General features: G+C 67.4%; 51 protein-coding genes (1 of these 51 cut by a window edge). 21 read left to right on the forward strand and 30 right to left on the reverse strand.

Annotated features, from left to right (window positions below):
- Positions 1 to 127: 127 nt before the first annotated feature.
- The 5 genes from accB (at position 128) to PYV55_RS07395 (ending at position 5,181) form a co-directional block, all read left to right on the forward strand.
- Positions 128 to 580 (forward strand): acetyl-CoA carboxylase biotin carboxyl carrier protein, encoded by a 453-nt coding sequence (gene accB, locus PYV55_RS07375; RefSeq protein WP_275850040.1) that lies wholly within the window; start codon positions 128 to 130, stop codon positions 578 to 580.
- A gap of 8 nt (positions 581 to 588) precedes the next feature.
- The gene (gene accC / locus PYV55_RS07380) at positions 589 to 1,938 is read left to right on the forward strand and encodes an acetyl-CoA carboxylase biotin carboxylase subunit (RefSeq protein ID WP_275850041.1); all 1,350 of its coding nucleotides are present in this window, start codon (positions 589 to 591) and stop codon (positions 1,936 to 1,938) included.
- Positions 1,939 to 2,003: 65 nt separating this feature from the next.
- Entirely contained in the window at positions 2,004 to 2,936 is a 933-nt protein-coding gene (prmA, locus tag PYV55_RS07385; RefSeq protein ID WP_275850042.1) for a 50S ribosomal protein L11 methyltransferase, read from the forward strand.
- A 61-nt stretch (positions 2,937 to 2,997) separates the two neighbouring features.
- Positions 2,998 to 4,254 (forward strand): DUF3426 domain-containing protein, encoded by a 1,257-nt coding sequence (locus PYV55_RS07390; protein WP_275850043.1) that lies wholly within the window; start codon positions 2,998 to 3,000, stop codon positions 4,252 to 4,254.
- A gap of 30 nt (positions 4,255 to 4,284) precedes the next feature.
- Complete coding sequence (locus PYV55_RS07395; RefSeq protein ID WP_275850044.1) at positions 4,285 to 5,181, forward strand: carbohydrate kinase family protein; 897 nt, start codon at positions 4,285 to 4,287, stop codon at positions 5,179 to 5,181.
- A gap of 16 nt (positions 5,182 to 5,197) precedes the next feature.
- Here the strand turns inward: PYV55_RS07395 and PYV55_RS07400 are convergent, their stop codons facing one another.
- The 8 genes from PYV55_RS07400 to PYV55_RS07435 form a co-directional block, all read right to left on the reverse strand.
- The gene (locus PYV55_RS07400; protein WP_275850045.1) at positions 5,198 to 5,572 is read right to left on the reverse strand and encodes a histone; all 375 of its coding nucleotides are present in this window, start codon (positions 5,570 to 5,572) and stop codon (positions 5,198 to 5,200) included.
- 188 nt (positions 5,573 to 5,760) lie between these two features.
- On the reverse strand, positions 5,761 to 6,954 hold the full coding sequence (locus tag PYV55_RS07405) for a ribonucleotide-diphosphate reductase subunit beta (RefSeq protein ID WP_275850046.1): 1,194 nt from the start codon (positions 6,952 to 6,954) through the stop codon (positions 5,761 to 5,763).
- A gap of 116 nt (positions 6,955 to 7,070) precedes the next feature.
- Positions 7,071 to 10,007 carry a ribonucleoside-diphosphate reductase subunit alpha gene (locus PYV55_RS07410; RefSeq protein WP_275850047.1) on the reverse strand — a complete coding sequence of 979 codons (2,937 nt, stop codon included), beginning with the start codon at positions 10,005 to 10,007 and terminating at the stop codon, positions 7,071 to 7,073.
- A gap of 213 nt (positions 10,008 to 10,220) precedes the next feature.
- Positions 10,221 to 10,826 carry a 1,6-anhydro-N-acetylmuramyl-L-alanine amidase AmpD gene (ampD, locus tag PYV55_RS07415; protein ID WP_275850048.1) on the reverse strand — a complete coding sequence of 202 codons (606 nt, stop codon included), beginning with the start codon at positions 10,824 to 10,826 and terminating at the stop codon, positions 10,221 to 10,223.
- Positions 10,813 to 12,333, reverse strand: coding sequence for a sigma-54-dependent transcriptional regulator (locus tag PYV55_RS07420; protein WP_275850049.1), 1,521 nt, complete (start codon positions 12,331 to 12,333; stop codon positions 10,813 to 10,815). The genes ampD and PYV55_RS07420 overlap by 14 nt, the downstream gene beginning before the upstream one ends.
- Before the next feature lie 10 nt (positions 12,334 to 12,343).
- Entirely contained in the window at positions 12,344 to 14,071 is a 1,728-nt protein-coding gene (locus tag PYV55_RS07425) for a sensor histidine kinase (RefSeq protein WP_275850050.1), read from the reverse strand.
- Between the two features lie 2 nt (positions 14,072 to 14,073).
- Positions 14,074 to 14,307 carry a PP0621 family protein gene (locus tag PYV55_RS07430; protein ID WP_275850051.1) on the reverse strand — a complete coding sequence of 78 codons (234 nt, stop codon included), beginning with the start codon at positions 14,305 to 14,307 and terminating at the stop codon, positions 14,074 to 14,076.
- Positions 14,304 to 15,101: a cytochrome C assembly family protein gene (locus PYV55_RS07435; protein WP_275850052.1), complete on the reverse strand. Its 798-nt coding sequence runs from the start codon at positions 15,099 to 15,101 to the stop codon at positions 14,304 to 14,306. Before PYV55_RS07435 ends, PYV55_RS07430 begins: the two co-directional genes overlap by 4 nt.
- Before the next feature lie 138 nt (positions 15,102 to 15,239).
- Between PYV55_RS07435 and ffh the strand changes: the two genes are divergently transcribed.
- Positions 15,240 to 16,616, forward strand: a complete 1,377-nt coding sequence (gene ffh, locus PYV55_RS07440) for a signal recognition particle protein (protein WP_275850053.1) — start codon at positions 15,240 to 15,242, stop codon at positions 16,614 to 16,616.
- A gap of 82 nt (positions 16,617 to 16,698) precedes the next feature.
- On the opposite strand, the gene PYV55_RS07445 is transcribed toward ffh, so the two are convergent.
- Positions 16,699 to 17,319, reverse strand: a complete 621-nt coding sequence (locus tag PYV55_RS07445; protein ID WP_275850054.1) for a LysE family translocator — start codon at positions 17,317 to 17,319, stop codon at positions 16,699 to 16,701.
- A gap of 186 nt (positions 17,320 to 17,505) precedes the next feature.
- Between PYV55_RS07445 and PYV55_RS07450 the strand changes: the two genes are divergently transcribed.
- The 5 genes from PYV55_RS07450 to PYV55_RS07470 all read left to right on the forward strand — a co-directional run bounded on the left by PYV55_RS07450 (position 17,506) and on the right by PYV55_RS07470 (position 21,694).
- The gene (locus PYV55_RS07450; RefSeq protein WP_275850055.1) at positions 17,506 to 18,444 is read left to right on the forward strand and encodes a branched-chain amino acid transaminase; all 939 of its coding nucleotides are present in this window, start codon (positions 17,506 to 17,508) and stop codon (positions 18,442 to 18,444) included.
- Positions 18,445 to 18,446: 2 nt separating this feature from the next.
- Positions 18,447 to 18,653, forward strand: coding sequence for a zinc-finger domain-containing protein (locus tag PYV55_RS07455; RefSeq protein ID WP_275850056.1), 207 nt, complete (start codon positions 18,447 to 18,449; stop codon positions 18,651 to 18,653).
- A complete protein-coding gene (locus PYV55_RS07460) occupies positions 18,650 to 18,859 on the forward strand; it encodes a hypothetical protein (RefSeq protein ID WP_275850057.1) in 210 nt (69 codons plus the stop codon). Before PYV55_RS07455 ends, PYV55_RS07460 begins: the two co-directional genes overlap by 4 nt.
- Positions 18,860 to 19,220: 361 nt before the next feature.
- A complete protein-coding gene (locus PYV55_RS07465) occupies positions 19,221 to 20,558 on the forward strand; it encodes an O-antigen ligase family protein (RefSeq protein ID WP_275850058.1) in 1,338 nt (445 codons plus the stop codon).
- Positions 20,555 to 21,694 carry a glycosyltransferase gene (locus PYV55_RS07470; protein ID WP_275850059.1) on the forward strand — a complete coding sequence of 380 codons (1,140 nt, stop codon included), beginning with the start codon at positions 20,555 to 20,557 and terminating at the stop codon, positions 21,692 to 21,694. Before PYV55_RS07465 ends, PYV55_RS07470 begins: the two co-directional genes overlap by 4 nt.
- Before the next feature lie 15 nt (positions 21,695 to 21,709).
- On the opposite strand, the gene PYV55_RS07475 is transcribed toward PYV55_RS07470, so the two are convergent.
- Entirely contained in the window at positions 21,710 to 22,684 is a 975-nt protein-coding gene (locus PYV55_RS07475) for a capsular polysaccharide synthesis protein (RefSeq protein WP_275850060.1), read from the reverse strand.
- A 246-nt stretch (positions 22,685 to 22,930) separates the two neighbouring features.
- On the opposite strand from PYV55_RS07475, the gene PYV55_RS07480 reads away from it, so the two are divergent.
- The gene (locus PYV55_RS07480; RefSeq protein ID WP_275850061.1) at positions 22,931 to 23,917 is read left to right on the forward strand and encodes an NAD(P)H-dependent flavin oxidoreductase; all 987 of its coding nucleotides are present in this window, start codon (positions 22,931 to 22,933) and stop codon (positions 23,915 to 23,917) included.
- Between the two features lie 71 nt (positions 23,918 to 23,988).
- On the opposite strand, the gene PYV55_RS07485 is transcribed toward PYV55_RS07480, so the two are convergent.
- From PYV55_RS07485 to PYV55_RS07505, 5 genes are all read right to left on the reverse strand, one after another.
- Entirely contained in the window at positions 23,989 to 24,786 is a 798-nt protein-coding gene (locus PYV55_RS07485) for an SDR family NAD(P)-dependent oxidoreductase (protein WP_275850062.1), read from the reverse strand.
- A gap of 115 nt (positions 24,787 to 24,901) precedes the next feature.
- The gene (locus tag PYV55_RS07490) at positions 24,902 to 25,681 is read right to left on the reverse strand and encodes an enoyl-CoA hydratase (RefSeq protein WP_275850063.1); all 780 of its coding nucleotides are present in this window, start codon (positions 25,679 to 25,681) and stop codon (positions 24,902 to 24,904) included.
- 63 nt (positions 25,682 to 25,744) lie between these two features.
- On the reverse strand, positions 25,745 to 27,577 hold the full coding sequence (locus PYV55_RS07495) for a M61 family metallopeptidase (RefSeq protein WP_275850064.1): 1,833 nt from the start codon (positions 27,575 to 27,577) through the stop codon (positions 25,745 to 25,747).
- 30 nt (positions 27,578 to 27,607) lie between these two features.
- Positions 27,608 to 28,330 (reverse strand): DsbC family protein, encoded by a 723-nt coding sequence (locus tag PYV55_RS07500; RefSeq protein WP_275850065.1) that lies wholly within the window; start codon positions 28,328 to 28,330, stop codon positions 27,608 to 27,610.
- Between the two features lie 35 nt (positions 28,331 to 28,365).
- Positions 28,366 to 29,520, reverse strand: a complete 1,155-nt coding sequence (locus tag PYV55_RS07505; protein WP_275850066.1) for an FAD-dependent monooxygenase — start codon at positions 29,518 to 29,520, stop codon at positions 28,366 to 28,368.
- A gap of 153 nt (positions 29,521 to 29,673) precedes the next feature.
- Here PYV55_RS07505 and ychF point away from each other — a divergent pair, with 153 nt between their 5' ends.
- Positions 29,674 to 30,768 (forward strand): redox-regulated ATPase YchF, encoded by a 1,095-nt coding sequence (gene ychF, locus PYV55_RS07510; protein WP_275850067.1) that lies wholly within the window; start codon positions 29,674 to 29,676, stop codon positions 30,766 to 30,768.
- A 109-nt stretch (positions 30,769 to 30,877) separates the two neighbouring features.
- On the opposite strand, the gene PYV55_RS07515 is transcribed toward ychF, so the two are convergent.
- Positions 30,878 to 31,213, reverse strand: coding sequence for a type II toxin-antitoxin system HicB family antitoxin (locus PYV55_RS07515; RefSeq protein ID WP_275850068.1), 336 nt, complete (start codon positions 31,211 to 31,213; stop codon positions 30,878 to 30,880).
- Positions 31,210 to 31,464 carry a type II toxin-antitoxin system HicA family toxin gene (locus PYV55_RS07520; RefSeq protein ID WP_275850069.1) on the reverse strand — a complete coding sequence of 85 codons (255 nt, stop codon included), beginning with the start codon at positions 31,462 to 31,464 and terminating at the stop codon, positions 31,210 to 31,212. The genes PYV55_RS07515 and PYV55_RS07520 overlap by 4 nt, the downstream gene beginning before the upstream one ends.
- Positions 31,465 to 32,344: 880 nt before the next feature.
- On the opposite strand from PYV55_RS07520, the gene PYV55_RS07525 reads away from it, so the two are divergent.
- A complete protein-coding gene (locus PYV55_RS07525; protein ID WP_275850070.1) occupies positions 32,345 to 32,470 on the forward strand; it encodes a hypothetical protein in 126 nt (41 codons plus the stop codon).
- 270 nt (positions 32,471 to 32,740) lie between these two features.
- Complete coding sequence (locus tag PYV55_RS07530) at positions 32,741 to 33,217, forward strand: RNA recognition motif domain-containing protein (RefSeq protein ID WP_275850071.1); 477 nt, start codon at positions 32,741 to 32,743, stop codon at positions 33,215 to 33,217.
- A 137-nt stretch (positions 33,218 to 33,354) separates the two neighbouring features.
- On the opposite strand, the gene PYV55_RS07535 is transcribed toward PYV55_RS07530, so the two are convergent.
- The 3 genes from PYV55_RS07535 to PYV55_RS07545 are packed head-to-tail and all read right to left on the reverse strand — an operon-like array spanning position 33,355 to position 36,016.
- Positions 33,355 to 34,872 carry an ammonium transporter gene (locus tag PYV55_RS07535; RefSeq protein WP_275850072.1) on the reverse strand — a complete coding sequence of 506 codons (1,518 nt, stop codon included), beginning with the start codon at positions 34,870 to 34,872 and terminating at the stop codon, positions 33,355 to 33,357.
- 31 nt (positions 34,873 to 34,903) lie between these two features.
- Complete coding sequence (gene glnK, locus PYV55_RS07540) at positions 34,904 to 35,242, reverse strand: P-II family nitrogen regulator (protein WP_275850073.1); 339 nt, start codon at positions 35,240 to 35,242, stop codon at positions 34,904 to 34,906.
- Between the two features lie 45 nt (positions 35,243 to 35,287).
- A complete protein-coding gene (locus tag PYV55_RS07545; protein ID WP_275850074.1) occupies positions 35,288 to 36,016 on the reverse strand; it encodes a TorF family putative porin in 729 nt (242 codons plus the stop codon).
- A 168-nt stretch (positions 36,017 to 36,184) separates the two neighbouring features.
- Between PYV55_RS07545 and PYV55_RS07550 the strand changes: the two genes are divergently transcribed.
- Positions 36,185 to 37,726, forward strand: coding sequence for a YifB family Mg chelatase-like AAA ATPase (locus tag PYV55_RS07550; protein WP_275850075.1), 1,542 nt, complete (start codon positions 36,185 to 36,187; stop codon positions 37,724 to 37,726).
- Between the two features lie 480 nt (positions 37,727 to 38,206).
- Positions 38,207 to 38,956 (forward strand): SDR family NAD(P)-dependent oxidoreductase, encoded by a 750-nt coding sequence (locus tag PYV55_RS07555; RefSeq protein WP_275850076.1) that lies wholly within the window; start codon positions 38,207 to 38,209, stop codon positions 38,954 to 38,956.
- An 87-nt stretch (positions 38,957 to 39,043) separates the two neighbouring features.
- Here PYV55_RS07555 and PYV55_RS07560 read toward each other — a convergent pair whose 3' ends face one another.
- The 6 genes from PYV55_RS07560 to PYV55_RS07585 all read right to left on the reverse strand — a co-directional run bounded on the left by PYV55_RS07560 (position 39,044) and on the right by PYV55_RS07585 (position 45,597).
- Positions 39,044 to 40,081 (reverse strand): LLM class flavin-dependent oxidoreductase, encoded by a 1,038-nt coding sequence (locus PYV55_RS07560; protein WP_275850077.1) that lies wholly within the window; start codon positions 40,079 to 40,081, stop codon positions 39,044 to 39,046.
- Between the two features lie 154 nt (positions 40,082 to 40,235).
- Positions 40,236 to 40,784: a crossover junction endodeoxyribonuclease RuvC gene (gene ruvC, locus PYV55_RS07565; RefSeq protein ID WP_275850078.1), complete on the reverse strand. Its 549-nt coding sequence runs from the start codon at positions 40,782 to 40,784 to the stop codon at positions 40,236 to 40,238.
- Between the two features lie 79 nt (positions 40,785 to 40,863).
- Positions 40,864 to 41,622, reverse strand: a complete 759-nt coding sequence (locus PYV55_RS07570; protein WP_275850079.1) for a transglycosylase domain-containing protein — start codon at positions 41,620 to 41,622, stop codon at positions 40,864 to 40,866.
- Between the two features lie 14 nt (positions 41,623 to 41,636).
- Positions 41,637 to 42,590: a shikimate dehydrogenase gene (gene aroE / locus PYV55_RS07575; RefSeq protein ID WP_275850080.1), complete on the reverse strand. Its 954-nt coding sequence runs from the start codon at positions 42,588 to 42,590 to the stop codon at positions 41,637 to 41,639.
- On the reverse strand, positions 42,587 to 43,456 hold the full coding sequence (locus tag PYV55_RS07580) for an energy transducer TonB (protein WP_275850081.1): 870 nt from the start codon (positions 43,454 to 43,456) through the stop codon (positions 42,587 to 42,589). Before PYV55_RS07580 ends, aroE begins: the two co-directional genes overlap by 4 nt.
- An 8-nt stretch (positions 43,457 to 43,464) precedes the next feature.
- Positions 43,465 to 45,597, reverse strand: coding sequence for a ribonuclease catalytic domain-containing protein (locus tag PYV55_RS07585; RefSeq protein WP_275850082.1), 2,133 nt, complete (start codon positions 45,595 to 45,597; stop codon positions 43,465 to 43,467).
- A gap of 75 nt (positions 45,598 to 45,672) precedes the next feature.
- On the opposite strand from PYV55_RS07585, the gene PYV55_RS07590 reads away from it, so the two are divergent.
- Positions 45,673 to 47,265, forward strand: coding sequence for a PglL family O-oligosaccharyltransferase (locus tag PYV55_RS07590; protein WP_275850083.1), 1,593 nt, complete (start codon positions 45,673 to 45,675; stop codon positions 47,263 to 47,265).
- A 7-nt stretch (positions 47,266 to 47,272) separates the two neighbouring features.
- Here the strand turns inward: PYV55_RS07590 and PYV55_RS07595 are convergent, their stop codons facing one another.
- Positions 47,273 to 47,869, reverse strand: coding sequence for a YqiA/YcfP family alpha/beta fold hydrolase (locus tag PYV55_RS07595; protein WP_275850084.1), 597 nt, complete (start codon positions 47,867 to 47,869; stop codon positions 47,273 to 47,275).
- 103 nt (positions 47,870 to 47,972) lie between these two features.
- On the opposite strand from PYV55_RS07595, the gene rodA reads away from it, so the two are divergent.
- Together rodA and tldD are read left to right on the forward strand one after the other, a co-directional pair.
- Positions 47,973 to 49,151, forward strand: coding sequence for a rod shape-determining protein RodA (gene rodA, locus PYV55_RS07600; RefSeq protein WP_275850085.1), 1,179 nt, complete (start codon positions 47,973 to 47,975; stop codon positions 49,149 to 49,151).
- Positions 49,148 to 50,632, forward strand: coding sequence for a metalloprotease TldD (gene tldD, locus PYV55_RS07605; protein WP_275850086.1), 1,485 nt, complete (start codon positions 49,148 to 49,150; stop codon positions 50,630 to 50,632). Before rodA ends, tldD begins: the two co-directional genes overlap by 4 nt.
- A gap of 49 nt (positions 50,633 to 50,681) precedes the next feature.
- Here the strand turns inward: tldD and guaD are convergent, their stop codons facing one another.
- Both guaD and PYV55_RS07615 read right to left on the reverse strand, forming a co-directional pair.
- Positions 50,682 to 51,992, reverse strand: a complete 1,311-nt coding sequence (gene guaD / locus PYV55_RS07610; RefSeq protein WP_275850177.1) for a guanine deaminase — start codon at positions 51,990 to 51,992, stop codon at positions 50,682 to 50,684.
- A 138-nt stretch (positions 51,993 to 52,130) separates the two neighbouring features.
- Positions 52,131 to 53,258: a BMP family ABC transporter substrate-binding protein gene (locus PYV55_RS07615; protein WP_407066782.1), complete on the reverse strand. Its 1,128-nt coding sequence runs from the start codon at positions 53,256 to 53,258 to the stop codon at positions 52,131 to 52,133.
- 567 nt (positions 53,259 to 53,825) lie between these two features.
- On the opposite strand from PYV55_RS07615, the gene PYV55_RS07620 reads away from it, so the two are divergent.
- Positions 53,826 to 54,878, forward strand: coding sequence for a sensor domain-containing diguanylate cyclase (locus PYV55_RS07620; protein WP_275850088.1), 1,053 nt, complete (start codon positions 53,826 to 53,828; stop codon positions 54,876 to 54,878).
- Between the two features lie 23 nt (positions 54,879 to 54,901).
- Here PYV55_RS07620 and PYV55_RS07625 read toward each other — a convergent pair whose 3' ends face one another.
- Positions 54,902 to 55,580, reverse strand: the 3' portion of a protein-coding gene (locus PYV55_RS07625; protein ID WP_275850089.1) for a sensor histidine kinase. The gene runs 203 nt beyond the window's last position; 679 of the gene's 882 nt are visible here — the last part of the coding sequence; its start codon lies beyond the right edge, outside the window; it ends in the stop codon at positions 54,902 to 54,904.

The following is a 55,580-nucleotide window of genomic DNA, read 5'->3' on the forward strand; positions in this document are numbered from 1 at the left end:
ACCCTGCGCGGCCGCCTGACGATCACGCCCAATTGCGGCAGATCATGAAAAATATCCACCAAAGCACAAAAATGGCCGAAATTGCAGTAAATTCGCGCCCTCTCGTTGTATTGCCTTCGGAGCACCCATGGACTTGCGAAAACTCAAAACCCTGATCGACCTCGTGTCCGAATCGAACGTGTCTGAACTCGAAATCACCGAAGCCGAGGGCAAGGTACGCATCGTCAAGGGCGGCCCGGCCGTGGTGCAGCAGTACGCCCCGGTGGCTGCGCCCGCACCCATGGCCATGGCGGCAGCGCCCGCCGCTGCAGCAGCGGCCGAACTGCCCGCACCTGCGGCCTTGCCCGGGCATGTGGTCAAGTCGCCCATGGTGGGCACTTTCTACCGCGCACCCAGCCCTGGCGCCAAGCCCTTCGTCGAGGTGGGCAGCCAGGTGAAAGAAGGCGACACCCTGTGCATCATCGAGGCCATGAAGATCCTCAACGAGATCGAGGCCGACAAGGCCGGCACCGTGACGCGCGTGCTCTGCGAAAACGGCCAGGCCGTCGAATACGGACAACCGCTGTTCGCGATCGAGTAAGGCGGCGCATGTTCAAAAAAATATTGATCGCGAACCGCGGAGAGATCGCGCTGCGCATCCAGCGCGCCTGCCAGGAGCTGGGTGTCAAGGCCGTGATGGTCTATTCCGAGGCCGACCGCGACGCCAAGTACGTCAAGCTCGCCGAAGAAGCGGTGTGCATAGGCCCTGCGCCCTCACCGCTGAGCTACCTCAACATGCCGGCCATCATCTCGGCCGCCGAGGTGACCGACGCCGAGGCCATCCATCCGGGCTACGGCTTCTTGAGCGAGAACGCCGATTTTGCCGAGCGCGTGCAAAAGAGCGGTTTCGAATTCATAGGCCCCACGCCCGATGCCATCCGCATCATGGGCGACAAGGTTGCGGCCAAGCAGGCCATGGTGCAGGCCGGGGTGCCCTGCGTGCCGGGCTCGGAAGGCGCGTTGCCCGACGATCCGGTGCAAATCGGCCGCATCGCCCGCGCCGTGGGCTACCCCGTGATCATCAAGGCGGCGGGCGGCGGCGGCGGGCGCGGCATGCGCGTGGTGCACACCGAGGCAGCGCTGATCAACGCCGTGCAAACCACCAAGTCAGAGGCGGCAGCCGCCTTCGGCAACCCCTCGGTCTATCTGGAAAAATTCCTGCAAAACCCGCGCCACATCGAAATCCAGGTGCTCGCCGACAAGCACCGCAACGCCGTGTACCTGGGCGAGCGTGACTGCTCCATGCAGCGGCGCCACCAGAAGGTGATCGAGGAGGCCCCGGCACCCGGCATCCCGCGCCGGCTCATCGAGCGCATCGGCGAGCGCTGCGTGGCTGCCTGCAAAAAGATCGGCTACCGCGGCGCGGGCACCTTCGAATTTCTGTTCGAAAACGGCGAGTTCTACTTCATCGAGATGAACACGCGCGTGCAGGTCGAGCACCCGGTCACCGAGTGGATCACCGGCATAGACATCGTGCGCACGCAGATCATGGTTGCCGCGGGCGAAAAGCTGCCGTTCACGCAGCGCCAGATCGAGCTGCGCGGTCACGCGATCGAGTGCCGCATCAACGCCGAAGACGCGTACAAATTCACCCCTTCGCCGGGCCGCGTCACCATGTGGCACCCGCCTGGAGGGCCGGGCGTGCGCGTGGATTCGCACGTCTATACCAATTACTACGTGCCGCCGAATTACGACTCCATGATCGGCAAGATCATCACGCACGGCGACACGCGCGAGCAAGCGCTCGCGCGCATGCGCACGGCGCTCGCCGAAACAGTGGTCGAGGGCATACAGACCAACATTCCGCTGCACCGCGAGATGCTGGTGGATGCCAAGTTCGTCACCGGCGGCACGAGCATCCATTACCTCGAAGAGTGGCTGGAGCAGCACAAGCGCTGAGACGCCTTTCGCTTGCTTTGCGCCCCCGCGCCCAACTTTCGGCCATTTTTCCCCTACCGCCCGCCATGTTTGAATTGCGCCTGTTGTGCCCCGAGGGCAGTGTCGAAGCCGTGAGCGATGCGCTCGAAGCGCTCGACGCCCTGAGCGTGTCGGTCGAAGATGCCGACGCGCAGACCGAGGCCGAGCAGGCGCTGTTCGGCGAGCCCGGCATGCCGCCGCCGCGCGAAGGCTGGCAGCGCAGCCGCGTGCTGGCGCTGTTTGCCACCGAAGAAGCGGCGCGCCAGGCGCAGCAGCTGCTCGCGGTGCAGGACTTTTTTGCCGGCTGTGCGGTGCTCGGCCTGGCTGCGGTGCCCGAGCAGGACTGGGTGCGGCTGACGCAGGCACAGTTTGCGCCTGTGGAGATCACGCCCGACTTCTGGATCGTGCCCAGCTGGCACGACTTGCCGCCGCAGGCGCGGCGCAGCCTGCGGCTCGATCCGGGGCTGGCCTTCGGCACGGGCACGCACCCCACCACGCGCATGTGCCTGCGCTGGATGGCACGCACAGCGCAACAGGCCGCTGCGGCCGGCGCACCGCAGGCCGTGAATGCGTTCGGGCGCGTGCTCGACTACGGCTGTGGCTCGGGCATCCTGGCGCTGGGCGCGGCCCTGTTCGGGGCGACCGAGATCGACGCCGTCGATATCGACCCCGCTGCCGTGCAAGCCACGCTGGAAAACGCGCGCGCCAACGGTGTGCAGGCCCCGGGCGTGCAGCTGCGCGCAGGCCTGCCGGAGCTTGCGCAGGGCCTGTACCAGACCGTGTTTGCCAACATTCTCGCGAGCCCACTCAAGGTGCTCGCGCCCCTGCTGTGCGCCCATGTCGCGCCGGGCGGCTGGCTCGTGCTCGCTGGCATCCTCGAACGCCAGGCGCAGGAGCTGCAAGAGGCCTATGCCCCGTGGATACGCCTTGAAGTGGCCGACACCGAAGACGGCTGGATTCTGATGACCGGCTCGCGCTGAGTCCGCACAGGAGCGGCATGGCGGGCGGTGCTTTCAGAGGGAACCCTACAATGGGTCGCTGATGAGCCAGATCACACGCTGCCCTTCTTGCGGAACCCGTTTCAGGGTCGTTGCCGACCAGCTGCGCATCTCCGACGGTTGGGTGCGTTGCGGGCAGTGCCACGAGATTTTCGACGCCTCGGCGCAGCTCGTACCTGCCAGCGCGCGGGTGCGCTGGCCCGATGCGGTGCCTGCAGCAGATGCGCAGCAGCGGCCCGCAGGCGCAGGGCTTCTGGATTCAGAGTCACCGGCGACAACCGCTGCTGCAGCGCAGTACCCATCTTCCGAAGACGACGCATCCTCCAGTCTGCAGGCGGGCACTTGCGCCTTGCCAGCGTTCCTGACGCACGCGCCGGCATCCCCTGCTGCATTGCCGGATACAGGGCCGCCAGAGGGCGCAAGCCCCGCCGTGCCGCCCCAAGAGACCCAAAAGCAGGAGCTGGAGGGTTACGAGCTACCGTTTGCCGAGCTGCGCGACTCGGGCTGGCCGGAGGAGGATGAAGACGCACAGGTGGGTGATGCGGCGTTAGAGGAACACGGAACGCCGCCTGTGCCTGCCCATGGGCAGGAGCATGAGGGCGCAGAGCCCTTTGAGCACGCGGCGGATGCGCAAGCAGCGCACGAGCCAGCTGCATTGATGCCGCCCGAAGAGGTCGGATTTGTCGATGCGTCAGTCTGCGAAATGCTGGTGCAGGCGAATGAAGTGCCACCCGGCCACGCCTTGGGCGACGAGGCGCTTCCTGAAGACGCAGAACTCGATGTGCAGGAACCCGGTTTCGTGCGCGCCGCGCGGCGCCGCGCCTTCTGGCGCCGGCCGTGGGTGCGCGCAGGACTGGCGGCGCTTTCTGTGCTTTTGCTGGCGGCGCTGGCCTTGCAGGTCGCGGTGCAGGAGCGTGACGCCATCGCCGCGGCAGCCCCGGCAGCACGGCCATGGCTGCAGCAGGTCTGCGCGCCTGTGGGCTGCAGCGTGGCGCCGCTGCGCCGCATCGCGGACGTGGTGATAGACAGCTCTTCGTTCCAAAAAGGCCGGGGCGACAGCTACCAGCTCACGTTCAGCCTGCAAAATCGCGCTCCCCATGCCCTGGCGATGCCGGCGCTGGAGCTGACCCTGACCGACGCGCAGGATCAGCCCGCGGTGCGCCGCGTGCTGCTGCCCAAGGACATCGGGGCGCCGGCGGAACTCCCGCCCCGCGGTGGCTGGGGCGCGGCGCTGACGGTGGTCGTGACCACGGGCGGTGCGCGCGTGGCCGGCTACCGCCTGCTGGCGTTTTATCCTTGAATTTTTTCTGACTCCACCCTCACACCCTCTATGGCAGCCCTGATTTGCGGTTCTCTCGCGTTCGACACCATCATGACCTTTGAAGGGCGCTTTGCCGAGCAGATATTGCCCGACCAGTTGCACATCCTCAACGTGTCCTTTCTCGTGCCCACCCTGCGGCGCGACTTCGGCGGCTGCGCGGGCAACATCGCCTACAGCCTGCGCCTGCTGGGCGGCACGCCCTGGCCCATGGCCATGCTGGGCAGCGACGGCGGTGGGTATTTGCAGCGTTTGCAGGCGCTGGGCATTCCCACAGCCCATGTCGGCATGGCCCAGGACACCTACACCGCGCAGGCCATGATCATGACCGACCGCGACAACAACCAGATCACCGCGTTCCACCCCGGTGCGATGCTGCAGGCGCACACCCTGCGCATCGCGCCGCACCCGGACATCGCGCTGGCCATCATCGCGCCCGACGGCCGCGAGGCCATGCTCGAGCATGCCGAGCAGCTCGCCGCGGCGGACGTTCCGTTCGTGTTCGATCCGGGGCAGGGGCTGCCGATGTTCGACGGGCCTGAACTCGCGCGCTTTGTCGAGCAGGCGAGCTGGGTCGCGGTGAACGACTACGAGGGCAAGATGCTGTGCGAGCGCACGGGCTGGTCACTGGCCGAGATTTCGCGCAAAGTACGCGGCCTGATCGTGACGCTGGGCGCGCAAGGCTGCGAGGTCTGGGTGGATGGGGCCAAGGCGCATGTGCCCGCCGTCACGCCCGCGCAGGTCGTCGATCCCACGGGCTGCGGAGACGCCTGGCGCGGTGCGCTGCTGTATGGGCTCGAACGCGGCTGGCCGCTCGAACGCTGCGCAGCGCTGGGCAACCGGATCGGCGCCTTCAAGATTGCCCACCGCGGGCCGCAGAACTACACGCTGGACTTCACGCCAGGCTGACCCAAGCCCGGCGCCGTCAAGGCTTGGTGCCTGTTGGGAAAGGCCAGGCTGCCTGGGGATTCAGTGTGGTCTGGGCGGGGGCAGAGGCCTTGGCGGCCTTCTTCGCAGGAGTAGAAGCCTTCTCCGCAGGTGCGGCGGCCTTCTTCGCAGGTGCGGCGGCCTTCTTCGCAGGTGCGGCGGCCTTCTTCGCAGGTGCGGCGGCCTTCTTCGCAGGTGCGGCGGCCTTCTTCGCAGGTGCGGCGGCCTTCTTCGCAGGTGCGGCGGCCTTCTTCGCAGGTGCGGCGGCCTTCTTCGCAGGTGCGGCGGCCTTCTTCGCCGGAGCAGCGGCCTTCTTCGGGGGTGCTTCGGTCTTCATGGCCTGGGATGCGGCCGGTTTTTTTGCAGTTGCCATCACGTTCTCCTTGGATCGATGTGTTGAGCGCGCTGCATCCACACGGTGGGTGGGCAGCAGTTCTCTGAACAGGTTCTTAGGGGTGGACACCTATCCCTCCCGCATGAACACGAAAAACGCCCCACCAGGGAAAGCAGCGGATTGGCGGCAGGCGCGATAGTCATGGCTCTGTGAGCACCCCGGCAGGATCAATCCCAGGAGAGTGCGCCTCCAGACTGGTATTCGATGACCCGCGTTTCGAAGAAATTGCGCTCCTTCTTGAGGTCGATCATCTCGCTCATCCAGGGGAAGGGGTTTTCTTCGTGGGGGAAAAGGGCCTCGAGGCCGATCTGCGTGGCGCGGCGGTTGGCGATGTAGCGCAGATAGCCCTTGAACATGGAGGCGTTCAAGCCCAGCACGCCACGCGGCATGGTGTCTTCGGCGTAGCGGTATTCGAGTTCGACCGCTGTGAGAAAGAGCTCCTTGACCTCGGCTTTGAACGCTGGCGTCCAGAGCTGCGGGTTCTCGAGCTTGAGCTGGTTGATCAGGTCGATGCCGAAGTTGCAGTGCATGGACTCGTCGCGCAGGATGTATTGGTACTGCTCGGCTGCGCCGGTCATCTTGTTTTGCCGGCCCAGCGCCAGGATCTGCGTGAAGCCGACGTAAAAGAACAGCCCTTCCATCAGGCAGGCGAAGACGATCAGGCTCTTGAGCAGGGTCTGGTCGGCCTCGGGCGTGCCGGTATGAAAGTGCGGGTCCATGATCGCGTCGATGAACGGAATCAGGAATTCGTCCTTGGCGCGGATCGCGGGAACTTCATGGTAGGCGTTGAAGATTTCGCCCTCGTCGAGCCCCAGCGACTCGACGATGTACTGGTAGGCGTGCGTGTGGATCGCTTCTTCGAAGGCCTGGCGCAGCAGGAATTGGCGGCATTCGGGCGCCGTGATGTGGCGGTAAGTGCCGAGCACGATGTTGTTGGCGGCCAGGCTGTCGGCGGTGACGAAGAAGCCCAGGTTGCGCTTGACGATGCGGCGCTCTTCCTCTGTCAGCCCGTTCGGGTCTTTCCAGAGCGCGATGTCGCGCGTCATGTTGACCTCTTGCGGCATCCAGTGGTTGGCGCAGGTCGCGAGGTATTTTTCCCAGGCCCATTTGTATTTGAAGGGCACGAGCTGGTTGACGTCGGTCTGGCCGTTGATGATGCGCTTGTCGGCGGCGTTGACGCGGCGCTCGGACATTTTCTGCGCCGGCGCCTGGGGCTTGGGTGCGGCGAATGCGGGCGCTGCATTTTCGGCGGCGCGGGGTGCAAGAAACGGCTGTGTGCCGAGCATGGCGCCGCCGGGAGGCAGTGCCATGCCCGGTGCGACAGATGCGGCGGGGGTGATTTCTTCGTCCCAATTCAGCATGGTTTTTTCCGTGCGAGGATTATGAAAGCAGTGCTGCAAAATGAAAAGCACTCCAGCGCGCTCTGGCAAGGTTTTTTTGCATGCGTCGGCGTTTTGGGCGCGTGCCGAGCAAGGGCTTACTGGCAGGCTTCGCAGGTCGGATCGTCGATGGCGCAGAACTTGACGTCGGTGGCGGGCAGTGCTGCTGCGGCATCGAGCACGCTGGCTGTGCCGGACGCGGCAGCGAAAGCCGCCGGCGCACCGCCTTGCCCTGTGCCCACGGCATTGAGCTGCTGGCGGTTCACGGTACTCATCTCGACGTGCGTGGCGCTTTGCGTGCGCAGGTAGTACGTCGTCTTGAGGCCGCGCAGCCAGGCGAGCTTGTAGGTCTCGTCGAGCTTCTTGCCCGAAGCGCCGGCCATGTAGATGTTGAGGCTTTGCGCCTGGTCGATCCACTTCTGGCGGCGCGCGGCGGCTTCGACGAGCCAGCGCGGCTCGATCTCGAAGGCAGTGGAATACAGCGCCTTCAGATCGGGCGGCACGCGGTCTATAGGGTGCAGTGAGCCCTTGAAGTGCTTGAGGTCCAGCACCATCACGTCGTCCCACAGGCCCAGGCGCTTGAGGTCGTGCACGAGGTAGCCGTTGATGACGGTGAATTCGCCCGAGAGGTTGCTCTTGACCGACAGGTTGCCGAACGACGGCTCGATCGAGGCATCGACGCCAATGATGTTGCTGATGGTGGCTGTGGGGGCGATGGCCACGCAGTTGGAATTGCGCATGCCGTCCTGCGCGATCTTGCGGCGCAGGGCGTCCCAGTCCAGGCGCGCGCTGCGATCGACTTCGAGATGCCCGCCGCGCGCTTGCGCCAGCATGTCCAGCGTGTCGAAAGGCAGGATGCCGCGCTCCCAGAGCGAGCCCTGGTAGCTCGAATACCTGCCGCGCTCGCGCGCGAGATCGCTCGAAGCCCAGTAAGCGTAATAGCACAGCGCTTCCATGGAGGCATCGGCGAATTCCACCGCCTCTTGCGAGGCGTAGGGGATGCGCAGCTCGTACAGCGCGTCCTGAAAGCCCATCACGCCCAGCCCCACGGGGCGGTGGCGCAGGTTGGAGTCGCGCGCTTTGCGCACGGCGTAGTAGTTGATGTCGATCACGTTGTCGAGCATGCGCATGGCCACGGACACGGTTTTGCGCAGCTTGTCGTGGTCCAGCACCTTGGTGGGCTGGCCGCTCGCGTCCGCCGGGCCGTCCTTGAGGTGCTGCAGCAGGTTGACCGAGCCGAGGTTGCACACCGCGGTTTCGCTGTCGCTGGTGTTGAGCGTGATTTCGGTGCACAGGTTGGACGAATGCACCACGCCCACATGCTGCTGGGGCGAGCGCACGTTGCAGGCATCCTTGAAGGTGATCCAGGGGTGGCCCGTCTCGAACAGCATGCTGAGCATCTTGCGCCACAGATCGACCGCCTGCACGGTCTTGCTGGGTTTGATCTCACCGCGCGCAGCCTTCTCTTCGTAGGCCACGTAGGCGGCCTCGAAGTCAGCGCCGAATTTGTCGTGCAGGTCAGGCACGTCGGACGGCGAGAACAGCGTCCATGGCCCCTTTTCCAGCACGCGCTTCATGAACAGGTCGGGAATCCAGTTGGCCGTGTTCATGTCGTGCGTGCGGCGGCGGTCGTCGCCGGTGTTCTTGCGCAGCTCCAGAAACTCCTCGATGTCCAGGTGCCAGGTTTCGAGGTAGCAGCAGACGGCGCCCTTGCGCTTGCCGCCCTGGTTCACGGCCACGGCCGTGTCGTTGACCACCTTGAGGAAAGGCACCACGCCTTGCGACTCGCCGTTCGTGCCCTTGATGTGACTGCCGAGCGCGCGCACGCGCGTCCAGTCGTTGCCCAGGCCGCCGGCAAATTTGGACAGCAGGGCGTTTTCCTTGATCGCTTCGTAGATGCCGTCGAGGTCATCGGGCACCGTGGTCAGGTAGCAGCTCGAGAGCTGCGAGCGCAGCGTGCCGCTGTTGAACAGCGTGGGCGTGCTGCTCATGAAGTCGAAGCTGGACAGCACCTCGTAGAACTCGATCGCGCGCGCTTCGCGCTCCACCTCGTTGAGCGCCAGCCCCATGGCCACGCGCATGAAAAAGGCCTGCGGCAGCTCGATACGCGTCTTGCGCACGTGCAGAAAGTAGCGGTCGTACAGGGTTTGCAAGCCCAGGTAGTCGAACTTCAGGTCGCGCTCGGGGCGCAGCGCGGCCGCAAGGCGCGGCAGGTCGAATTGCAGCAGGCGCTCGTCGAGCAGCTCGTTGTCCACGCCTTTGCGGATGAACTGCGGGAAGTCATCGACGTAGCTTTGCGCCATTTCGCCGGGTGCGACATCGCGCCCCAGGACCTCGCGCACGATGGTGTGCAGCAGCAGGCGCGCGGTGGCGTAGGTGTAGCCAGGGTCTTTTTCGATCAGCGTGCGCGCTGCAAGGATGGCGGCTTTGTAGACCTCGTCCATGGGCACACCGTCGTACAGGTTGCGCATGGTTTCGGCGACGATGGGCTGCGCCTGCACGTCCGCGCCCAGGCCCTGGCACGCCGTGGCGATGAGCGACTCGAGCCGCTGCAGGTCTAGCGCCACGCGCGCGCCGCCGTCGAGCACGTGCAACTGCGGCGCCGCAGGTGCCTGCTGCGCGGCCTGCTGGGCGCGCTCCTGCGCACGGCGCTCGCGGTAGAGCACGTAGGCGCGCGCCACCTCGTGATGGCCGCCGCGCATCAGGCCGAGTTCGACCTGGTCCTGCACGTCTTCGATGTGGAAGGTGCCGCCGCCGGGGCGCGAGCGCAGCAGGGCGCGCGTGACGGCCTGCGTCAGGCCATCGACCACTTCGCGCACGCTGGCCGAGGCCGCGCCCTGCGTGCCGTGCACCGCGAGAAAGGCTTTCATCATCGCGATGGCGATTTTTTGCGGCTCGAACGGCACGACCGCGCCGTTGCGGCGGATGATCTGGTAGTGCGCAAAGGCGCTGGCGCCTGCAGGCGTCGCAGCGGCGGCTTGCCCTTGCGGAGCAGGAAAGCCAAGGGGCTCGGGAGATGGCATGGCAGCTTGCATCGGAAGTCCTCTCGTCCTTTGGGGAACGGTCGTGAAAGCGGGGGGCATGGCGCAAACCCAGGGGCGCGCAGGGCGCTGTGGCGAGTGCTTTGATTGGAGACTATAGCACTAGATTTAGTGCTTCATTGTCATAAAAAACACTACAGGTAGCGTTTATAAGCCGCATTGCTTTTGGCGTGCGTCGAACGCGGTACGCCGACAGGCTGCTACGCCTCAGCGCTGGAGGGCCGCCTGCACAGCGCGGGGGAAACACTCCGCAGGCCAGGCGAGCGCTGCCTGCAGCCGCCCCCAGTCGAAGCCGGCACCGGGGTCGTGCTTGCGCCCGGGCGCGACATGCTCGTGACCGGCCACGTCGGTGATGGGATAACGCCCGGCGAGGTCGCGGCACAGCCCGGCCAGGACCTCGTACTGCGCCGGCTCGAACGGCCCACCTTCGAGCCCTTCGAGCTCTATGCCCACCGAGTAGTCGTTGCAGTTGCTCCTGCCTTGATAGCTAGAGGCGCCCGCGTGCCAGGCGCGCTGGTCACAATCGACGAACTGCCACAGGCGCCCTGTGCGCGCTATGAAAAAATGCGCCGACACTTCGAGGCCGCGGATGCTCTGGAAGTAGGGGTGTGCGTCCCAGTCAAGCGTGCCGGTGAAGAGCTGCTGCACGGCCTGCGTGCCGTATTCGCCCGGTGGCAGGCTGATCGAGTGCAGCACGATCAGCCTGACCTCGGCTCCGGCTGGCCGAGGGCCGAAATGCGGCGACGCGAGCCAGAGGGCGCCCACATGCCGGCCGCCGTCCCGCCACGGCGTGGCCGTCTCAGCCTTGCTCATCCCGTGCGTCCTGGGGCATGTCGGACTCGCCAGGCAGCGCGATCTGCAGACGGTCGATGCGGTAGCGCATCTGGCGCAGACTGATACCCAGGCGCGCGGCGGCTGCGGTGCGGTTGAAGCCGCATGCGTGCAGGGCGCGTACCAGGATGTCGCGCTCCTGCCGGTCGAGCCAGGCCTGCAGGTCTTTGGGCAGCTCTTGCAGCGCGGCGCTCGGCGATGCCACTTCTGTCGCCTCTCCTGCCCCTGCCGCCTCCCCAGCCGCTTGTGCCGCGCCGCCGGGCGCTGTTGTGGCAGGTGTAGCAAGGGATGAACCGAGCGCCGCCTCGAGTTCGAGTTCGGCGCCGTCGCTGAGCGCGAGCGCGCGGTGCAGCAGGTTTTCGAGCTCGCGCACGTTGCCCGTGAGCGGGTGCTGCGCCAGTGCGGCGAGCGCCTTTTCGGTCAGGCGCGGGGCGGGCACGCCGCTCTCCTGCGCGATGCGCCCGAGCAGTGCCGCGCACAGCGCGGGCAGGTCTTCGCGCCGCGCGCGCAAGGGCGGCACCAGGACTTCGATCACGTTCAGGCGGTAATACAAGTCCTGCCGGAAGCGCCCGGCATGCACGTCGGCCGCGAGGTCGCGGTGCGTGGCGCTCACGATGCGCACGTCCACACTCTCTTCCTGCGTAGCGCCGAGCGGGCGCACACTGCGCTCCTGGATGGCGCGCAGCAGCTTGGACTGCATGGCCAGCGGCAGGTCGCCGATTTCGTCGAGGAACAGCGTGCCGCCGCGCGCGGCCTGGAAGTAGCCCTCACGGTCTGCCGTGGCGCCGGTGTAGGAGCCCTTGCGCGCGCCGAAAAACTCCGCTTCGAGCAGGTGCTCAGGGATCGCGCCGCAATTGACGGCAATGATGGGGCCGTCGGCGCGCTGGCTGCACGCGTGCAGCGCCTGCGCCACCAGTTCCTTGCCGGTGCCCGATTCGCCGAGGATCAGCACCGGCGCCATGCTTTTGGCGACTTTGGCGATGCGTTGCTTGACCTGGGTCATCGCGGGCGAATCGCCGACGAGCCGCGCCAGGGCGGCCGTGGCGTTGGCGTCTGCCGTCCCCTTGTCGGCGTGCAGTTCGGATGTGCTGCGCGCGGCGCGTGGGGCGGGCACGCCGCCCATGCCTTGCACTGCCGAGGCCACGACAGCACGGAATTGCTTGAGATCGACGGGTTTGGTGAGGTAGTCGAACGCGCCCGCGCGCAGGGCTTCGACGGCGTTTTCGGCCGATCCGTAAGCGGTCATGACCACGCAGCGCTCGCGCCTTTGCTGCGCGCGCACTTCCTGCAGCAGCTCCATGCCAAAGCCGTCGGGCAGGCGCATGTCGGTGATGACGGCGTCAAATCGCTGGCTTTGCAGCTGCGTGCGCGCTTCCTGCAGGGTGGCGGCGGTTTGCACGCGGTAGCCTTCGCGCAGCAAGGTCAGCTCGTACAGGGTGCGCAGGTCGGGTTCGTCATCGACGACGAGGATGGAGGCGGGGCTGGTCATACGGAATGGGTCAAACCACGAGGGTGTCGAACAGCGAGGCCGGGGCCGCGGGCAGGGCCGTGGGGCGGAAAAGCACCGTGAAGGCGTTGCCTTCGACATCGCCGCGGCGGGTGGGCCGGGACAGGCGCTGGTAGCCGATGCTCGCGCCGTGGCGCTGGCACAGCTCGCGGCAAATATAAAGGCCCAGGCCGCTGGAGCGGCTTTGCGACGAGAAAAAAGGCTCGAACAAGTGGCGCTCGACCGATTGGTCGAGCGGCGCGCCGTCGCTCCAAACCTGCAGGCTGGCCTGGCCGCCGGGTGTGGTGCGCGTGCTTACTTGTAGCCCGTCAGGCTCCGGACTTTTGTGGCGCAGCGCGTTGTCGAGCAGGTTGTAGAGCACGCGGCGCAGGTGCTCGGTGTCGAACGCGACCTGTGCGTTTTCCGCATGCAGGGCCACGTTCAGTTGGCGCAGCGCCGGCTCCTGTGCCTGCCACTCGCCGCAGATGCGCGCCACGCTGTCGTCGAGTGCGAGCGTAGCGTCGGGCGCGAGTTGCGCCTGCTGCTGCACCCGCGCGATGTCGAGCACGTCGTCGACGATGCGCGCGAGGCGTTCGGCGTTCTCGCGCACCATCTGCGCAAGGCGCCGTTGCGCCGGATCGTGCAAGTCTTCTTCGAGCAGCGCGTTGGCCTGCGTGATGGCCGCGAGCGGGTTGCGGATTTCGTGCGCCACGGCTGCCGACATGCGCCCCATCGCGGCGAGCTTTTCGGTGCGCAGCCGCGCCTGCATGGCGCGCAGGTCGTGCAAAAACATCACACACAGGCGCTCGTCGGCGCGCGCCGTCAAAGCGGGCTGGGGGGGCGCGGCGGGGGCTGTGCGCGACGGGGTCAGCCAGGTGCGCACGTGCAGCGCCACGGGGCTTTCGTCGGCGTGCTGCACATAGACGTCGGCGGCCTGCGCGTGGCCTTGCACGAAGCTGCGCTGCGCCAGCGCCACCAGCGGCTGCCATGCGGCGCTGCGGGTACCGGCGCGCAAGGAAAAGTGCGCGGCGGGCAGGTGCCTGCCCCCGAGCAACAACAAGGCGGCCGGGTTGGCCATGTGCACGTGGGCATGTTCATCGAGCACCAGCACGCCGTCGTCGAGGTTCTGGATGACGAGTGCGCTCACCTCGGACTGCAGCTGCGCCGTCATCAGGCTTTGCTGGGCATGTTGCTGCTCGCGCACCAGGCGCGCGGCCAGCTCGTGCGCGAGGTAGGCGACGATGACATAGCCCATGCCGGCGAGCGCGCCTTGCAGGTAGTTTTGCGCCGCGTCCCCGATGCCGTGGGCATTGAGCCACCAGGCCCAGGCGAGCAGCAGCAGGCTGACGACGGCCGTGGTTCCCAGGGCCATCAGCAGCGTGCCATGCACGGCGGCGAGCAAAATGGGCAGGCCGAACAAGGGCGTGTAGTTCATGCCGCCCGCCTGCAGCCATTGCAGGGCACACACGACGCCCAGGTCCATTCCTATGGTTCCAAGCCATTGCGGGCCCAGGACAGGCGATGGCGGCACATGGTGCTTCCAAAGTCGTAGCGCCAAGGCGGCACAGAGGTAGGCCAGGCAGATGGCCAGCGCGGCAGGCTCCGGGGTGTGGTTCAGCGCCAGTCCCAGGCCCTGCAGTACCAGCAAGGCCAGTGCCACCATGGCCCGGCCCGTGAGAAAACCGCGCCACAGCCGCACGAAAGGCGTGTCGTCGTTGGGCAAACGGGCGCGCCGGGACATGGTCAGCGCGGCGGCACAGGCGCAGGGCGCGGCAGGTGCGCCACGGAGCAATAAAACTTCCCGTCCTGCACCAGGGCTTCGGAGCGCGGCAGGTGCACGCCGCAGTGGGCGCAGGCCACCATGTTTTCAGGGGTCGCGCGCCGCGGTGCGGGCTTGGAGCGCACGCTGGGCGCCTGTTGACTGCGCCACCAGGCCGCACCCACGGCCACGACGATGAGCACGAGCAGGTACTTCATACGCTGCGGTGCAATACGACTTCGAGCACGAAGCGCGAGCCCACGTAGGCCAGCAGCAGCAGCGCGGCACCGGCATACAGCACGCGCACGGCGCTGCGCCCGCGCCAGCCAAAGCGCGCGCGCCCGAGCAGCAGCACGGCAAAGGTGAGCCAGGACAGCAGCGAGAACACCGTCTTGTGCTCCCAGCGCCAGGCGCGCCCGTAAAGTTGCTCGCCAAACAGCATGCCCGCGAGCAGCGTCGCCGTGAGCAACACGAAGCCCGCCGCGACGAAGCGAAACGTCAGGCGTTCGAGCGTGAGCAGCGGCATGCCGCTGTCCGGGTCTTGGCCCTGGCGGATGCGGCGCTCGGCGCGCGTCATGAGCCAGGCATGCACCACCGCGGCCGCAAACAGGCCATAGCAGGCGATACCCAGCGCCAGGTGCAGCGGCAGCCAGGCGGAGGCCGTGGCGTGCAGCGGTTGGCCCGGAAACAGCTGTGCGAGCAGCAAGGCCAGCGCCGCCAGCAGCGCCAGTGCCCAGCGCGCGCGCAGCTGCGGGAACAGCTGGCGTTCAATGGCGTACACCGTGAGCGCAAGCCAGGCCGTCATCGACAGCGCCGGCGCAAAGCCAAAGCGCAGCGCCTCGCCCCACAGCCCCCAGCCGAGCGCCGCGGCGTGCAGCACCCAGGCCAGGCCCAGGGCGCGCCGCGCGCCCTCCTCCTGCAGGCGCGCCGCGGCAAGCGCCGGAGCGGCGTAGGCCAGCGCTGCCGCGAGTGTCAGCAGCCAGCCGATCGGAGAGGCACTCGGTAAAATCATGGCCCGCAGTTTATCCCGCGGCGATCGTCGAAACCTCCCGCGCGCAGGTGTCTGCCGCCTTTGCTTTGCTGTCGGCCCGGCCCTGCACCAGACGTGCCGCGTTGCGCCCCCCCACCCACCCCCTAGCTCTTTGCTCCTATGGCCTCCGCTCTGACCGACAAACTCTCGCGCCTCGTCAAAGAAATGCGCGGCCAGGCCCGCATCACCGAATCCAACGTGCAGGACATGCTGCGTGAAGTGCGCATGGCCTTGCTCGAAGCCGACGTGGCGCTGCCCGTGGTGCGCGACTTCATTGCGCGCGTCAAGGACAAGGCGCTGGGGCAGGAGGTGCTGGGCAGCCTCAAGCCCGGCCAGGCGCTGGTGGGCATCGTGCACCGCGAACTCGCCGCCACCATGGGCGAGGGCGTGTCGGACCTGAACCTGGCCACGCAGCCGCCTGCCGTGATCCTCATGGCCGGCTTGCAGGGCGCGGGCAAGACCACGACCACGGCCAAACTCGCCAAGCACCTGATCGAAAAGCGCAAGAAAAAGGTGCTCACCGTCTCGGGCGACGTGTACCGGCCCGCGGCCATAGAACAGCTCAAGACCGTGACGCGCCAGGCCGGGGCCGAGTGGTTTCCGAGCTCGCCCGAGCAAAAGCCGCTCGAGATCGCGCGCGCCGCGCTCGACTACGCCAAAAAGCACTATTTCGACGTGCTGCTGGTCGACACCGCCGGGCGCCTTGCGATCGACGAGGCGCTGATGCAGGAAATCAAGGAGCTGCACGCGGCGCTGCAGCCGGTCGAAACCCTGTTCGTCGTCGATGCCATGCAGGGCCAGGATGCCATCAACACCGCGCGCGCCTTCAAGGAGGCGCTGCCCCTCACGGGCATCGTGCTCACCAAATTGGACGGTGACGCGCGCGGCGGCGCGGCGCTGTCGGTGCGCCAGATCACGGGCGCGCCGATCAAGTTCGCCGGGGTGTCGGAAAAAATCGACGGCCTCGAAGTGTTCGACGCCGAGCGCCACGCAGGCCGCGTGCTGGGCATGGGCGACATCGTCGCGCTGGTCGAGCAGGTCACGGCCAACGTCGATCTGGACGCCGCGCAAAAACTCGCTGCCAAAGTCAAGAGCGGCAATGGCTTCGACCTCAACGACTTCCTTGCGCAAATTCAGCAGATGAAGCAGATGGGCGGGCTCTCCAGCCTCATGGACAAGCTGCCCACGCAACTCAGCGCGCAGGCGGGCAAGGTCGATATGGGCAAGGTCGAAAAAGACATCCGCCGCAAGGAAGGCATCATCCAGAGCATGACGCCGCTGGAGCGCCGCAAGCCCGACCTCATCAAGGCCTCGCGCAAAAAGCGCATCGCCCAGGGCGCGGGCGTGCAGGTGCAGGAGGTCAACCGCCTGCTCAAGGAGTTCGAGCAGATGCAGGAAATGATGAAAAAAATGAAGGGCGGCGGCCTGATGAAGATGATGAAGAGAATGGGCGGCATGAAAGGCCTGGGCGGCGGCATGCCCAAGATGCCTTTCTGACAACTTCTGAAATTTCAAGCCATTTTGGCTTTTTGCGCTCATCCAGAAAGCGCAGGCAGCTATAAATTTAGGATTTCCGCACTCAGCGCGTGAGCGGCAGGGCCAGCCCCATGGCCGCGAACAGGCCGCCGCAGACGCGATTGAAGCGTTTGCCGAAACGCTCGAGCGCCGGGCGGATCAGGTGCGCGAGGCGCGCAAGCAGAAACTCCACGCAGCACTCGGTGACCATGAAGGTGCCGGCCATCACCACAAACTGCAGCCACAGGCTGCGCGCCGGGTCGATGAACTGGGGTAGGAAGGCGCCGTAAAAAAGCAGCGCCTTGGGGTTGGACACGGCCGCGAACAGCCCCTGGCGAAACAGCTGCGACCAGCGTGGGGGGCGCACAAAGAGCGCCTCGTCCGCGGCCTGCAGCTGCAGCGGCGGCGCGCGCCACAGCTGAATCCCGAGCCACACCAGATACGCCCCGCCCGCCCACTTGAGCACTGTGAGCGCGTGCGCCGAAGCCTGCAGCAGCGCACCTATGCCCAGCATCGACAGGGCGATCAGCAGCATGAAGCCGAGCGCGCCGCCGGCGATCGTGAACAGCGCGCGCCGGTGCCCGTGCAGGGCGCCGTGCGTGAGCGCAAGCAAGCTGTTGGGGCCGGGCGTGAGCGACAAGCCCCCGGCGGCAAGCAGATAGATCAACCAGGTGTGCCAACTCATAAGAAGGAATGGAATGCGGTCGCGAAATGGCGCGGGCTGCGCAGCAAAAGCCCGAGTGTGCCGCAGGACAGGCGGCAGGGCGCGCGCCCGAATCGGCAGTGCATGAAGCCGGCGCCTTAAAATGAAATTTTGCCTAGCAGCCACGCCTGCTTTGTTTCTCTCTACTGACACAGCAAAGGAAGTTCCATGAGCCCCGTAGTTCCCTCGATGGCCGATCGTGACGGCAAGATCTGGATGGATGGCCAGATGGTCGATTGGCGCGACGCCAAAGTCCACGTACTGACGCACACGCTGCACTACGGTTGCGGTGCCTTCGAGGGGGTGCGGGCCTACAACACCGTCAACGGCACGGCGATTTTCCGCTTACAAGAGCATACCGAGCGCCTGTTCAACAGTTCCAAAATCCTGCGCATGAAGATTCCCTTCAGCCAGGAGCAGGTCAACGAGGCGCAGCGCGCCGTGGTGCGCGAAAACAAGCTTGACGCCTGCTATCTGCGCCCGCTGGTCTGGATAGGCGACAAAAAGCTCGGCGTTTCGCCCAAGGGCAACACCATCCACGTCATGGTTGCGGCATGGGCCTGGGGCGCCTACCTCGGTGAAGACGGCATCACCAAGGGCATCCGCGTCAAGACCAGCAGCTACACGCGCCACCACGTCAACATCACCATGACGCAGGCCAAGTCGGTGAGCAATTACACCAACTCCATCCTCGCGAACATGGAGGCCACGGACGACGGCTACGACGAGGCGCTGCTGCTCGACGCGGCGGGCTTCGTCTCCGAAGGCTCGGGCGAGAACGTGTTCATCGTGAAGGGCGGCGTGGTCTATACGCCCGACCTCTCGGCCGGCTCGCTCAATGGCGTCACGCGCAACACCGTGCTGCACATCTGCAAGGACCTCGGGATCGACGTGGTGCAAAAACGCATCACGCGTGACGAGGTGTATATCTCGGACGAAGCCTTCTTTTCGGGCACCGCGGCCGAGATCACGCCGATCCGCGAGCTCGACCGCATCGAAATCGGCAGCGGACAGCGCGGCCCCATCACCGAGAAGATCCAGAACGCGTTCTTCGACATCGTGAATGGCCGCAATCCCAAATACGCCCACTGGCTGACCAAGGTGTGAGCATGTCACAAGCCGTCGTCGAATTACTGGCCAAAGACCTGAGCGCCCAAGGCGAGGTGTATTGCCCCCACCCCAAGGCGGGCATGCAGCTGTGGAGCGGCCACCCGCGCGTGTACCTCGATGTGGCGCACACGGGGGAGGCCAGGTGCCCTTATTGCGGAACGGTGTACCGCCTCAAGGCGGGCGAAAAAGTCGCGCACGGGCATTGAGCCCGTCCCGGCTTCGCGTCGTTGCCTTTAACCTGGCAGCCTGTCGGACTTTGGGCGTCGATAGCGAGAATGGGCCCCAGCGAGGCCAGTTTTTGCCGGATTCGCCGCCCCATAGTGCTGCTATGGGGCAAGAAGACGGTGAAAAATGGGCCGCTGCGGCGCATTCGCAGCCGACGATTCCAAAGTCCGACAGGCTGCTAGTGTAGTGTTCGATGCTTGATGCGACAAATAAAACCGATGGATTTTTGGTCTGGGCAAGGCGCAAACCGCAGCGATACCGGGTGGTATCGCGAGGATTTGCAACGCGGCCCGGGCCGAAAAGACGCGGTTTTATGTCGCAGATAGCGTCGAACACTACACTAGATTGTTCATTAGGACGCGGGATGATGGCGAGACGGCTGGCGAGGCAGTTTGGTTGCTGCTGAGGAGTTCGTGGTGGTGCCTCGAACGACGAAGCGGCGGTCAAAATGACCGCCAGCCGTCCGCCAGCACCCGCGTAGGTGCGCAGCACCGCTTCATGGACAATCTGGGTTTAAGTTGCTCTTTACTCTACTGCCCTGACACTGGATGGCTTTTTCTCGATTTGCTTCGCCGGGGGCAGCGCAGCAACGCGCCCTGGATCTGGCGGCATTTTTGGCGCTTGCGCCTGCGCTGTGGCTGCCTTCGGGCTATTCCGTAGGCGCGCTCCTGCTGGTGGTGCTGGGTTTGTGGCGCTGGCCTGCGGTGCTGCGCGGCCGGCTCGCCCCGAATGAGCCCATGCGGGCCTGGGCACTGGCGGTTCTGGCCATGGGGCTGGTGTGGTCCATGTACCTCTTTGAGGGCGGCCGGCTCATCACCAATACCCTGGGGCTGGACCGCAGCAGCAAATACCTTTTGGTGCTGTTGGCGCTGCCGGCGGTATGGGCGCAGCGCCCGGCCGCATGGGCCTTGCGCTGGGGCTGCTGGGTGGGCGCGGCGGGTGCCGGCGTGCTCGCCGGCTGGCAGGTGCTGGTGCAGCACCTCGAGCGCGCCGAGGGCTACACCAACGCCATACAGTTCGGCAATCTGTCCCTGCTGCTCGCGCTGTGGAGCGGCATCTGGGCCATGCAGGCAAGTCGCCGGCACGAACGCCTGTTCGGCGGCCTCGCTGCCGTGCTGGGCATCGCGGCCAGCGTGCTCTCGGGCAGCCGGGGTGGGTGGGTGACGCTACCCGTGCTGTTGGTGGTGCTCGTATGGTTGATCCGCCCGCCAGCGGGTGGCATCAAGGGCCACCGGGGGCTGCGCGCACTGGGGGCGGCCTTGCTCGCCTGCCTTCTGCTGGCGGTACTGCCCCCCGTGCAGCAGCGTGCGCACGAGGCCGCGCAGGAGTTGCTGCAGCGACCCGCGCCCGAAAAATCCAACACCGCAACCGGCTCCCGCCTCGCTTTCTGGATGCACGCATGGCGCTTGGGCGTGGCGCATCCCTGGCTGGGCGCAGGCCAGCGGGGCTATGAACAAAGCCAGCTTGCGGCCGTCGCGCGCCAGGAGATGCCCTCGATGTCCGTGCACTTCAACCATGCGCACAACGAATGGCTGGACATGTTCGCCAAGCGCGGCCTGCTGGGAGTCTGCGGTCTGGTGATGTTCTACGCCGTGCCCGGCTTTCTGTGTGGGCGCCGGTTGCGCCGAGGCGGGCGCGAACCTCTGGAAAATGCCGCTGCTGCGAGCCATGGGTACGATGGGCAGGCCGTTGACGAAGAGCGCCATGCCGCCGCGCTGTGTGGCCTGGTCACGGTGCTTGGCTACCTGGGCTTTGGCATGACGCAGGTCATGTTTGCCCATAACAACGGCAACCTGATGTACCTGCTGCCCATGACCTTGTGGCTGGCCGTCTGCTGGCCGGCGGCCAGCGCGTGCGGAGCCTTTCGGACCCCCATTCCACGATGAAACACTCCTTGCCCACCGATTCCCCCGCAGCGTCCCGCCCCCTGCGTGTGCTGCACTTCGTCTCGGGCGGTTTTTCGGGGGCGACGCAGGTGGCCATAGACCTGTGCGGCGAGTACCCGGGCCAGGAGACGCTGCTCGTGCTGCGCCGGCGTGCGTCCATAGACCCGACCGAGCGCGTGGCGGCGCTGCGCGCCAAGGGGCTGCAGGTCGAAGTGGTGCCGCGCTGGGCGCATATCGTCACCATCCTGGCCTTGGCGCGCCTGTGCCGCCGGTGGAAACCGGACGTGCTCGTGGCGCATGGATTCAGCGAGCACCTGTGGGGCCGGTACGCGGGCTTGCTCGCCGGCGTGCCCCAGCTCATCCACGTGGAGCACAACGTGCGCGAGCGCTACCGCCTGGGGCGGCTGCGCCAGTCGCTGTGGCTGGCGCAGCGCACTGCGTGCATCGTGGGCGTGTCGCAGGCCGTGCGCGATGAACTGGTGCGCCTGGGCCACCCCGCAGAGCGCTGCGTCGCGATCCTCAACGGCATCGACCTGAACCGCTTTCCGCCCGGTCTGCCGTGGGCGCAGCGCGAGGACGCCATCGTCATGCCCGCGCGCTTTGCGCAGCAAAAAGACCACGCCACCTTGATCCGCGCCACCGCGCTGCTGGCACAGCAGGGTTTGCGTCCCACGGTGTACCTGGCCGGCGAGGGCAAGGCGAGCTGGCGCGGCAAGGCGCAGGCCCTCGCGCGCGAACTGGGGGTGGATGCGCAGGTGCGCTTTTTGGGCCATGTGGCCGACTTGCCTGCGCTGCTGGCGCGGGTCAAGCTGTGCGTGCTCTCCACGCATTACGAGGGCTTGGGGCTGGGTTTGATCGAAGGCATGGCATCGGGCTGCTGCGGCATCGGCTCGGACGTGGAGGGCGTGCGCGAAGTGCTCACGCACGGCGAAACGGGCTTTCTCGTGCCGCATGCCGACGCGCAGGCGCTGGCGCAGACGCTGCATGCGGCGCTGCGCGACCACGCAGGCACGGCGCGCATCGCCGCTGCCGGCCAGGCGCACGCGCGCGCCACCTTCGACCGCCAGCGCATGCGCCAGCAGTACCTGGACCTGTTCATGCGCGTGGGCAAGGGGCAGGCGGCGCCGACGCCTTGACCCTGCGCGCCCCGCTCAGGCGCCCGTGGTGGCCTGCTGCCAGATGCTGCCCGGTGCGGCGCCGCCGTGGCCCTGCAGCAGTTTGGCAAAGTGCCGCCGCTCGCCGCCACGCAGCTTGATCAAGGGCGCAGGGTGCGGCTCTGCAGGCACCAGGCACAGCCGCGGATAGAGCAAATACCACTTCCACCACACGGCCTGCTGGTAGAAAAATGCCGTGTCCTCGGCACGCAGCAAAGCCAGCCGGAAGCCGTTGGGGCGGCGCAGCACCTGCTGCGCTGCGACGTGGATCAGCAAATAAGCCGGGTCGTTGATGCCCTGCAGCAACTGATTGCCTCCGGCCTGCGTCTGCAAGGCTTGCAAATAGCGCTGCTCGCCCTCTTCGATCAGTGCGCGGTGGAATTCCTGCTGCCATGCGCTCACGAAAGGCGCCCCCGGCGGCGCGCCGAAGGCCCAACTCTCGATGATGGGGTAGCGCAGGTCCGTGGTGTAGCCGTCGATGTAAAACCCGACGAATTCGGCGCTCTGGGCCTGGCGCAGGTCATCGAGCCAGGCGAGCGACTGCGTGAGCAAAGTGCTCGCGTCCAGCCAATAGCCGCCGAATCTGCGCACCACATAAAGCCGCAGCCAGTCTGCCTGCTTGGCAGCAGGCAGCGCCGCAAACGCGGGCGGCAAGTCCCCCGCGGCAACCACGTCGCCCAGCGTGTGGGCGTGGATCACCTGCACGTCCAGGCCCGGGCAGTAGCGTTTCCAATTTTCTATGCACTGCTGCACCACGGGGTCTAGCGTGGCGCTGTGCCAGTAGCTCCAGATGCGTGCCGGGATGGGGGCCGGGATGTCTGGTGCGGCCGCAGGCGCCACGGGCTGTGCCTGCGTGCCCGTAAACACCTGCACACGCGGCGTGCCAGGGTAGGACAGGGGGTGGCGTGGCTGGCGCGAACTCAGCCATTGGTAGGCCAGACGAAAAGCGCCCGGCGGTAGTTGCAGGTGCATGAAAGGGCAGTGAGGTACGGCGGGTAGGGTGGCCCGGTGGCTTGCCGCGCATGCTGCAGGTCGGGCTGGGCTTGGCATCATAAACAGGCCTTGTCCTCTGCCCGGTCAGACAGCGCCGCTGCCGTGACAGCCGCCTGCGCGCACGCCGCGCCGGCAACGATCGGATAGCATGCAAGTTGGGCCGACGCGCAATGCCGCATCGCTCTCGGCGACCGATTTTTCCAACGACTTCAGGAGACTCCCCCCATGCCTTTCCAAACGCGCATCACCGACATGCTCGGCATCGAACACCCCATCGTGCAAGGCGGTATGCAAAACGTCGGCGTGGCCGAGCTCGCGTCGGCCGTGTCCAATGCCGGCGGGCTCGGCATTCTGACGGCGCTGACGCAGCCCACGCCGCAGGCGCTGCGTGAGGAGATTGCGCGCTGCCGCAGCATGACGGACAAGCCCTTCGGTGTGAACCTGACGGTGTTCCCGACGATCAACCCGCCCGACTACAAGGCCTACGTGCAGGCCATCCTCGACGGCGGCGTGCGCATCGTCGAGACCGCGGGCACGCAGGCGGTGCGCGAGATCTGGGAGATGCTCAAGCCGCACGGCGTGCGCATCCTGCACAAGTGCACCGCGGTGCGCCATGCGTTGTCGGCCGAAAAAGCGGGCTGCGACATCATCTCGATCGACGGCTTCGAATGCGCTGGCCACCCGGGCGAGGACGACGTCCCCGGTCTGATTTTGATCCCCTGCGCGGCCGACAAGGTGAAGATTCCGCTGCTCGCCTCGGGCGGCTTTGCCGACGGCCGCGGGCTGGTCGCGGCGCTCGCGCTGGGCGCCGAGGGCGTCAACATGGGCACGCGCTTTTGCGCCACGCAGGAGGCCAACATCCACCCGCGCGTCAAGCAGGCCTACCTCGAAAACGACGAGCGCGGCAGCCTGCTCATTTTTCGCAGCCTGAAGAACACGGCGCGTGTGGGCCGCAGCGCCGTCTCCGAAGAGGTGGCGCGGCGCCTGAGCGCACCCGGCGCAAAGTTCGAGGACGTGCGCGAGCTCGTCGCGGGCAAGGCGGGCAAGGAGCTGCTCGAGACCGGCGACCTTTCCAGGGGCGTATTCTGGGCCGGCATGGTGCAGGGCCTGATCCATGACATTCCGACCTGCGCGGAGCTCGTCAGCCGCATCATCCGCGAGGCTGAAGAGGTCATGGACCGGCGCCTCGCGGGCTTTCGCCGCGCGGGCTGAGAGGCTGAGAATTTTTCGGCCGCGGCCGCAAGGCTCTCAGCCTCTGCGGCTGGCGGCGCCCGTGCGGGTGGCTATTGCACCAGCCCGAGCGCGCCGCCGTCTATGCGCAGGTTCTGGCCGTTGATGAAGGCGGCGCGCGTGCTCGCGACGAAGCACACCAGGTCGGCCACCTCTTCGCGTGTGGCGATCCGGCCCACGGGGTTGGGAAAGCGCTGGGCGACGATGCGTGCCTCTATGCTCGCCCAATCATCCTCCCAGCCCGCGCGGTGCGCCTTGGCGCGGAAGGCGGCCTCGACTTCGGGCGTGCGGATGTAGCCCGGCGACACCGTGTTCACGGTGATGCCGGTATGGGCGAGCTCCTGCGACAGCGTCACGGCGATGCTCGCGAGCGCGCTCTTGGCGGCGTAGTAGGCGGGCCGCAGCGGATTGGGCTGGGTCGAGCCTATGGTGCCGAGCTGGATCATGCGCCCCCAGCCACGCTCACGCATCTGCGGCGTGAGCAGGCGGATCAGGCGCACCGCGCCCAGCAGGTTCTTCTGGTACATGTCGAGCCAGACGGCGGTTTCCGCCTCGTCCCAGCGCGCGTCCGAGGCCGTGCCGTAGTTGTTCACCAGGATGTCCACGCGCCCCGCGGCGGCCAGCGCCTGCTGCGCCACCTGCGCAGCCCCTGCGTCGCTGCACAGGTCACCCCAGACGGTGTGCTGCACGCCCTGTGCGCCTTGCGCGCGCAGCGGCTCGGCGCTGCCTTGCGCAAAACCGTGCGCGATCACGGTCGCGCCTTCTTCGGCAAGGCGCTGCGCGATCACGCTGCCGGTGCCGCGCTCGCTGCCCGTGACCAGCGCCACCTTGCCCTGGAGTCCGAGGTCCATGCTTGTCTCCTGTGCCGCGCGCCTGCGGCGCCCACCAGCAATGCTATGTTAAAAATAGCTTCTTACGCTTGATGGATGCGGATAAACGCCCATTTTTACTCGTAAACCCGAGGGCTCAGCGGTTCTTGAACTCGGGCTTGCGCTTGTTCAGGAAGGCGTCCATGCCTTCCTTCTGGTCTTCGGTGGCGAAAAGGCCGTGGAACAGGCGGCGCTCGAACATCAGGCCGTCGCTGAGCGAGCTTTCGAACGCGCGGTTCACCGATTCCTTGGCAGCCATGGCGGCGACCTGCGAGAGGTCGGCGACGATGAGCGCCGCGCCCAGCGCCTCTTCCATCAGCTTGTCCAGCGGCACGACGCGGCTCACCAGGCCCGCGCGCTCGGCCTCGGTGGCGTCCATCATGCGGCCCGTGAGCACCATGTCCATGGTCTTGGACTTGCCCACGGCGCGCGGCAGGCGCTGCGTGCCGCCCGCGCCCGGGATCACGCCGAGCTTGATCTCGGGCTGGCCGAACTTGGCGTTGTCGGCCGCGATGATGAAGTCGCACATCATCGCGAGCTCGCAGCCGCCGCCGAGCGCAAAGCCGCTTACCGCGCCGATCACGGGCTTGCGCACGCTGCGGATGGTTTCCCAGTTGCGCGTGATGAAGTCGCCCTTGTAGGCATCGACGAAGCTGTATTGGGCCATGCTGGGGATGTCGGCGCCCGCGGCAAAGGCTTTTTCGCTGCCCGTGAGGATGATGCAGCCGATGTTTTCGTCCGCGTCGAAGGCCTTGAGCGCGTGGCCCAGCTCGTCCATGAGCTGGTCGCTGAGCGCGTTGAGCTGTTTGGGGCGGTTCAGCGCGATGATGCCGACCTTGTCGGCCTCGGTGCGCACGAGGATGGTTTCGTAGTGCATGGGGGCTCCTTGTGTTCCGGGAAAGAGGGAAGAAAGAGACGAAGGGTAGAGATTCAAACCCAACTATAGCGGCGGCGCATCGAGCCAGCGCCCCAGCGCCGCACCGTCGGCCACGCTGAGGCGGAAGGTGTCGGCGGGCGCGCCCGCGCCACCAGGTTCCGGCAGCACGAGCGGCAGGCGCAGCAGGCGCCCGTCGCGTGCGACCAGGGCCGTGAGCTCGCGCGTGGCGCCGGCCAGCAGCGGCAGCTCGTCCAGCCGCGCCAGGCGCCAGCCCTGGCCCTGCAGCTCCACACCCAGCCATTCGTCGCCCGCCGCCATGCCCGCCTGCTCGGCCGCGCCGTGGCGCAGCACGGTCTTGATCTGCACGCTATGGTTTTCATTGACGCGCAGGCCCAGGCGCTGGGCGATTTGCGGCGTTTCGGCCTGCATGCGCACGCCGTGCGCGGCGAGCAGTTCGGCCAGCGGCAGCTCGTCGGTGCCGTGCACCCAGGCGTCGAGCTCGGGCGCGAACGAGCGCCCGCCGAGCTCGGCGAGCACGGCGCGCAGATCGTCCTCGCGCAGGGGGCCGCCCGCGCAGCGCTGCCACAGCGCGCGCAGCACGGCGTCGAGCGTGCTGCGGCCCTCGCGGCGCAGCGTGAGGTCCAGGCACAGCGCCACGAGCGCGCCCTTGGTGTAGTAGCTCACGGTGGCGTTGGGCGTGTTCTCGTCGGGGCGGTAGTACTTGACCCAGGCGTCGAAGCTCGCCTGCGCCACGCTCTGCACGCTGCGCCCCGGCGCCTGCTTCACCTGGTGGATGGTCTGCGTGAGCTGCTTGAGGTAGGCCGCGTCGTCGATCAGGCCCGCGCGGCGCAGCAGCAGGTCGTCGTAGTAGCTCGTAAAGCCCTCGAAGAACCACAGCAGCTCGGTGTAGTTTTCGCGGTCGTAGTCGTAGCGCGCAAACTCCGCGGGGCGCAGGCGCTTGACGTTCCAGGTGTGGAAGTATTCGTGGCTGATGAGTCCCAGCAGGCGCGTGTAGTCCTCGCTAGGCTTGGCGGTCTGGTCGGCTGGCGCGGCCAGAGCGTCGCTGCGGCGCGGCAGGTCGCGCCGCTTGCACACCAGCGCGGTGCTGTGACGGTGCTCGAGCCCGCCGTAGCCATCGTGCATGGCGTGCAGCAAAAAGAGGTAGTGCGTATGCGGCGGCGCGGCCTCGCCGTGCCACAGGCGGATTGCCGCCGCGCAGATTTTTTGCGTGTCGGCAAGCAGGCGTTCGCCGTCGAACGAGGGCGCGGCACCGCTCACCACGAAGCGGTGCGGCACGCCGCAGGCGGTGAATTCACCGCTCCAAAAATCGCCCATTTCCACGGGGCTGTCCACGAGCTCGTCGTAGTCGCCTGCGCGGTACACGCCAAAGCCCGCGGCATCGACCTGCACGGGGGCGAGCGCCGTGGCCAGGCGCCAGTCGGGCGGGGCCGCCGCGCGCTGCACTTCGAGTGTGTGCACGGCCGCCTCCTGCCCCACGACGCGCAGGCACAGGCTGGTGCCGTTGAAAAAGCCGCGCGCCGCATCGAGCCAGGCCGCGCGCACCGACGGGTCGTAGGCGCAGACCTCGTAGCGCAGCGTGAGCGGCGCGCCGCTGCGGCACGCGGCGCGCCAGCGGTGTTTGTCGAGCTGCGTGAGCGGCACGGGCGCGTCGCCCTGCTGCGCCTGCAGCCGCTGCAGGTTCTTGGAGAACTCACGCACCAGGTAACTGCCCGGAATCCACACCGGCAGCGCAAACTCCTGCGCCACCTGCGGCGCGGCTACGGTGAGCGTGACGGTGAACAGGTGCGCGTGCAGGTCGGCGGGGGCAACGCAGTAGTGGATGGCGGCGTTGGCGGCGTTGGTGCCGGGGGCGGCGCAAGCAGTGGCAGCAGACATCTCGAGCATGTGCGCGGCGGCCTCAGCTTCTCAGCGGGGGGTGGCAGCAAGAGGTTCGGCGAGGCGCTTTTCGAGCTCGGCCATGCCGATCGCGCCGGGCACGCGCGCGCCGTTCGCAAAGATCAGCGTGGGCGTGCCGGTGATCTTGTATTTGCGCCCGAAAGCGAGGTTGCGCTGCAGCGCGCTGGTGTCGCAGCTCGCCGCGGGGGCGGGCTTGTCGCGCAGCATCTGGTCCTGCCAGGCGGCGGCGCGGTCTTTCGCGCACCAGATGTTGCGCGATTTCTCGGCCGAGTCGGGGCTCAGGATGGGGTAGAGGAACAGATACACCGTGACGTTGTCCACGCCCTGCAGATCGCGCTCGAAGCGCTTGCAGTAGCCGCAGTTCGGGTCTTCAAAGGCCGCGAGCTTGCGCTTGCCGTTGCCGCGCACGATGGGGATCGCGTCCTTGATCGGCAGCGCGCCAAAGTCCACCGCCGTGAGCTGGTGGATGCGGTCTTCGGTCAGGTTGCGCCGCGCCTGCGTGTCGATGAGCTCACCCTGGATCAGGTAGTTGCCCTTGGCGTCGCTGTAAAACAGGTCGGTGCCCACGCGCACCTCGTACAGCCCCGGCATGGGCGTGGTGCGCACCTCGTCGATTTTTTCGAGCTGCGGGATGCGCTCGGCCAGGTTTTTGCGGATCGTGGCTTCCTGGGCCTGGGCCGCAAAGCTCAGGGCCAGCGCGGCGCCGGCCAGCAAGGCAGAAAAAGGGTGCATGGTGTGGATCGTGAAAATATCAAAAAAGGAGCGCCTCACGCAGACTGTGCGGCGCCCATGGCCTGTTTTGCCATCCAGGTTTTGAGCGGGCCGCTGTGCTCGAAGCCGCGCAGCCCCAGGTTGCGCAGCAGCTGCACGGGGGCCTCGCGGCGCGCGAACAGCTGCTGCAGGCTGTCGGTGGTGAGCCGCATGGGCAGCAAGGCCGCCTTGCGCTCGCGCTCGTAGCGGCGCAGCAGGCGCAGGTCGCCCACGCTGCGCCAGTAGTCGCGCCCGTGCAGCACGTGCGCGAGCGCCTGCACGTCGCCCAGACCCAGGTTCAGCCCGTGGCCGGACAGCGGATGCACGTTGTGCGCGGCGTCACCCGCAAGCACCCAGCTGCGCGCGCCGGCGGCAGAAGTGGCCGCCGCGTCGGGCATGGGGCCGCACCACTGGCGCGCCTGCGCGAGCTGCAGCGGCCAGGCCACGCGCTCGCCGTGCAACTGCAAGGCGCCCAGCGCGCCCTGGCTGGCCGTTTCGAGCTGCTGCGCGAAGTCCTCGGGCGCGAGCGCGAGCAGCTGCGGCGCGAGTTCCTGCGGCACCGACCACACCACGGCCACGGCATGACCGTGCGCGCCCTCGAGCGGCAAAAAGGCAAGGATGCTGCCGTCAGGCAAAAACCATTGCAGCGCCACCTGCGCGTGCGGGCGCTCGCAGTGCAGCCGCGTGGCGATGGCGTGCTGCCCGTAGGGCGTGTGCTCGAACTCCACGCCGAACTCGGCGCGCGTGCGGCTCGCGCGGCCTTCGCACACCACGGTGAGCGCCGCAGGCTGGGGCTCGGCCACCAGCTCGACCTGCGGCTGGTAGCGCACGGCCTCGGCCAGACGCGCCTCGAGCGCGGGCACGTCGACGATCCAGGTCAGCGCCTCGGCGCCGAGTTCGCCGGCGTCGAAATGCAACTGCGCGCCCTGGTCGCCATGCACCTGCATGCGTGTGACGGCGGTCGCGTGTTCGGTGTCGGGCCAGGCGCGCAAGCCTTCGAGCAGCTGCCGCGAGGCCGCGTTGAGCGCGTAGGCGCGCACGTCGGGCGCGGCGCCTTCGGGCGGCGGCGCCGCGACCAGCGCCACGCGCAGCCGCTCGCGCGCGAGCAACAAAGCCAGGGTACGCCCCACGATCCCGGCCCCACGGATACAAATGTCATAGGTTTGCGCCATGGCAGGCATTGTAGGAGCGCGCTTCGTACCCACGCTGCGCGCAGGCGGTACGCAAACCGGGCGAAAACCGGGCGCAAAAGGGGCTGCAAGTCGGAACTCAAAGGGCCGCCTCGTAAAATCAAGCGTTTATTTGCGAACCCAGAAAGCCCTGCCATGAGCCTCCAATGCGGCATCGTGGGCCTGCCCAACGTGGGCAAGTCCACCCTCTTCAACGCCCTCACCAAGGCCGGCATCGCCGCCGAAAACTACCCTTTTTGCACCATAGAGCCCAATACCGGCGTGGTCGAAGTGCCCGATCCGCGCCTGCAGCAGCTGGCCGAAATCATCCACCCCGAGCGCATCGTGCCGGCCATCGTCGAGTTCGTCGATATTGCGGGCCTCGTCGCGGGTGCGAGCCAGGGCGAAGGCCTGGGCAACCAGTTTCTCGCGCACATCCGCGAGACCGACGCCATCATCAACGTGGTGCGCTGCTTCGAAGATCCGAACGTGATCCACGTGGCCGGCAAGGTCGATCCGATCGCCGACATCGAAGTCATCCAGACCGAGCTGTGCCTGGCCGACCTCGGCACCGTCGAAAAAGCCCTGCAGCGCAACACCAAGGCCGCCAAGAGCGGCAACGACAAGGAGGCCGCCGCCCTGGTGCAGCTGCTCACCAAGGTGCAGGCCACGTTGAATGAAGGCCAGCCCGTGCGCACGCTCGCGCTCAGCGACGCCGAGCGCGCCCTGCTCAAGCCCCTGTGCCTGATCACCGCCAAGCCGGCGATGTTCGTGGGCAACGTCAGCGAAGACGGCTTCGAGAACAACCCGCTGCTCGAGCGCCTCAAGGACTACGCCGCACGCCAGAACGCCCCCGTGGTCGCCATCTGCGCCAAGATCGAGGCCGAACTCGCCGAAATGGACGAGGCCGATCGGCTCGAATTCCTCAAGGAGCTGGGCCAGGACGAACCCGGCCTGAACCGCCTGATCCGCGCCGCCTACCAGCTGCTGGGCCTGCAGACCTACTTCACCGCCGGCGTCAAGGAAGTGCGCGCCTGGACCATCCACATCGGCGACACCGCCCCCAAAGCCGCCGGCGTGATCCACGGCGACTTCGAGCGCGGCTTCATCCGCGCCCAGACCATCGCGTTTGACGACTTCATCGCCTGCAAGGGCGAACAGGGCGCCAAGGAAGCCGGCAAGATGCGCGCCGAAGGCAAGGATTACGTGGTCAAAGATGGGGATGTGATGAACTTTTTGTTCAACGTCTAAATGCGAAGTGCGACTGGAAAGCCGCATGACGCATGACTACAGGCTGTAACGGACTGACAGCCCATTTCGTACCCGGTTCCATACCCGGTTTTCGCAATGTCACCGTCCCTCATCCTGCATGCGCCGCTTGCCGGATCGCCTCGGCGGCCCACTGGTTGAGGCTCTGCCCATGCGCGGCGGCGGCGATGGTGGCGGCTTCGTGCAATTCGGGATCAACGCGCAGGGAGAACTTGCCCGAGAAGTGCTTGCGCGGATCGACGCCATCCTCGGCGCAGGCTTCAAGGAAGACCCGCAAGGAAATCTCGCCTTCATGGCGCAGGCCATCGACATCCTTGGCGTAGAAGTCGGCCCCGCCGTTCAGCCCGACGAACTCCCCCCGGAACATCTGAATGTCCGGGTCGAATGAGATGACCGCCTGATAGCCGTTGATCGTCATAGTGTTCATGGTTTCACTCCGTGTTCTTCAAGCCACTTGCGGATGGCCTCCACCGCGCCCTTGTCCGTGGTCGGCTCGGGATGCGGTCGGTGGAATACCCGTCTGTCGCCAAACAAGCGCACCAGTATGCGCGATCCTTCCCGCTCGGCAACCTGCCCGCCCAACTCGACGAACAGCGCCTCGATGTCGGCCCAGCGAACGTTGGCTGACACGGGCCGGGAAAAGATCAAGTCCAAGGTGCGCTGGTGCTTTCGCTTCATGGCCAAATGGTAGCAAATAATGGTATCAACCGACAAGTGGCAGGCACGGGCGCATCACCCCTTGACCGATCAGTCACGGCGCTTGCACCAGAACCCGCAAGCCCCGCGCCTGCGCTGCGCCGTGCCAACCTGAACCCCGCCAGCGCGCAAACCCCGTGCCCTGGCTTCGTGCCTCCGGTCACCGCCTGACCTCCTGTCCCGCCGCCGCTGCGCCACTGCGCCGGCCAGCGGTCAATCTGCTCGCCGGCTTGCGGCTTGCAGGCGGCTACCGTGTCGGGTGCTCCACCACGCCAGAGGCTGCGCCACTGGCTTTGTCGCTCCTGTTATCGCCGTCCCGCCAGCGCCGACTTTTGCGCTTGGCCGGCCTCGGCGCGTACTGCCCGCCGCCTGCGCCGCCAGCTTTGCGCGCGGCTCCGTCGGCTACCTCAACCCCTGCTTACTCGCTGTGCTCGATTGCACCCAGGCCGGCCGGGGGTAAATCGCAAGCGATTGAACATAACAGCGCATTACCCAAAGTCGGCCAGTCGCTGCGCAGTGCTGCGCTTGGTGGCCGACCGCTGCGCGCCCTGCGGGTTCGGGTAATGGTCTGTTATGTCTTGCGCCCCCGGCCGTCCCAAGAGCGATGTTCGGCGCTGCGCGGTAGTCTATTCAGCGCTTCGCGTGGGGGTGGCTTACGCTCCTAGTGTAGTGTTCGACGCTATCTGCGACATAAAACCGCGTCTTTTCGGCCCGGGCCGCGTTGCAAATCCTCGCGATACCCCCCGGTATCGCTGCGGTTTGCGCCTTGCCCAGACCAAAAATCCATCGGTTTTATTTGTCGCATCAAGCATCAAACACTACACTAGCAGCCGACGATCAGTTCATCTACCTGGTGTCGTCGATGGACTTTGATGAACAGAAGCAGCTCCGTGAAGGAACGCAGGCCGCGGAAACGATCGACTACTTCGCCGAGCACTTCGGATGTGAAACCGCCCCGCGTCGGCGCAACCTCCGGCGGCTTGGCTGAGGCCTCGATAGAAAACTGCCAAACCCCTCACACCCAGAAATTCTGACACTCCCGTTCTCTGTTTGCGGCATCAAAACCACAACCTCGCCACCTGCAGCGATGATTTTTCTTGCGTTTTCGTTCGACTTGTAAGTCATAATGACGCCGCGAGGTTTTCTCGCATTTGTGTTTGCGATGATCCGTGAGTTGGCGCACAGGTATTTCGTCGGAATGGGCGGCTTGCGTTTCGGGGCTCTATCGCGTTTTTCAGGTATTTTTAGGAGTCCTTCGATGGGCAACAAACTTTACGTCGGCAATCTGCCGTATTCCGTGCGCGACAGCGATCTGGAGCAAGCCTTCGGTCAGTTCGGCACTGTCACCAGCGCCAAAGTCATGATGGAGCGCGACACCGGTCGCTCCAAGGGCTTTGGTTTCGTCGAAATGGGCAGCGATGCAGAGGCGCAGGCCGCCATCGAAGGCTTGCACGGCCAGCCCATGGCCGGGCGCAGCTTGGTGGTCAATGAGGCCCGTCCCATGGAGCCGCGTCCGCCGCGTTCCGGTGGTGGTGGCTACGGCGGTGGCGGTGGTGGCTACGGCGGTGGTGGCGGCGGTGGCTATGGCCGCAGCGGCGGTGGCGGCGGTTACGGCGGTGGCCGTGAAGGCGGCGGTCGCAGCGAAGGTGGTTTCCGCAGCCCTTACGGCTCGGGCCCGCGCAGTGGCGGTGGTGGTGGTCGCAGCGGCGGCGGCTACGGCGGCGACAGTTATTGATCGCCTGCAGCTGCCCGTTGCGTCAGCTGCACCCATGAAAAAAGCCCCCGCGGGGGCTTTTTTCATGGGTGCACGAAACACCGCTGCGTAAATAAAGGGGGCTGCAGGCCGGTCTGCGGCTGCAGCCCCCATCCCCCTCACCGGTTGTAGGCCGTTTCGCCGTGGTACGAAATGTCCAAACCTTCGCGCTCTTCTTCTTCCGACACGCGCAGGCCTATGGTCAGGTCCACGATCTTGTAGGCGATGAAGGACACCACACCCGACCACACGATGGTGATCAGCACGGCCTTGGCCTGGATCCACACCTGCGCAGCGATGGAGTAGGCGTCCGGCGTGGTCATGGTCATCGTGACCATGTCGGCCACGGTGCTCGGCCCGCCGAGGCCCGGTGCGTTGAAGACGCCGGTCAGCAGGGCGCCCAGAATGCCGCCCACGCCGTGCACGCCGAACACGTCGAGCGAGTCGTCCGCGCCGATGATCTTCTTCAGCCCCGTCACACCCCACAGGCAGGCGAAGCCGGCGACGATGCCAATGACCAGCGCGCCGCCGATGCCGACGTTGCCGGCCGCCGGCGTGATGGCCACGAGCCCGGCGACAGCACCCGAGGCCGCACCCAGCATCGAGGCCTTGCCCTTGTGCAGCGCTTCACCCACGGACCAGGCCAGCACCGCAGCAGCCGTGGCGAAGAAGGTGTTGATGAAGGCGAGGCCGGCGACGCCATTGGCTTCGAGTGCGGAGCCGGCGTTGAAGCCGAACCAGCCCACCCACAGCAGGGCGGAGCCGACCATGGTCAGCGTGAGGCTGTGCGGCGCCATCGATTCCTTACCGTAGCCGATGCGCTTGCCCACCATGAACGCGCCCACCAGGCCGGCGACGGCGGCGTTGATGTGCACCACGGTGCCGCCGGCGAAGTCCAGCGCGCCCATTTGCCAGATGTAGCCGGCCTTGGCATTCAGGGCGTCCACCACGTCCTTGCTGGCGTAGGCGTCGGGGCCCATCCAGAACCACACCATGTGCGCGATGGGCGCATAGGCAAAGGTAAACCACAGCGCGCAGAACAGCAGCACGGCCGAGAACTTGATGCGTTCCGCGAAGGCGCCAACGATCAGCGTGCAGGTGATGCCTGCAAAAGTCGCCTGGAATGCGGCATAGACGATCTCGGGGATCACCACGCCTTTGCTGAAGGTGGCCGCATTGGCGAAGGTGCCGGCGACGTTGTCCCAGATGCCTTTCATGAAGAGCCGGTCGAAGCCGCCGATGAAGGCATTCCCCTCCGTGAAGGCCAGACTGTAGCCATAAACGGCCCACAGCACGACGATCAGCGAGAAGGTGACCATGACCTGCATCAGCACCGACAGCATGTTCTTGCTGCGCACCAGGCCGCCGTAGAACAAGGCCAGACCGGGCACGGTCATCAAAATCACCAGCAGCGTGGACACCATCATCCACGCGGTGTCGCCTTTGTTCGGCGTGGGCGCCGGTGCGGCAGCGGGCGCTGCGGCCTCGGCAGCCGGTGCGGCGGATGCGGGTGCGGGGGCTGCAGTTGCAGCCGCGGCCGGGGCACTGGCGGCGGGTTCCGGGGTTTGTGCGCCGGCGGTCGTCATGCCGGCCCACAGGCTCAGGCCCAGCGCCAGGGAAGCGAGTAGTTTTTTCATGGCTTTTCCTCTCTCTGATGCGATGCGCCGCTCACAGGGCCTCTTTGCCGGTTTCGCCGGTACGAATGCGCACCACCTGCTCGAGGTGGCTCACGAAAATCTTGCCGTCGCCGATCTTGCCGGTGCGCGCCGCACCTTCGATGGATTCGATCACGCGCTCGACGAGCTCGTCTGCGACGGCGGCCTCAATCTTGACCTTGGGCAAGAAATCGACTACGTACTCGGCCCCGCGGTAGAGCTCGGTGTGGCCTTTCTGGCGCCCGAAGCCCTTGACCTCGGTCACCGTGATGCCCTGCACCCCGATCTCGGAGAGGGCTTCGCGCACCTCGTCGAGCTTGAAGGGTTTGATGATGGCTGTCACCATTTTCATTTGCGACTCCTCAAAAAACGGGCGCTGACCAGCACCCTGGATGGATTACATGGTTTTGGTCAGAGTGACGATCAGGCGCGCCTTGTTGACGTCGCCAAAAAAGCCCTTCTTGTTGGCGCCGGCCACGGCCGCGCCCAGGCTCAGGCCGCTACCGAAGTCGTAGCTGCCGCCGACGCTGTAGTCGACGTAGTGCGGCACACCCAGGTCGTGGATGTCGCCGGCAAAATGGGTGTAGCCGAGGGACGCCTTGAGTGTGACCTTGGGCATCACTTCTTGTGCATAAGCCAGATTCAGGTAGCCCGTGTTGCGGCCCGAGCGGCTGGTGTGCTTGGCGTCGGCGTAGTTGAAATAGTCCTCGGAGACCGTGTGCGAATACTTGAGCGTGAAGGGGCCATAGGCGGCCGCGCCGTAGAGCTCGACGGTGTTGCCTGCGCTGTTGCTCGCATAAAGATAGGCGATCATGCCCACGTCCATGTCAAATTCACCGGCCTTGAATTTGTAGCCACCATACAGGTCGCTTTCGATCGAGTTGTTCGGCAGCCAGTCCACGCTGGAGTTCCAGTTGCCCAGGTAAAACCCGGTGTCGGCGAAGCTGTAGTCGAAGCCGCCCTGTATGGCCGGCTTGACAGCCTTCATTTTGCTGGTGTCCTGGTCCTGCCCGCGGAACTTGTAGTTGCTCGTCAGGCTGACGTTGCCAGTGAACTGCGCGTGGGCGAACAGAGGCAGGGCAGTGGCCAGCGCGAGGCCCAGCGACTTGACGGACTTGGGGATCATTCTTCCTCCGATGCGTTGAAAAGTTGCGACGCAAGCCTCAAAGCACGGAACGTGCCATGTACGCTCCATCCGGCGCCAGCCCTTGCGCGATCACGCGAACCGTTACATTTCCGGGGAATGGCGCTGCAAAATTTCCGCGGCGCACCCGTTTGGTGGAGAACCCTGTCCATGAGTCTTGCTTTGGTGCAAAGCCGCGCCCTTTTGGGGCTGCAGGCGCCATCCGTCACCGTGGAGGTGCATCTAGCCAATGGTCTGCCAAGCTTCACGCTGGTCGGGCTTGCCGACGTCGAGGTCAAGGAGGCGCGCGAGCGCGTGCGTTCCGCGCTGCTCAACGCGGGGCTGGAGTTTCCGCACAACAAGCGCATCACGGTCAACCTTGCGCCCGCCGATCTGCCCAAGGATTCAGGGCGCTTCGACCTGCCGATCGCGCTGGGCATCCTCGCGGCCAGCGGGCAGATCGACGGCGCGCGCCTTGCGGGCCACGAGTTTGCGGGCGAGCTGTCCCTGTCTGGCGCCCTGCGCCCGGTGCGCGGCGCGCTTGCAACCAGTCTGGCGCTGCAGACGCAGAAGGTCGAAGCCACGCTGGTGCTGCCGCCCGGCAGCGCCGAAGAGGCCGCGCTCGTGCCCGGCGCCCAGGTGGTGCGTGCGCGCCATTTGCTTGACGTGGTGCGCGCCTTCTTGCCCACGGACGCGGGCGCACTGGCGGACGACACGGATGCGGACGGCTGGTGCCGCCTGCAACCCACGCCCATGGCGCAGGGCAGCGACGGCGCCGACATGGCCGACGTGAAAGGCCAGGCCGCGGCCAAGCGTGCGCTGGAGATCGCCGCGGCCGGCGGCCACAGCGCGCTGCTGGTGGGGCCGCCGGGCTCGGGTAAGTCCATGCTCGCGCGGCGCTTTGCCGGACTGCTGCCGGCGATGACGCTGGACGAAGCCTTGCAAAGCGCGGCCATCGCGAGCCTTGCAGGCCACTTCAGCCCCGCGCAATGGGGCCTGCGCCCCACGCGCCAGCCGCACCACACGGCAAGCGCCGTGGCGCTCGTGGGTGGTGGCACGCCGCCGCGGCCCGGCGAAATCTCGCTCGCGCACCATGGCGTGCTGTTTCTCGACGAACTGCCGGAGTTTCCGCGCGCCGCGCTCGAGGCGCTGCGCGAGCCGCTCGAGACCGGGCAGATCACGATCGCACGCGCGGCCATGCGCGCCGAGTACCCGGCGCAGTTCCAGCTCGTCGCGGCCATGAACCCCTGCCCTTGCGGCTACCTGGGCGCGACGCAGCGCGTGTGCCGCTGCACGCCCGACCAGGTGGCGCGCTACCAGGGCAAGCTCAGCGGCCCGCTGCTGGACCGCATCGACCTGCACGTCGAAGTACCCGCGCTGCCGCCAGAGCAGCTGCTGCAAACGCCGCCCGGCGAGAGCACCGCAAGCCTGCGCACGCGCGTGGAGCAGGCGCGCGCCCGCATGCTCGCGCGCCAGGGCAAGACCAACCAGGCGCTGCAAGGGCAGGAATTCGACGCATACCTGCTGCTGGACGCGGCCGCCGCGCCCTTTTTGCAGCAGGCCGCGGCACGCCTGGGCTGGTCGGCGCGCAGCACGCACCGCGTGCTCAAGCTCGCGCGCACCATCGCCGACCTGGCCGGCGCGCGCAGCACACAGCTCACGCACGTCGCCGAAGCCATGCAATACCGGCGCGCGCTGCGCGGCGTGCATTGATGCCCGGATGAGCCTCCCGCCTTGGCGCGGCGCGCAACCATAGGCTTGTGTCATGCGCTGCCGGCACAATGGCTGCGGGCCTGCGGCGCGGGGCTGCGGGCGGTAAACCCAGATTGTTCATTAGGACGCGGGACGATGGCGAGGCGGCTGGCGAGGCAGTTTGGTCGCGGCTGAGGAGTGCATGGCCGGGGCCATGGACGACGAAGCGGCGGCCAAAATGACCGTCAGACGTCCGCCAGCGCCCGCGTAGGCGCGCAGCGCCGCCTCATGGACAATCTGGGTTAAACCCAGATTGTTCATTAGGACGCGGGACGATGGCGAGGCGGCTGGCGAGGCAGTTTGGTCGCGGGTGAGAAGTCCATGGCCGGGGCCATGGACGCCGAAGCGGCGGTCAAAATGACCGTCAGACGTCCGCCAGCGCCCGCGTAGGCGCGAAGCGCCGCCTCATGGACAATCTGGGTTAAATGCAAGGAGCACAGCATGCTGAAAGACAAGGTGGCTTTGGTCACGGGCGCCTCCTCGGGCATTGGGCGGGCCATCGCGCTCGCCATGGCGCGCGAAGGGGCGCATGTGGTGGTGTCGGACCTGAACGCGGCGGGGGGCGAAGAAACGGCTGCGCTGGTGCGTGCCTGCGGCCGCGAGGCGCTGTACATCGCGACCGACGTCTATAAACCCGCGGACTGCCGCTCGCTGGTCGCGCAGACCATGACGTATTTCGACCGCCTCGACGTGGCCTGCAACAACGCCGGCGTGAGCGGCACGAGCATGCCGCTGGCAGACTACCCGCTCGAAGATTGGATGCACGTGCTGGGCATCAACCTTTCGGGCGTGTTCTACTGCATGAAGTACCAGATCCCCGCAATGCTGCAAAGCGGCGGCGGCTCCATCATCAACATGGCGTCCATCCTCGGTGCGGTGGGCTTTGCGGGCTCTGCGGCCTACACCGCGGCCAAGCACGGCGTGGTCGGGCTCACACAGACGGCAGCGCTCGAGTACGGCGCGCAGGGCGTGCGTGTGAACGCCGTCGGGCCGGGCTTCATCCACACGCCCATGATCGGCCGCTTCGAGGACGACCCGGCCACAAACGCCATGCTCGTTGCCGCGCACCCCCTGGGGCGGCTGGGCCGCGCCGAAGAGGTGGCCGAACTCGTGACCTGGCTCGCGAGCGAGCGTGCCTCCTTCGTCACCGGGGCTTACTACCCCATAGACGGCGGTTATTTGGCACGCTGAGCGCGGGCCGACCGCGCGGCGCCGCTGCTCGATCAACCGATCGCTCAGGCGGGGCTGAGCCCGCACGCAGCGCCGCACCTGCCGCGCTCAGGCGGCTCCTTGTGAGGCTGCGGCCGCGCCGTTCATCTCGTCGCGCACCTGCGCTGCGATGTCGAGCGAGCGCAGGCGCAGTGCCGGGTCGTAGATGTCGCAGGTCAGGATGAACTCGTCGGCCTGCGTGCTCTGCACGAGCTGCGCGAAGCCGCGGCGCACGGTGTCGGGGCTGCCGATGACGGCCGCGGCCAGAAAGTCCTGGATCGCCGCGCGCTCCTGCGGATGCAGGCGCGCCATGAAATTCTCCTGTGGCGGCTGCAGGCGCAGGCGCTCGCCGCGCAGGATGCCGAGCACGCGCTGGTACATGCTGCTTGCAAGGAGTTCGGCCTCGGCATCGGTGGGTGCGGCAATCAGGGGCACGCCGATCATCACGTAAGGTTTGGCGAGCACGTCCGAGGGGCGGAACTGCTGCCGGTACAAGTCAATGGCCTGGTGCAACAGACGCGGCGCGAAGTGCGAGGCGAACGCATAGGGCAGACCGCGCTCGGCCGCGAGCTGTGCCGAAAACAGGCTGGAGCCGAGCAGCCAGATCGGCACATTCGTGCCCGCGCCCGGCGTGGCGACGAGGCGCTGACCTGGCGCGGGCGGCGCGAGCAGGTGCTGCAGCTCGGCCACGTCGCGCGGGAAGTCTTCCACGCTTTCGATGCGGTCGCGGCGCAGCGCGCGCATGGTGGCCGGGTCGGTGCCGGGTGCGCGGCCCAGGCCCAGGTCTATGCGGCCCGGATAGAGCTCGGCCAGCGTGCCGAAAGCCTCCGCCACGACCAGCGGCGCATGGTTGGGCAGCATGATGCCGCCAGAGCCCACGCGGATGCGCTCCGTGCCGCCCGCGATGTAGCCCACGAGCACGGCCGTGGCCGAGCTCGCGATGCCGTCGATGTTGTGGTGCTCGGCAACCCAGTAACGCAAAAAACCCAGGCGCTCCGTATGCCGCGCCGTCTGCAACGAAACGCGCAGGGCGTCGGCCACGGTGGCATCGGCGCGCACGGGCACCAGGTCGAGCATGGAAAGTGGGGGGCAGTGCAATGCAGTCATGCGGTGATTGTGCGCGATGCGCCGGTTTTGTGCGCACGCACACATGCCGTCGCCGAGGAGCCTGTCGGACTTTGGAATCGTCAGCTGCACATGCGTCGCAGCGGCCCATTTTTTCCGGCTGCTTGCCCCATAGCCAACCCGCCCCGGGCAGGAGTCAATAACTGCGCCCGCCCTTGAACATCGCGTGTTGGCGGCGCTGCAGGGTGGCGGCGCTGCCCAGGCGCGCCATGGCGGCGCCGGCGTGGGCGTGCGTGATCGCGAGGCCCAGCGCGTCGGCAGCGTCGGGGCCGGGCAGGCCGGGCAGCTGCAACAGGCGGCGCACCATCTCCTGCACCTGGCTCTTGGCGGCGCGGCCGTGGCCGACCACGGCTTTTTTCATCTGCAGCGCGGTGTATTCGGCCACGGGCAGGTCGCGCGCGACGAGCGCGGTGATGCAGGCGCCGCGCGCCTGGCCCAGGAGCAGCGTGGATTGCGGGTTGACGTTGACGAAGATGATCTCCACCGCCGCGGCCTCGGGCTGGTAGCGCTGCGCGACTTCGCCGATGCCGTCGAACAGCAGCTTGAGCCGCCCCGGCAGGTCGCCCAGCGCGAGCGCCGTGGTGCGTATGGTGCCGCTGGCCACGTAGCGCAGCGCCTGGCCCTGCGCCTCGATCACGCCAAAGCCCGTGGTCTGCAGGCCGGGGTCTATGCCGAGGATGCGCATGCGCTACTTTCGTGATAGCTACTTGTGAAGGATGGATAATGACTACAGGCCATTTTTATCCATAAAAATGGGGATGCTCTCATGGCAATTCTGCACTGCCCATGCGCGCGAGGATGGTGCGCGTGCGGCCTGCGAGGTAGGCCGAGCCTGGCGTTTTCTCGAAGCGCTTGGGCGCGGGCAGCATCACGGCCAGGCGCGCGGCCTCGGCGGGCGTGAGGCGCGCGGCGCTTTTGCGGTAGTAGTGCTGCGCCGCGGCTTCGGCGCCGAACACGCCCTCGCCCCATTCGACGTTGTTGAGGTAAATCTCGAGGATGCGCTGCTTGCTCAGGAAAAGCTCCAGCGCCATCGTGAGCACGAATTCCTGCCCCTTGCGCAGCAGCGTGCGCTCGCCCGAGAGCAGCAGGTTTTTCGCGAGCTGCTGCGTGATGGTCGAGCCGCCGCGGATTTTGGGCGCGCGCTGCGGTCGCGCGGCGCTGGCTGCGGGCGCCGCTTTGCCGGCCCGGGCCGCGCGCGCCTGCGCCTGCGCTTCGGCCCGGGCGTTGCGCTCCCAGGCTTTTTCGACAGCGTTCCAATCGACGCCCTCATGGCTCGTGAAGCCGTCGTCTTCGGACGCAATCACGGCGCGCTTGAGGTGGTCGGAAATCTGCGCATACGGCACCCATTGCTGCTGCCAGTGCAGGCTGCCGCGGCGGTGCAGCTGCGCCCAGATTTCGGAGCGCTGAAAGCTCGTGGACTGCGGATCGACCCCGGCCATGAGCGCGATGCGCAGCACGAAAAACAGCTCCAGCGCCACGGCGGCGAGCAGCACCAGAGCGAGCCAGCGCAGCAGCGGTTTCATCGCGGCGGGCGGGCTCAGGCTTTGGCCCCGGCGGCGGGCAGCGGCGCCGACGCCTGGACGGGTGCTGCGGCCGGGGACGCGGCGTGTGATTCGGCCTGAAGCTGCGCCTGCAGTTCGGCCAGCACCTGCGCCGAGGGCGGGCGCACGCCGCGCCAGAGCGCGAACGACTCGGCCGCCTGCTCCACGAGCATGCCCAGGCCGTCGCGCGGGCGCGCGCCGTACTGCTGCGCCCAGTGCAAAAAGCCGTGCGCGGCGGGGCCGTACATCATGTCGTAGGCCAGGCTGCCGGGGCGCAGCACGCGCGCGGGCACGGGCACCTCGGCGCCGGCGAGGCTGCTCGCGGTGGCGTTGATGATCACATCGAAATCGGCCTCCAGCGCTTGTGGGGTATGCGCTGTAAGCTCTACTTTCAAGAGTGATGCGAGGTCGGTGTGCGCCTGCACCAGGGCTTGTGCCCTGGCCAGCGTGCGGTTCGCCACGGTGAGGTGGCGCACGCCGGCGGCTAGCAGCGGCCCGAGCACGCCCGCGGCCGCGCCGCCCGCGCCCACGAGCAGCACGTCGCGCCCGGCCAGCGCCACGCCCGCGTTGCGCGTGATGTCGGCCACCAGGCCCAGGCCGTCGGTGTTGTCGGCGTAAATGCCGCCATCTGCCGTGAACAGGAGGGTGTTCGCGGCGCCGGCCAGCGCCACGCGCGCGCTGCGCTGCGTGGCGATCTGCGCGGCCTCGTGCTTGAAGGGCACGGTGACGTTGCAGCCGCGCCCGCCGCGCGCGATGAAGTCGCGCACGCCCTGGGCAAAGCCGTCGAGCGGCAGCAGGCAGGCTTCGTAGGCGATGTGCTGCCCCGTGAGTTCGGCAAAGCGACGGTGGATCGCTGGCGAGCGGCTGTGCGCCACGGGGTGGCCCATGACGGCATAGAGGTCGGGTGCGGCGCTCGGGGGCGCCGGGGCTTCGGTCGCGGCAAAGGTCATGGCGTGGAACGCAGGTTGGTTTCCAAGGTTTGCTCGCGCGTGAACTTGAAGCGCGCCACCATGGCGATCTGGTCGGCCTCACGGCGCATGGCGGCGCTGAAAGGGCCGAAGGGCCCGGCGGCACGCGCGATGGCTTCGGCGCGCCGATCAAGCAGCGCGTTGCCCGAGCTTTGCACGACCTCGGTGGCAAGCACACGCCCGTCGTGGTTCACGGTAAGGATCATGGTCAGCTCGCCGTAGAGCTTTTTGCCCTGGGCTTCGGGGAAATTTTGCGTGCCCTTGTCTTCGACGCGGCGGCGCAGCGCGTCGTAGTAGATCGCGTAGGCGGCTTCGCGCGTGCTCGGGCTGATGTAGCGCTTGCGCGGGCGGGCGTTTTGCTCGTTGATGCGCTTTTCGATCTCGGCGAGCAGCTTGAGCAGCTGGCGGCGCTTGTCTTCCTGCGCCGTGGCGCCGGGGTTGTCGCTGCTCTGGCGCGGATCGGGCGGCGGCATGTTGGCGAGCTGGCGGCGCAGCTGCGCGAGCAGCTGGGTCTGCTGTTCGAGCAGGGCCTCGGTCTGGCGCTGGGCGTCTTCGACGTCGTTGCCCGCAGCGGTGAGCGCGGAGTACGGCAGCGGGCTCGTGGCACGCCCGCGCTCGGCCGCGCCGCCGCCGGCGAGCTGCGTCTGCGCGATGGCCTGCGCCTTGTCGGGCCGGTCGTCGGAGCGCGCGTTCACGAGGATGACTTCGAGCGGCGTGTCCTGGAACACGCGCTGCACCGCCACGGGGTTCACGAAGCGCACCGTGAGCAGCACCGCGTGCACGGCCACGGAAAACAGCAATGCACGCTGGAACAGGTCGAGGGAGCGCAGCGACGCGAGCGGGTTCACGGTGCGGCCTATGCGGTGGCGGCTTGGGTGGGATCGGCCTGCGGTGTAGCCGGCGAGGTTTCTTCGCCCGGCGCACCCCCTTCGCCCGCATCGCCCGCCACATCGACGGCGATGGTGATCGGGCCCGCAGCAGCCTCTTGGCCTTCTTCGCCGCCTTCCTCGAGGTCGAGCTGCGCGTCGGCGGCAGGCGGCGTGCCGGTGTCCAGGCGCTCGAGCACGGTGCCGCGCACGTCGAGCGTGAATTCGTCGATCGCGCCGAGTTGCACGCGCACCTGCGCACCGCGCGGCAGCCCTTGCGCGCCGAGCACGCCAAAGACCAGCGGCAGGCTGTCGGCGCGCACCAGCGCGTCGCCCTGCGGCCCTTCCTTGAGCACCGTGGCGGTGAGCTCGGTGATGCCGTTTTGCTGCAGATAGCGTAGCGTCCAGTAGCGCTCCATGCTGGCCTGGTAGGCGTTGTAGCTGCTGTAGGCGGCGTCGAAGCTGCTGAGGATGGCGAACAGCTCGGCGTCCTTGGGCTTGAAGGGCGCGGCGAGCGCGGCCGTGCGCCCGTGGCGCGCGCAGGCGATGATCTGCCACTGGTTCACGAGGTCGGTGTAGCGGCGCAGCGGCGAGGTGCTCCAGGCGTAGCACGGCACGCCCAACCCTGCGTGCGGCAGCGCCTTGGTACCCATGCGCACCTTCACGCCCGGCGCCATGCTGGCCTGGCTGCGGTAGATGCCGGGCACGCCCAGCTCGGCCAGCCACGCGCCCCAGCGGCTGTTGGCGACGATGGCCGCCTCGGCCACGATCAGGTCCAGCGGCGCGCCGCGCCGGCGCACGCTGATCTGCACCTGTTCGCTGCCCGTGGGCTCGGCGCCGTCGTTGCCCACGAGGCGAAAGCTGTAGTCCGGCCGCGTGAAGTTCTCGGGCTTGCCGCGCACTAGCTCACGCTGCGCTTTGAGGGCGAGCGCAAGGCGGTATAGAAAAGTGAGCTGCTCACGCAAGTCCAACAAGGGCTCAGGCGTGTTTTCGTATTGAACCGCAGGGTCGCCAAGCCAGGACTCGGTGACGATGTGGTCGAGCTGGTCGTGGCGCAGGTTGTGCGCCACGGGCACGCGCTCCAGGCGCGTTTCGCTCGCGCGGACTTCGAGCGTGGCCTCGTCGATGCTCACGTACAGCGACACCGCAGGGTTGGCGCGCCCGGCCTCGAGCGTGTAAACCCGCACCACGTCTTCGGGCAGCATGGTGATCTTGTAGCCCGGCATGTACACGGTGGACAGGCGCCGGCGCCCCACCTGGTCGAGCGCGCTGCCGGGCGCCAGGCCCAGCCCCGGCGCCGCGATGTGGATGCCCAGCACCACGGTGCCCGTGCCCAGGCCCTGCAGCGAGAGCGCGTCGTCGATCTCGGTGGTGTGCGAGTCGTCGATCGAATACGCCTGCACGGGCGCGAGCGGCAAGTCCTCGGGCGGCGGCGGCACGGGCAGCGGCGGAAAGGCCGTGCCCTGCGGGAAGTCCTCGAACAAAAAGCGCTGCCAATGGAACTGGTAGGCCGAGTCGATCGCGCCGGCCTGTTGCAGCAGCGCGAGCGGCGCGGTGTGCGTGGCGCGGCTGGCCTCGACCACGGCCTTGTATTCGGGCGCGTTCTTGTCAGGCTTGAACAGGATTTTGTAGAGCTGCGCGCGGATCGGCGCGGGGCAGCGGCCCGCGGCGAGCTCCTGCGCCCAGTCGGCGATTTGCTGCTGCTGCTGCTTTTTCTTCTCGAGCGCAGCGAGCGCCTGCTGCAGCACCTCGGGCGGCGCCTTCTTGAAGCAGCCCTTGCCCGCGCGGCGGAAGTAGTGCGGCGCCTCGTGCAGGCGCAAGAGCATGCCGACCTGCTCGGCCAGCGGCGCGCTCGCCGAGAAATACTCGCGCGCGAGCTCGGCAAAGCCAAACTCGCCCTCGGGCGCGAACTCCCAGGCCAGGTCCAGCTCTATGCCCTGCGCCACTTCTTGCGCCTGCGCGAGCAGTGGCGCCGGCTCGGGCTGGGCAAAGCGCAGCAGCAGGTTCGCCGCCTTGACCTTCACGCGCTTGCCCGATTCGAGCTCGACCTGCGCGGAGCTTTCGGCTTCGGAAAGGATGCGGCCGGTCAGGAATTTGCCGGCCTCTTCAAACAATGCGTACATCCTGCGGATTGTCCCATGCGCCTATGATCCGCTGCTCACATTTCCCGCCCCCTTCGCAGCGCCCTTGCCCACGCCATGCCCATCGATGCCTTCGTTGCGCCGCTCACTCTGCTCGCCGTGGCCTGGCCTTTCGTGTTTTCGTACACGGCGCCGCCACTCAGCAACTTCTGGCCCGTGCTGGGCGCGTGGGCCTGCATTTTGCTGCTCGCGGCGCTCGCGGGCGTGCGCGCGGCGGCGCGGCGGCGCGCGGGTGCGGGTGCGGCGGCCTCCAGCGGGCCGGATTTTTTTGCCACGCAATGCGCGCTCGGGCTGGTGTTCGCCGCCATCTTGGCCGGCGGCGTGGGGCTGGTGCAGTATTTCTGGGGCGACGTGGGCCTCGCGCCCTGGGTGCAGCCTTCCACGCCCGGCCAGGCCATAGGCAATCTGCGCCAGCGCAACCAGCAGGCCACGCTGCTCGCGCTGGGCGCTTGGGCGCTGCTGTGGCTCGTGGTGCAGGCGCAGGCCCAGCTGCAGCAGCAGCCACCGGCGCACGGCGCAAGGAAGGGGCCGCTCGTGCTGGCGGGCGTGCTGCTCGCGTGGGCGCTTGCCTGGATCGCACTCGCGAGCGCGGCGACCACTTCGCGCACCGGCGCGCTGCAGTGGCTCGTCATCGTGGCGCTGCTCGCGCTGTGGCGGCGCAGCACGGGGCGGCTGGCGCTCGGCTTGGCGGTCGTGGGTGTCTTGCTGTACCTGGCCTGGGCCTGGCTGCTGCCGGGCTTGCTGCTGCAGTGGACGGGTTTTCAGGCCGAAGACCTGTTCCTTCGCTTTGGCGGCGAGGGCCGCGCCTGCGTGAGCCGGCGCGTGCTCTGGTCGAACGTGCTGTACCTGATCGCGCAAAAGCCCTGGACAGGCTGGGGCTGGGGCGAGCTCGACTACGCGCACTACATGACGCTGTTCCCCGGCACGCGCTTTTGCCTGCTGCTCGACAACGCGCACGACCTGCCGCTGCACCTGGCCGTGGAACTGGGCGTGCCCGTGGCGCTGCTCGCCTGTGGGGCCGTGCTGGCCTGGGTCTGGCAGGCGCGCCCCTGGCGCGAGGCCGCACCCGCACGCCAGCTCGCCTGGGGCGTGCTCGCCCTCATTGGGCTGCACAGCCTGGTGGAGTTTCCGCTGTGGTACGGGCCGTTCCAGCTTGCGGCGCTTTTTGCCGTGGCGCTGCTGTGGCGCGATCTACCCCGGTTTTGGGAGCGCTTTACGCTGTTGCGCTATGGCGCTGCGCTGGTTTGGGCGGGTATTTTGGTGCTGGGCGCCTATGCGGGCTGGGACTACTGGCGCGTGAGCCAGATTTACCGCCCCGTGTCCGAGCGCGCGCCTGCGCTGCGCGAAAACACGATTACCAAAGTCTCCAACACCCTGTTTTTTGCCGACTCGGTCGATTTCGCCCTGCTCACGAGCATGCCGCTCACGGCGATCACGCCCGCGAACGCGGCGCAGACCTTCACGCTCGCGCAAAGCCTGCTGCACTTTTCGCCAGAGCCGCGCGTGATCGAGCCCCTGATCGTCAGCGCACGCCAGCTCGGGCGCAGCGACGTGGCAGCCGAGCAGGAGCTGCGCTACCGCATTGCCTACCCGGCAGACTATGCGCGCTGGCAGCGCAGAGAGCCCCCCACGCAGGGTGCCGCGCGCTGATCCACCATCAGCGCGCGGCCCCGGCGAGGCCCAGAAACTCCAGCACTGCGGGCAAGTGCGCGGCAAAGTCGCTGAGCCCATGGTCGCTGCCTTCGAGCAGCAATAACTTGGCGTATGGATAGCGGCCCACCATCTCGCGCCAGTCGAGCAGTTCGTCGCCCTTGGCGATGAGCGCGAACTCGGGCCCCGCGGGCGGCAGGCCGCGCGTGTCGAGCGCGCGCAGCTCTTCGACATACTCGGGGCGGAAATAAAAATGCTGGCTCGGGTCGTGCCAGGCGCTTTGTTCACCGATGTAGTTGACCAGGTCGCGCGCCGGATCGACGGCCGGGTTGAGCAGCACGCTGGCGCAGCGCGCCTGCTGCGCCACCCAGCTCGCGTAATAGCCGCCGAGCGAGGAGCCCACCACGGCCATACTGGCGTGCGGCCAGTCGGCGATGCCCTGGCGCACCAGCTCCATCGCGGCGCGCGGCGAGGGCGGCAGCTGCGGGCACCACCAGTGCACCTCGGGGTGCTGGTGCGCGAGGTATTGCGCCATCAAACGGGCCTTGGCCGATTGCGGCGAGGAGCGAAAGCCGTGCAGGTAGAGCAGGTGCGTGGTTGGCATGGTGTGGGCCCCGAAATGAATGGCGAATGCAATGGTCGCAAGTGCCGCGCGGCATCAGCGCCAGCTTGGGCGCCCATTGTGGGCCGCCGCGGATAATCTCGCCATGGCTGCCGTGATCGACAAACCCACCCTGGCGCAGCGTGCGCTGATGCTGCTGCGCGGCTTTGACCTGCCGGTGCTCGTGCTCGTGGCCGGGCTCGCGGGCCTGGGGCTGCTGGCGATGTATTCCTCGGGCTACGACCACGGCACGCGCTTTGTTGACCACGGGCGCAACATGCTGCTCGCGGCGCTGATCTTGTTCGTCGTGGCGCAGGTGACGCCGCAGAAAATCATGGTGCTGGCGGTGCCGCTGTATGCGCTCGGAGTGGCGCTGCTCGTGGCCGTGGCCTTGTTCGGCCTGACCAAGAAAGGCGCGCAGCGCTGGCTGGACCTGGGCGTGGTGGTGATCCAGCCGAGCGAGCTGCTCAAGATCGCCATGCCCATGATGCTCGCCTGGTGGTTCCAAAAGCGCGAGGGCCAGTTGCGTGCGCTCGACTTCGGGGTGGCCGCGCTGCTGCTGGCCGTGCCCGTGGGCCTGGTCATGAAGCAGCCCGACCTGGGCACGGCACTGCTGGTGCTGGCTGCGGGGCTGTCGGTGATTTTCTTCGCCGGCCTGCCCTGGAAGCTGGTGCTGCCGCCGGTGCTGCTGGGCGCCGTGGCCGTGGTGCTGATCGTCTGGTACGAGCCCACGCTGTGCGCCGAGGGCGTGCGCTGGCCGGTGCTGCACGACTACCAGCAGCAGCGCATCTGCACGCTGCTGGACCCCACGCGCGACCCGCTGGGCAAGGGCTTTCACATCATCCAGGGCATGATCGCCATAGGCTCGGGCGGTTTTTGGGGCAAGGGCTTCATGGCGGGCACGCAGACGCACCTCGAATTCATCCCCGAGCGCACCACGGACTTCATCTTTGCGGCGTTTTCCGAGGAATTCGGCCTCGCGGGCAACCTGGTGCTGATCACCTGCTTCGTGCTGCTGGTGTGGCGCGGCCTGGCGATCGCGCTGCGCGCAAACACCTTGTTCGGGCGCCTCATGGCGGGGGCCGTGGCGACGATTTTCTTCGCCTACGCCTTCGTCAACACGGGCATGGTCAGCGGCATCCTGCCCGTGGTGGGCGTGCCGCTGCCTTTCATCAGCTACGGCGGCACGGCCATGGTCACGCTGGGGCTGGCGCTGGGCATTTTGATGTCGGTGGCGCGCGCGCAGCAGCAGGCTCCGCACACGCTCTCTAAAATCAGCGCATGACGTCCCACACTACCTCTGCCGCGCCACGGCGCGCCGCGACCGCCGAGCGCCTGGACATCGCGCGCGCCCTGCTGCTCGCGCCCTTCGGCCTCGACGAAAGCCACCTCAGCCACGCATTGGCCGAGATCCGCGCGCACCGCGTGGACGACGCCGACCTGTATTTCCAATACACGCGCAGCGAAGGCTGGAGCCTCGAAGAAGGCATCGTCAAAACGGGCTCCTTCAGCATAGACCAGGGCGTGGGCGTGCGCGCCGTGAGCGGCGAGAAAACCGCCTTCGCCTACTCCGACGACATCTCCGCGGCGGCGCTGCTCGACGCCGCCCACACCGTGCGCACGATTTCGGCCTCTGGCAAGGCAGGACGTGCGCGTGTAGCTACGCCAAAGATAGCACCCAGCCGCAACCTCTACGCCGCCACCGACCCCATCGCCACGCTGGACAGCACGGCCAAGGTGGCCTTGCTCGAAAAAGTCGAGCAGCGCGCGCGCGCCAAGGACCCGCGCATCGTGCAGGTCATGGCGGGCCTGGCGAGCGAGTACGACGTGGTGCTGGTGGCGCGCGCCGACGGCACGCTCGCGGCTGACGTGCGCCCGCTCGTGCGCCTGTCGCTCACGGTGATCGCCGAGCAAAAAGGCCGGCGCGAAATGGGCTCGGCCGGTGGCGGCGGGCGTTTCGGGCTCGCGGCTTTCGACGACGCCTTGATCACCGAATACGTCGATCAGGCCGTGCACGGCGCGCTCGTGAACCTGGACGCGCGCCCGGCACCCGCGGGCGAGATGAGCGTGGTGCTAGGCCCCGGCTGGCCCGGCATCCTGCTGCACGAGGCCGTGGGCCACGGGCTCGAAGGCGACTTCAACCGCAAGGGCGCGAGCGCCTTCAGCGGCCGCATCGGCGAGCGCGTGGCGGCGCAGGGCGTCACCGTGCTCGACGACGGCACCATCGCGGCGCGGCGCGGCTCGCTCAACATCGACGACGAGGGCCACGTGAGCCAGCGCAACGTGCTGATCGAGGACGGCATTCTGCGCGGCTACCTGCAGGACGCGCTCAACGCGCGCCTCATGGGCGTGCCCGCCACGGGCAACGGCCGGCGCGAGAGCTACGCTCACATTCCCATGCCGCGCATGACCAACACCTACATGCTGGCCGGCGACAAGGAGCCCGCCGAAATCGTCGCCAGCCTGGAGCGCGGCCTGTACGCAACCAACTTCGGCGGCGGTCAGGTGGACATCACCTCGGGCAAATTCGTGTTCTCGGCCAGCGAAGCCTACTGGGTCGAAAAGGGCAAGGTGCTCTACCCCGTCAAGGGTGCCACCATCATAGGCAGCGGCCCTGAATGCCTGCAGGGCGTGCGCCTGATCGGCAAGGACCTGCGCCTGGACACGGGCGTGGGCACCTGCGGCAAAGAGGGCCAGAGCGTGCCCGTGGGCGTGGGCCAGCCCACGCTGCGCATAGACGGCCTGACCGTCGGCGGGACGGTGTAAGGGCGAGCGCGGCAAAAAAGCACCGCGCAAGTCCGTGCAGACCTCGTCCTCACCCCTGCCCCGCCACGAAGCACCGCTCCACCACCCGGTCGTCCCCCAGCACGATCAGCGCGAACAGCAATTCATCCAGACTGCCCGCCTGCGCCGTCTTGCGCGCGAGCAAAGGCGTGGCGGCGGGGTTGAGGACCAGGAAGTCGGCCTCGCAGCCCGGCTGCAGGTTGCCGACCACGCCGGCCAGGCCCAAGGCCTGCGCAGCGCCTGCCGTGTGTTGCCACCACAGCTGCTGCGGCGTGAGGCCCAGGCCCGTCTTGGTCTGGCCTTCGCGCGCCACGTAGTAGGCCGCAAGCATGGTGTGAAACGGGCTGAAGCCCGTGCCGCCGCCCACGTCGCTCGCCAAACCATAGCAAAAGCCCGTGCGCTCGGCGGCGGCGTAGTCGAAAAAGCCGCTGCCGAGAAACAGGTTGCTGCTCGGGCACACGGCAGCGGCCGTGTGGCGCTGGCGCAGCAGCGCGCGGTCGGCGGCGTCGAGGTGGATGCAGTGCGCATACACGGCGCGCTCGCGCAGCAGGCCGAAGTCGTCATACACCGCGAGGTAGCTGCGCGCGGCGGGGAACAGCTCGCGCGCCCAGCGCACTTCGTTCACGTTTTCCGCCACGTGCGACTGGATCCACGTGTCCGGGTAGCGCGCTGCAAGTTCGCCCGCGCCGCGCAGTTGCGCAGGCGTGCTCGTGGGGGCGAAGCGCGGCGTGATCGCGTAGCCGAGCCGATCGACGCCGTGCCAGCGCTGGATCAGCGCCTCGGTGTCGACCAGGCTTTGCACGGTGTCGTCGCGCACGCCCTCGGGCGAATGCCTGTCTTGCAGCACCTTGCCGGTGATGAGGCGCATGCGCCGCCGCTGCGCCGCCGCGAACAGCGCATCGACCGAGGCCGGGTGCGAGGTGGCAAAGGTGAGCGCCGTGCTCACGCCGTGGCGCAGCAGCTCGTCGAGGAAGAATTCGGCCACCGCGGCACAGTACGCCGGATCGGCAAAGCGCGCCTCGTGCGGAAAGGTGTAGCGCTCGAGCCAGTCGAGCAGGTCTTCGGCAGGCGCGCCGATCACGTCGGTCTGCGGGTAGTGGATGTGCATGTCCACGAAGCCCGGCGCGAGGATGCGGCCCGCAAAATGCGTGGTCGGCACGTGCGCAAAGCGCGGCGCCAGCGCGCTGTAGCTGCCCACGGCGAGCACGCGCGGACAGGCCGGCGCATCCGCCGCGCCAGGCACAACGGATTCATCCGCACCGACGACGAGCAGCCCGTCGGATTCGTAACAGGCCTGGCCCGGGCCGGAGAAATACAGCAAGGCGCCGCGGTACGCTTTCATCGTCATGCCCGCAAGCGTAGCAAGTTGTCGGCCAGGCAGGCTTGTACGCGGCGCGACGCGGACGGCAAAAGACTACTGATTAGATAGCTTGCAGCGCTTGCCTCATAAGCACAAACGCCATTTTTCGCCCAAGCTTGCTTACGGCGGCAGCGTTCCCTGCACGCCTTCAGCAAGCCAATTCATCTGCAAAATCTGCGCGTCGCCAAGCGCCTGGCCTGCGGGGATCACCACCCGGCCCTGGTTGTCGCGCACGGCCTGCCGGCCGGCAGCGAAAGGCCGCAGGCGCCCGTCGGCGACGGCCTGTTGCGCCGCGAGCACCTCGGCCTGCACGGCGGGCGGCATCCTGGGGCCGAAGGCGCCCACGCGCACCATGCCCGCGCGCACGCCGCCCCAGAAATTGCCGCTTTGCCAGCGCCCTTCGAGCAGCGCACGCACGCGCTCGGTGTAGTAGCCGCCCCATTCGTGCACCACGGCGAGCAGCTGCACATCGGGCGCCACGCTGCGCATGTCGGAGTGGTAGGCGACGGCGAGCCGGCCGCGCTCCTGCGCCGCGGCCATCACCGCGCTCGAGCCCGTGTGGAACGCGAGCACCTCGGCGCCCTGGTTCATCAGCGTCACCGCGGCGTCGCGCTCGCGCGGCGGGTCGAACCAGGCGTCCAGCCACACGAGCTTGACGCGCGCCGCAGGGTTGACCGAACGCATGCCCAGCGTGAACGCGTTCAGCCCCTGCAGCACCTCGGGGATGGGAAAGCCCGCCACGTAACCCGCCACGCCACTGCGCGCAAGCCTCCCCGCCGCAATGCCCGCGAGGTAGCGCCCCTCGTAGTAGCGCGCGTTCGCCGTGGCCACGTTGGGCGCGGTCTTGTAGCCGGTGATGGCCTCGAACTTCACCTGCGGGAATTCGCGCGCCACGCGCAGCACGGGCTCCATGTAACCAAAGCTGGTCGTGAAGATGAGCTGGTGGCCCGCCGCGGCGAGCTCGCGCAGCACGCGCTCGGCGTCCGCGCCCTCGGGCACGTTTTCCACGTAACGGGTCTGCACGCGCGCGCCCAGCGCCTCCTGCACGGCCCTGCGGCCCAGCTCGTGCTGGTGCGTCCAGCCTGCGTCCGTAACCGGAGAGACATAGACGAAGCCGACCTTGAGCGGTGCTGCTGCAGCGGGCATGGACACCGCCGCTGCCGTGGTGCGGGTCTGGGAGAAAGCGGCGGGAAGCAAGGTGGCACCCGCGAATGCGCCCAGGCCCAAGCCGAACGCGCGCCGGCGCATGAGGTTTTTGCACATGGTTTTCCTCGACATGGCCCCGGTGATGCATGGAAAACAAAGGCCGCCGGGGCGGCAGCCTTTAACCCACACGACTTACGCAAATCGGGGTGAGGCAAGGCGCTCGCCCCATGGCAAAACACTCTGCAGCATCCTTGTTTGCGTAAGTCCAGACCCAGATTGTCCATGAGGACGCGGGATGATGGCGAGGCGGCTGGCGAGGCAGTTTGGTCGCGGCTGAGGAGTGCATGGCCGGTGCCATGGACGACGAAGCCGCGGCCAAAATGACCGTCAGACGTCCGCCAGCGCCCGCGTAGGTGCACAGCACCGCCTCATGGACAATCTGGGTTTAATGCGGGGCATTTTACGGGCACGGTCCGCAACCCTCCCTCCTACAACCAGGCCGCGCCCGGCAACCGGCGCCGTTGCGGAACACGCACTGCCAACCTGTTCTGCGGGCGGCGCGGAACCGATTTTTGCTTGCGCTTGACGCAGGCTCAAACTTACACTTTGCCGCTTCAGCGGTTCTGGTCACACCCTCCGCAGCCCGCCCTGCCACCACCGAGTCGCGCCGTGCATCCTTCGCAGCAGCATTTTTTCCGCATCATCTATCCCTTGCGCGTGCTGGGACTGGGATTGGGTGGCTTGGCGGTGGGCACGGTGTTCTGGGAGCGCCATGCGGGTTCTGCCGCCTGGGGCTTTTCCCTGTTCGTATGCTATCTGTGGCCCCATCTGGCCTACCTGGTCTCCAAATACAGCAGCAACCGCTACCGGGCTGAAATCATCAATCTGGTGCTTGACACCTTTTTCTTCGGCGCGCTGCTGCCTTTGATGCACTTCAACCTGCTGCCCAGCGTGCTCGTGGTCACGCTGGCCATGATGGACCGCATCGCCTCGGGCATACGGGGGCTGTGGATTGTTTCACTTCTGGGGCTGATCGCCGGAGCTCTCCTGTGTGGTCTGCTCGCAGGCTTTCACTGGGCGCCTGAAAGCTCCATGTACGTGATCCTCGCGTGCCTGCCCATGCTCATCGTGCACACGCTCTCCTCGAGCATGACCAGCCACCGCCTGATCCGCAAGGTGACGCGGCAGAACCTGGAGCTCGACGCGCTGCGCCGCATCGACGCGCTCACGGGTCTTTATGGCCGCGGCCATTGGGAGGAACAGGCCGCGGCGGCGCTGCGCGCCTGCCATGCCCATGGCGCGCCAGCGTGCATGCTGATGCTGGACATCGACCACTTCAAGCAGATCAACGACACCCACGGCCACAGCGTGGGCGACGAAGTCATCCGCGCGCTGGCCCAGGTGGTGCGCAGAAATGTGCGCGCCACCGACTGCGCGGGCCGCTACGGCGGCGACGAATTCACCGTGCTGCTGCCCGGCATGCAGCTTGAAGATGCCTTACAGATTGCGCAGCGCATCCGCGCGCAGGTGGAAGGATTGCAACTGCGCGACATGCCCGAAGTGCACTTCACCTGCAGTGTGGGCGTGGCCTGCGCCGAGCATGGCCACAGCGACCTGCGCGCCTGGATGACTGCCGCCGACGGCGCGCTGTACGAAGTCAAAAAAGCCGGGCGCAATGGCGTGTCAAACGCGCCCGTGACCGCGTTTGCTCCCCTCGTATGAGCACAATGGGCCTGCGGCCGGCGTCAGCCTGGCCAGGCGGGCCGCGGCCATTGCAGGCGCACGCTGCAGCCCGCGTCGGGCACGACGGTGATGGCGATGCGCGCGCCGTGGCGCTCGGCGATGGCGCGGCACAGCGCGAGGCCCGCGCCCACGCCGGGGAAATCTTCCTCGCGGTGCAGGCGCTGGAACACACCAAACAGCGCACCCGCGCGCGCCGCATCGAAGCCTACGCCGTTGTCTTCGACGAGCAGCACGCCATCGCCGCCCGCCTCCGCCGCGCTGCGCACGGCGATGCGCGCCACGGCACGCCCGCGCGTGAACTTGAGCGCGTTGTCGAGCAGCTCGCGCAGCACATCGCGCAGCAGCGCCGCGTCGGCCCACAGCACGGGCAGGTCGGGGGCGATCTGCCACTCGACGGTGCGCCCGGCTGCCTCAGGCGCAAGCTGGGCGCGCACTTCGGCCAGCAGCGGCGCGAGTTCGACCGGCGCGCATGCGAGCGGCACCCGCTGTGCGCGTGAGAGCGCAAGCAAGCCGTCGAGCATGCGCCCCATACGCCGCGCCGACTGCGCCATGGTCGCAAGGAAGTCGAGCGCCTCTTGCACGGTCTGCCGCTGCCCGTCGGCCGCAGCGGGCTGCGCTGGCGCCGCGTCAAGCAATTCGGTGAGCAGCTCGCGCACGAGCTCGCCGTAGGCCGTCACGTGG

Source organism: Extensimonas soli (assembly GCF_029211265.1).
Classification (GTDB): Bacteria; Pseudomonadota; Gammaproteobacteria; order Burkholderiales; family Burkholderiaceae_C; genus Extensimonas; species Extensimonas soli.

Coding starts and splice junctions, on each gene's coding strand:
- accB (WP_275850040.1), top strand. CDS start 128: ATGGACTTGCGAAAACTCAAAACCCTGATCGACCTCGTGTCCGAATCG.
- accC (WP_275850041.1), top strand. CDS start 589: ATGTTCAAAAAAATATTGATCGCGAACCGCGGAGAGATCGCGCTGCGC.
- prmA (WP_275850042.1), top strand. CDS start 2,004: ATGTTTGAATTGCGCCTGTTGTGCCCCGAGGGCAGTGTCGAAGCCGTG.
- PYV55_RS07390 (WP_275850043.1), top strand. CDS start 2,998: ATGAGCCAGATCACACGCTGCCCTTCTTGCGGAACCCGTTTCAGGGTC.
- PYV55_RS07395 (WP_275850044.1), top strand. CDS start 4,285: ATGGCAGCCCTGATTTGCGGTTCTCTCGCGTTCGACACCATCATGACC.
- PYV55_RS07400 (WP_275850045.1), bottom strand. CDS start 5,572: ATGGCAACTGCAAAAAAACCGGCCGCATCCCAGGCCATGAAGACCGAA.
- PYV55_RS07405 (WP_275850046.1), bottom strand. CDS start 6,954: ATGCTGAATTGGGACGAAGAAATCACCCCCGCCGCATCTGTCGCACCG.
- PYV55_RS07410 (WP_275850047.1), bottom strand. CDS start 10,007: ATGCAAGCTGCCATGCCATCTCCCGAGCCCCTTGGCTTTCCTGCTCCG.
- ampD (WP_275850048.1), bottom strand. CDS start 10,826: ATGAGCAAGGCTGAGACGGCCACGCCGTGGCGGGACGGCGGCCGGCAT.
- PYV55_RS07420 (WP_275850049.1), bottom strand. CDS start 12,333: ATGACCAGCCCCGCCTCCATCCTCGTCGTCGATGACGAACCCGACCTG.
- PYV55_RS07425 (WP_275850050.1), bottom strand. CDS start 14,071: ATGTCCCGGCGCGCCCGTTTGCCCAACGACGACACGCCTTTCGTGCGG.
- PYV55_RS07430 (WP_275850051.1), bottom strand. CDS start 14,307: ATGAAGTACCTGCTCGTGCTCATCGTCGTGGCCGTGGGTGCGGCCTGG.
- PYV55_RS07435 (WP_275850052.1), bottom strand. CDS start 15,101: ATGATTTTACCGAGTGCCTCTCCGATCGGCTGGCTGCTGACACTCGCG.
- ffh (WP_275850053.1), top strand. CDS start 15,240: ATGGCCTCCGCTCTGACCGACAAACTCTCGCGCCTCGTCAAAGAAATG.
- PYV55_RS07445 (WP_275850054.1), bottom strand. CDS start 17,319: ATGAGTTGGCACACCTGGTTGATCTATCTGCTTGCCGCCGGGGGCTTG.
- PYV55_RS07450 (WP_275850055.1), top strand. CDS start 17,506: ATGAGCCCCGTAGTTCCCTCGATGGCCGATCGTGACGGCAAGATCTGG.
- PYV55_RS07455 (WP_275850056.1), top strand. CDS start 18,447: ATGTCACAAGCCGTCGTCGAATTACTGGCCAAAGACCTGAGCGCCCAA.
- PYV55_RS07465 (WP_275850058.1), top strand. CDS start 19,221: ATGGCTTTTTCTCGATTTGCTTCGCCGGGGGCAGCGCAGCAACGCGCC.
- PYV55_RS07470 (WP_275850059.1), top strand. CDS start 20,555: ATGAAACACTCCTTGCCCACCGATTCCCCCGCAGCGTCCCGCCCCCTG.
- PYV55_RS07475 (WP_275850060.1), bottom strand. CDS start 22,684: ATGCACCTGCAACTACCGCCGGGCGCTTTTCGTCTGGCCTACCAATGG.
- PYV55_RS07480 (WP_275850061.1), top strand. CDS start 22,931: ATGCCTTTCCAAACGCGCATCACCGACATGCTCGGCATCGAACACCCC.
- PYV55_RS07485 (WP_275850062.1), bottom strand. CDS start 24,786: ATGGACCTCGGACTCCAGGGCAAGGTGGCGCTGGTCACGGGCAGCGAG.
- PYV55_RS07490 (WP_275850063.1), bottom strand. CDS start 25,681: ATGCACTACGAAACCATCCTCGTGCGCACCGAGGCCGACAAGGTCGGC.
- PYV55_RS07495 (WP_275850064.1), bottom strand. CDS start 27,577: ATGTCTGCTGCCACTGCTTGCGCCGCCCCCGGCACCAACGCCGCCAAC.
- PYV55_RS07500 (WP_275850065.1), bottom strand. CDS start 28,330: ATGCACCCTTTTTCTGCCTTGCTGGCCGGCGCCGCGCTGGCCCTGAGC.
- PYV55_RS07505 (WP_275850066.1), bottom strand. CDS start 29,520: ATGGCGCAAACCTATGACATTTGTATCCGTGGGGCCGGGATCGTGGGG.
- ychF (WP_275850067.1), top strand. CDS start 29,674: ATGAGCCTCCAATGCGGCATCGTGGGCCTGCCCAACGTGGGCAAGTCC.
- PYV55_RS07515 (WP_275850068.1), bottom strand. CDS start 31,213: ATGAACACTATGACGATCAACGGCTATCAGGCGGTCATCTCATTCGAC.
- PYV55_RS07520 (WP_275850069.1), bottom strand. CDS start 31,464: ATGAAGCGAAAGCACCAGCGCACCTTGGACTTGATCTTTTCCCGGCCC.
- PYV55_RS07525 (WP_275850070.1), top strand. CDS start 32,345: ATGGACTTTGATGAACAGAAGCAGCTCCGTGAAGGAACGCAGGCCGCG.
- PYV55_RS07530 (WP_275850071.1), top strand. CDS start 32,741: ATGGGCAACAAACTTTACGTCGGCAATCTGCCGTATTCCGTGCGCGAC.
- PYV55_RS07535 (WP_275850072.1), bottom strand. CDS start 34,872: ATGAAAAAACTACTCGCTTCCCTGGCGCTGGGCCTGAGCCTGTGGGCC.
- glnK (WP_275850073.1), bottom strand. CDS start 35,242: ATGAAAATGGTGACAGCCATCATCAAACCCTTCAAGCTCGACGAGGTG.
- PYV55_RS07545 (WP_275850074.1), bottom strand. CDS start 36,016: ATGATCCCCAAGTCCGTCAAGTCGCTGGGCCTCGCGCTGGCCACTGCC.
- PYV55_RS07550 (WP_275850075.1), top strand. CDS start 36,185: ATGAGTCTTGCTTTGGTGCAAAGCCGCGCCCTTTTGGGGCTGCAGGCG.
- PYV55_RS07555 (WP_275850076.1), top strand. CDS start 38,207: ATGCTGAAAGACAAGGTGGCTTTGGTCACGGGCGCCTCCTCGGGCATT.
- PYV55_RS07560 (WP_275850077.1), bottom strand. CDS start 40,081: ATGACTGCATTGCACTGCCCCCCACTTTCCATGCTCGACCTGGTGCCC.
- ruvC (WP_275850078.1), bottom strand. CDS start 40,784: ATGCGCATCCTCGGCATAGACCCCGGCCTGCAGACCACGGGCTTTGGC.
- PYV55_RS07570 (WP_275850079.1), bottom strand. CDS start 41,622: ATGAAACCGCTGCTGCGCTGGCTCGCTCTGGTGCTGCTCGCCGCCGTG.
- aroE (WP_275850080.1), bottom strand. CDS start 42,590: ATGACCTTTGCCGCGACCGAAGCCCCGGCGCCCCCGAGCGCCGCACCC.
- PYV55_RS07585 (WP_275850082.1), bottom strand. CDS start 45,597: ATGTACGCATTGTTTGAAGAGGCCGGCAAATTCCTGACCGGCCGCATC.
- PYV55_RS07590 (WP_275850083.1), top strand. CDS start 45,673: ATGCCCATCGATGCCTTCGTTGCGCCGCTCACTCTGCTCGCCGTGGCC.
- PYV55_RS07595 (WP_275850084.1), bottom strand. CDS start 47,869: ATGCCAACCACGCACCTGCTCTACCTGCACGGCTTTCGCTCCTCGCCG.
- rodA (WP_275850085.1), top strand. CDS start 47,973: ATGGCTGCCGTGATCGACAAACCCACCCTGGCGCAGCGTGCGCTGATG.
- tldD (WP_275850086.1), top strand. CDS start 49,148: ATGACGTCCCACACTACCTCTGCCGCGCCACGGCGCGCCGCGACCGCC.
- guaD (WP_275850177.1), bottom strand. CDS start 51,992: ATGAAAGCGTACCGCGGCGCCTTGCTGTATTTCTCCGGCCCGGGCCAG.
- PYV55_RS07615 (WP_407066782.1), bottom strand. CDS start 53,258: ATGCGCCGGCGCGCGTTCGGCTTGGGCCTGGGCGCATTCGCGGGTGCC.